This is a genomic window from Nocardiopsis sp. NPDC006139 (assembly GCF_040614155.1).
GTDB classification, from domain to species: domain Bacteria; phylum Actinomycetota; class Actinomycetes; order Streptosporangiales; family Streptosporangiaceae; genus Nocardiopsis; species Nocardiopsis changdeensis.
The window spans coordinates 339,148-390,709 of sequence record NZ_JBEXTT010000003.1; the positions used below are offsets into that span (position 1 = coordinate 339,148).

Sequence of the window (51,562 nt, forward strand, 5' to 3'; positions counted from 1 at the left end):
CTCGGGGACGACGCGCTCGGGGAGGAACCCCGTGCCGTCGGGTGCGCCGAGGGTACGGGGAAGACGCCCCGCGGCACGCGTGCCGACGGCGGTACGGCCGTCGATGTCGGTGTCCCCTGCCGGGGACGGGCGGTCAACGGCCCTGACCGACCCGGCCGGGGTGGACAGGCCATCGATGGCGATGGCCCCCGCCCGAAGCATGCGGGCATCATCCCCGGCCGCCTCCGCCGAAGCGGTACGGCCGTCGGTCCCGGTGTCCCCTGCCGGGGAAGGGCGGCCGGGAGAAGTCATCAGCGGCACCGGCTCCGTCGCAGGCGCCCATATCGCTTGCGCCTCCGCCACGGTCGCCTCCGCCGTGGGCGGGGTCGGCGCGGGGACCGGTGTGGGCACGGGGCGCTGCTTCGGCGTCCCAGCCGGCGGCGGAAGCGGTGCGGTCGAAGGGCGGCGGTGCGCGCCGGCGGTTCGGGCCCCGGGGGCCCGCGAGCCGTCCCCGTCACGCCGGGGAGCCGGCGCCCACGCCCTCCCCGTGTCCGAGCCGAGAAGCCGTTCGGCTTCACGCAGCCGTTCCACCAGTCCCTCCGCCGTGGGCGCGCTCTGCCAGCGGACCACGGCCGCCCCCTGGTAGAACGCCACGTACGCGCGCAGGGCCGGGGCCCACATCACCGTCCACATCCGGCCCGCCTCGGCGTTGAGCCGCCGGGCCGCCTCGTACTGTTCACCGTCGTCGGCGCGGTTCCAGGACATGGCCGGGCTCACCCGCGATCCAGCTCGAACCAGACCGTGGTCCGCCCGCCCTCGGACAGGGTCCCCCACCTGTCCGCCTGCATGGCGACGAGCCTCAGCCCGAACCCGCCCTCCCGGTCCAGGTCCTGTTCGCGCACGTGCGGGGTCCCGACACCGCCGCCGCGCGGCCCCTGGTCGGTCACCCTGACCTGCACCCGCCCCCGGAGCCGGTGCAGGGTCACGACGACCCGGCCCCCGGGGAGCCCGCTGCGCGTGTGCCGGACGGCGTTGGTGAACAGCTCGCTGACCAGGCCCTGAAGGACGTCGGTCTGCGCCTCGGGCAGCAGCGCGAGCGCGGAGAGCTGCCGCCGCAGCACCCCCGTCTGCTCGGCGACGCCCGGGACCGTGATGGAGTGCCCCAGCTCCCCGCTCTCGACGTCCACGAGGATCGCGACCCGGTCGCGCGGGTCGGCGGTCCGGCGCTGGAGCGGAATCCTGCCCGGCGGCGCGGTACAGGGCGGTCGCGGCACCACCTCTTCGATGTCGTCGCTGGAGGCCGTGTTCCGCTCTCGACGGGGTTCCATGCGGGTCACCGATCCCATTCTGCGCTCATCCGCCTTCCGCACCGTTGTCCGACGACGCCGAGAACCACCCAGAAGAACCGAGAAGGGTACAAAGACCCTTTCGGTCACCGTGCGCCTTCGTGACAACACCTTGGGCCAGCGGTTCGGGGAAAGGCCAGCGAATCAACCACAGGGACAACATTTCGGTGAATCGGTTGCGGGCGGTTGAGAGGGCGTTGCATCGTGGTTATCCCCGGTTTCCCCCTCCTTTGAGCAGGTGACGAATGTCGGATCGCCGCAAGCCCGAATGGGCCAGGGTGGGCAAGGAACTCAAGGCCCTCCGCCGCAAGGCCAAGCTGACCCAGGCGGAGCTGGCGCCCTACGCCAGCGTGGTCGCCGCTCACGTATCCGCCTGGGAGAACGGCAAGCGGGGCATGAGCGAGGACCAGGTGACCCTCCTCGACCAGGCCCTCCAGGCCAACGGCCAACTGGTCCGCGCGTGGGAGAGGAGCCAGGAGACCGAAACCATCCCACCCTGGTACAAAAAGGTCCCGAAGCTGGAGCAGAAATCAACCGAGCTCCGCGAGTACCAGTCTCAGATCTTTCCCGGACTGATCCAGACGCCCGAGTACGCCCGCACCACGATTCGTGACTCCCTGCCGTGGGCCAGCACCTCAGTGGTGGAAGAGATGGTGCTGGCGAGGAAAAAGAGGCAAGAGATACTTATGAGGGACCACCCTCCGCTAGTGTCTATCGTGGTAGAGGCGTTCGTCCTAGACCTCATCATGGGGGACGAACGTACTCAAATCGCCCAATTGGACTGGGTCCTCCAGCTTGCCGAGGAAGGCAGGATCCGCTTCCAGGTCACACCCCCGCGGTCCCACTATCACCCCGGGACCGCAGGCCCGTTCCGGATCTACACCTTTCCCGACAATCCGCCGCTGGCCTCCGCCGAGTACGCGAGCGGTGAGGTGCTCATCGACGATCAAGAGACCGTGCAGAAGTGCATGACCATCTTTGGGCTCCTGCAAGCCGAGGCACTGTCCATGGGCGCCAGCGTCGAATTCGTCAGGAAGGTCAGGGAAAGCATTGAAGAGCAGGCACGAGTCCGGTCGGCCGCTGTGGCACAAGAGCAGCTACAGCTCGGGGCAGGGCAGCTGCGTTGAGGTGGCGGAGGGGCAGAGCGTCCTCGTCCGGGACACCCAGAACCGTCCTCTCGGACACCTCGACTACTCCGCCGAAGCGTGGGCATCCTTCCTCCAGGGCGTGAAGCTCCACGCCTGAGCCCGAGCGAGAGGATCGCCGTGGAGAAGTGGCACAAGAGCAGCCACAGCAGTGGAGAAGGCAGTTGCGTCGAGGTCGCCGAGGGGCCTCTCGTCCTTGTCCGTGACACCCAGAACCGCCCCCTGGGCCACCTCGACTACAACCCCGATGCCTGGACCGCGTTCCTCCACGGCGTGAAGAATCGGGCCTCCTAGGTTTCGACCGCGCTCAACGGCCGACCGGTACCCACCGGTCGGCCGATTTCTCTTGCCCGTCCCCCGAAAATCGCATCCCGGGCACGAGCCGACCGATACCCACTGACTTCGGGCACTTCGCGCCGCGCCGGCGCCCCGGCCACGTGTTCCGCCCCCGTCGCGGACCGGCGCCGGAAAGTCGTCCACAGCCTGTGGATATCTTCCGGCTCACCCGTCGGGAGATCCCCCACAGCCCGCCACCGCCAACCGAAGCCGGTCGCCACGGGGATAGGCGGCTTCCCCATGCCCGCCCCGCGCCCGACCCCGCCCAACGCGAAGCCCTCGTGCTCCGGTCGAAGCACGAGGGCTTTTCCGCGGTCGGCATCATCCCGGGACGGGATCCACCGACCTCATGGGGTCCGGGCCGCTACGCCCTCCACTGCTCCGCCGGGGACACCCCGGGCAGCGGCTTGCCGATGAGGGCCAGCGGCAGGAAGAAGCAGACCTGGCCGATCGCCATGATCAGCGTGGCGAGCGCCTTGTCGTCGTAGTGCTGCGAAGCCCTGGCGTACAGCTCGTCGGGGACCCGCTCGCCCGACGCGTTCGGGGTCAGGACGGATTCGACCAGCTCCAGCGCGACCCGTTCGGCGTCGGAGAAGTAGGGCGCGTCCCGCCAGGAGGCCACGGCGGTGATCTGCTCCTCGGTCGCCTCCGCCCGGCGGAGGTTGCCGGTGTGCAGGCTCGTCAGGTACGTGCTGCCGGCGATCTGTCCGGCGCGCAGCTGGACCAGGCCGATGGTGGTCCGCGGAACCGTGCCGTTCCCGGTCGCCTTGAACAGGGCGCCGGCGATGTCCTTGAGCTCGGGGACGAGCGCGACGGGGTCGGGGAGGCGGGACTGGCGGTTCTGCTGCTCGGTGGCGGTCATGGTGGTGTTTCCTTCCGTTCGGTGTTCTGCCTCTATGACGGATCGCTCGGGCCGAAGGTGACCGGTGGACGCGACCTCATCCGGCGGTTTTTTCGAGGAGTTCGGTGTCCCGCTCCGCGGAGCGTGGTCGCAGCAGCAGGACGGCGGTGAGGAGGGCGACCACGTAGAAGGCGCCCGCACCGAGCATGCCGACGGTGTATCCGCTGGTGAGCGCCTCGTTCAGGCCCGTCCCCGGCGGCTGGGCCGCAGTGGTGGCGACGGCGACGCCGGCCAGCACGGCCAAACCCAGGGCACCGCCGATCTGCTGGCTGGTGTTGACGAGGCCGGAGGCGATGCCCGAGTCCTGCGATGCGACGCCCCTGACGCCGCCGATGGTGGCGGCGACGAATCCGGTTCCCAGGCCGATTCCCCCCACCAGCTGCGCGGGCAGCAGCACCAGCAGCGGGTTCTGGTCCGGTGCCAGGAGGCCGAACCACGCCATCGCCGTGGCGGCCGTCGCCGTGCCGACCACCAGAACGGTCCGGGTGGAGGCGCGGGCCTGCAATGCAGGCCCGACGACACCGGAGCCGATACCGACGCCGATGGCGAACGGCAGGTAGGCCAGGCCGGTGGTCATGGGCGAGTACTGCTGGACCGTCTGCATGTACAGGGTGAGGAAGTAGAAGGTGGCCAGCTGTCCCGCGCCCATGAGCAGCATGACCAGGTTGGCGCCGAGCCTGCCGCGGTCGGCCGGCACACCCGGCGGCAGGATCGGGTTGCGCGCGCCGCGCTGGATGAACGGGAACACCGTGAACAGCGCGACGGCGCACGCGCCGAAGACCAGGGCGGTCCCGTCGCCCACCCCATGGGATCCGGCGCGGTTGATCGCGTAGACCAGCGAGCCGAGGGCCAGGGTCGCGGTGACGGCGCCGGGCAGGTCCAGGCCGCCGGGGCGGCGGGTTCCGGGCACCAGGACGACGGTGCCGACCAGGACCAGCAGGGCTATGGGGATGTTGACGAACATGATCCACCGCCACCCCAGGTACTCGGTGAGCGCGCCTCCCAGGAGCAGGCCGACCACGGAGCCGAGACCGCCCATGGCTCCGTACACGCCGAGTGCCCTGTTGCGCCGGGGCCCGGCGGGGAAGGTCTCGGCGAGCAGGGACAGCGCCGCCGGGGCGACGATGGCCGCGCCTACGCCCTGGAGCACGCGTGCGGTGATCAGCACGGCGCCGCTACCGGCCGCACCGCCCAGCAGGGAGGCGAGCAGGAAGACGACCAGCCCGACACGGAACAGCCTGCGTCGACCCCACAGGTCGCCGGCGCGGCCCCCGACCAGCAGCAGGCCGCCGAAGGCCAGGGCATAGGAGGTGAGGACCCGGTCCAGCTCGCCCTCGGGGATCCGGAGATCGGCTCCGATGACGGGCAGGCCGACGGTCACGATGGTGCCGTCCATCACCATCAGCAGCTGCGCGGCCGCCATCACCAGCAGTGCGAGTCCGCTTCTGTCCGAACGGGCGGGGGTGTGGTCGCTCATGCGCGTTCTCCTCGGGAGGCGACGGCGGCGTGCACCGCGGCGGCGAGTCGGTCGTGTTCGGGATAGGACCAGCCGAAGCCGAAACGGCGCCGGGTATAGCCGAAGGCGATGCCGCCGACCGGATCGGCGAAGGCCTCCGAACCGGCCGAGCCGTCATGGCCGAAGGCGTTCGCGCTCAGGAACGGGTACCGCAGCCCCTTGGCCTGGAAGCCGAGCGCATAGTTCCCCTGATCGCCGCGGACCAGGTCCGCGCCGACGGAGTGCAGCTGGGCGAACTCGCCGACGGTGTCCGGCTCCAGCAGCGGGGGCCGCCCGTCGACGCCCCAGACGGCCGCCGCGTACAGGCCGGCCAGGCCGCGAGCGCTGCCCACTCCCCCGGCCGAGGCCGGGCCGTTCGCGCGGACGCCGCGCGTGTTGGCGAAGCCCACCTGGTCCAGCGGGGGCGTGCCGTCGAGCCCGTAGCCGATGCCGACGAGGCTCCGGGGGCCCGGGACGTTCGCCCAGAACGCGGCCTCCCGCTCCGGGTCCGCCTCCCACCACAGGATCGGCCGGAACCGCTCCTCCTCGGACTCGGGCAGCCCCAGGTAGAGGTCCAGTCCGTACGGTTCCCGGATGCGCTCCTCGTAGATCCGTTGCAGCGACCGGCCGGTCACCCGCCGGATCACCTCGCCCACCATGGCGAACGAGACGAAGCCCCCGTAGCCGTAGGCCGCCCCGGGACGCCAGTAGGGCCGCTGTCCGGCCAGGCGGCGCGCGATCACCGCGTCGTCGGCCAGCTCGGCCGCCGACAGGCCGCCGTCGACGCCGATGACGCCGGAGCGGTGGGTCAGGACGTCCCGCAGCGTGATCGTGTCCTTGCCGGCGGCGGCGAACTCCGGCCAGTGCCGGGCCACCGGCTCGTCCAGGCCGAGGACCCCCTCCTGCACCAACAGTGCCACCACCAGCGTCGCGGCACCCTTGGTCGAGGAGTAGACCCCGGTCACCGTGTCGCCGTCCACCCCGTCCCCGGCCCACAGGTCCACCACCCGCCGGCCGTGCGCGTAGGCGGTGAGCTGCGAGCCCGCCAGGCCGTCCTGCTCGGCCACGACCTCGGCGAACACCTCCTCCACCGGTTCGAAGCCGTCCTCCACCGTTCCGTGGACCCGGATCCTGTTCATCCTCGGCAACCCTTCCCTCGTGTCGGTCGCCGCATTGACGGGCCGAACGGGGCGAAGGTGACGCCCGTTCGCGGTCACCTTTCCGGGGTCCCGCGCGTCATCAGTACTGAAACCGCTGAAGAAGAGAGGCCCCCCGGCATGACATCCCATGACTTCCTGGCCGAACGGTTCGAGGGCCACCGCCCCCACCTGCGGGCGGTCGCCTACCGCATGCTCGGCTCACTCACCGAGGCCGAGGACGCGGTCCAGGAGGCATGGCTGCGCCTGGCGCGCTCGGACTCCGACGACATCGACAACCTCGGCGGCTGGCTGACCACCGTGGTCGGCCGGGTCTGCCTGGACGTACTGCGCGCCCGCAAGGTGCGGCGCGAGGAGTCACTGGAGGAGCGCCTGCCGGATCCGGTGGTCGGCAGGGAGGAGCACACCGATCCGGAGCAGCAGGTGCTGCTGGCCGACTCGGTGGGACTGGCGCTGCTGGTGGTGCTGGAGTCGCTCTCCCCGGCCGAACGCCTGGCCTTCGTGCTGCACGACATGTTCGGCCTGCCGTTCGAGCAGATCGCGCCCATCGTCGACCGCACCCCCGCCACGGCCAAGAAGCTCGCCAGCCGGGCCCGTCAGCGGGTCCGCGGCGCGGCCCCGAGCCCGGACCCGGACCCGGCCGAGCAACGAAAGGTGGTGGACGCCTTCCTGGCCGCCGCGCGCGGCGGCGACTTCGAGGCGCTGGTGTCCGTCCTGGACCCCGACGTGGTGCTGCGCGCCGACGGCGGCGCGCTCACGAACGGCCTGAAGGTCGTCCGCGGCGTCGAGGCCGTGGCCGGGCGGCTCTCCACCTTCCAGCGCATGGCCACCGGCACCGACACCCGCCCGGCGCTCGTCAACGGCCTGGCCGGACTGGTCAACACCGTTGACGGCCGACCGTTCTCCGTCATGAGCTTCACCGTCTCCGGGGGCAGGATCGCCGCGATCGACATCCTGTCCGACCCCGACCGGCTGGCCCGGCTCGACCTGGCCGACCACTGAGGCGCCCCGGGGGCGCCGTACCCGTGCCGCGGCGCCCCCGGCCCCCTTCTCCGCCCTCTCGCCCCGTCCGCGGGTCCCGCACGGCTAGGGTCGGGGGCATGAGCGGCATCCGGGTGATCCTCATCGGCGGCACGTCCCACACCGGCAAGTCCACCGCCGCGCGGGCGCTCGCGGAGCGGCTCGGCTTCTCCCACGCCACCACCGACCACCTGGCCCGGCACCCGGGCCGCCCCTGGCGGACGCCCGGCCGGGAGGTGCCGCCGCACGTCGCCGAGCACTACGGCACCCTGCCCCTGGACGAGCTGATCGACTCCGTCCTCGCCCACTACGAGCGCCAGTGGCCGCGCGTCGAGGAGATCGTCGCCGAGCACGCCGTCGGCGGGGGCCCCGGCCTGGTGCTGGAGGGGTCGGCGCTGTGGCCGGCCCGCGTCGCGGACCTGACCGCCCCGCGCACGGGCGCCGTGTGGCTCACCGCCCCGGACGCCCTCCTGCGCGAGCGCATGTACAGGGACTCCGGCCACGCCGCCGCCTCCGCACCGGAGCGGCGCCTCATCGACGTGTTCCTGGCCCGCACCCTGCGCTTCCAGGAGCTCGTGCGCGCCGAGGTCGAGCGGCTCCACCTCGCCGAACTGCCCGTCGACGGCTCCCGCACCGCCGGGGAGACCGCCGACGCCGTGCTCGCCGCCGTCTCCGCCCAGGAGTCCGTGGGCCGCCCCCGCACACCGCGCCCCTGATCCGGTCGCACGCCCCCTTCTTTAGAGTTGAGTTAGAGAAGCTCAACTTAGGGAACACCCACCGACGCAAGGCCGTTGTTCACAAGTACAGGACCTCGCAGGCCGCCGCGCACGCAGGGAGGAGGCACAGGCCATGGCACCGCCCGCCGCCCGTTCTTCCCCGGTCCCGGACCAACGCGCCGCCACCCGGCGCTGATCGCCCCGGGTGTCCCGCTGCACCGGGACCCCCGGCCCCCCGACCCGGGGTCCGCCCGTCCTGCGGGCCCCGGGCCACCCGACCGCCGGACCCCTGCGGGGGCGGTCCGGCGACCAAGGAACCCGCACCCGGAGGTGCACATGTTCTCCCCTGACCCTCGGACCCTGCCCACCCCGCCCACGGGATGGTCGATCGGGTCCTACACCGCCTACGCCGAGGCGCAGCGCGCCGTCGACCACCTGGCCGCCAACGGCTTCCCGGTCGAGGACCTCACCATCGTCGGCACCGGGCCCCGCGTGGTGGAGCGGGTCACCGGTCGGCTGACCTGGGGCCGGGTGCTGGGTTCGGCGGCCCTGTCGGGCGTGTGGTTCGGTCTGCTCATCGGTGTCGTGCTGGGGATGTTCACCCCGGGCGGCCTCCTCGGGTCGATCCTCGCGGGGCTGCTCGCGGGCGTGGGCGCCGGCATCGCGTTCGCGGCGATGGGCTACGCCTCCCTGGGCGGGAAGCGGACGTTCGCGTCGCGGACGGAGATCGTCGCCGAGCGGTACGAGGTGCTGTCCGAGCCCCGCAGCGCCGAACGGGGCCGCGACCTGCTCGCCCGCCTCGCCCTCACCTCGCCCGCCCACTGACCGGCGGGGCGGCCCCGGCGGCCCACGGCGCCGGGGCCGCCCCGTTCACGGGCGCCCGTCCCCGCAGTCGACGTAGTCGGCGACACTCGCCTCGTACTCCCCGGTCGTGTCGAAGGCGCCCTCGAACTCCTCCGTGTAGGCGTCCACGAACGCCTCGCCGTCCACCGGATCCCCGCACCAGGTCACCTCGTTCGGCCACATCGCCGCGCCGAGGGCCCCGTCCAGACGGCGCAGGCCGCCGGCGGCGTCATCGGTGTTCCACTGTTCCTTGTCCAGGACGACCTCGTACCCCCCGCCGTCCTCCGCCGGCCGGACCACCCCCGACTCCAGCAGGACGTCCAGCGACCGTTCGTCGGTGTTGCCCAGCACCTCCTCCGAGCCGTGCTCGGCGAACATCCGGTCCAGTGTCCGGACGCTCACCTCACGCTCCATCCACGAGAAGGAGACACCGGCCCGCTCGACCGGCTCCGACGGCTGATCCTCTGGAGCTGCGCCGGATGCGCACCCCGCCAGCAGCGGCAGTGCCAGGAGGGCGGATACGCCCTGCACGAGTCCGCGCGCGCCGCCTCCGCCCCGCCGGTCCTCACTCTCCATCGCCGCCACTCCCCTCAGCAGGCTTGAAGTACTCCCGCACGTCGCCGTATCCGATACCGAACTCTCCCGTGAACTGGTCGACCCGCGAGTCGCCCGGGTAGGTTCGCCCGTCACTGGTCGTGAAGGGCATATCCCCGATGACGTTGCCCATGGAGGCGTCCATGGACCACCTGCCACCGTCCTGCCGGAAGTCCTCGTTCCAGTTGTTCGAGTCCTTCTCCACGGTGACCGTGACATCGGCGCCGAACACGAAGTCCTCCCCGATGTCTTCGGCGTCGAGCACCGCCCCGTTCTGGCGGACAGTGATCACCCCGCCCTCGACCAGGTCCTGGAGATCCCCGTTGTACTGGACTTCGTTGAACTTCGAGGGGTCGTGGTGCGCCACGTACTCCAGGGCCTCCACCTCGAAGTTGCGTATCCGGTTGATCTCGCTGCTGTAGGTGGAGCCCCGGGGGACCACCTCGTAATCGCCATCGATGATCGCGTTGACGATGCTGTCCTGGCCCAACTCCATGCCCTTGGACACCGCCGTGCCGATGAGCGGGATCTTCTCCGACAGCGAGGCCGCCTCACCGACGAAGAACTCGGCGATCGCCGTGTTCCGTTCGACCTGGTGGCCCAGATCGTCCTCCCGGTCCCGGGCGTCGCGCTCGGTGGCCTCCTCCAGGAGTGCCTGCAGCGTTCCCAGCCCTCGGGCGTTCTCCTCGGGGCGCCCGTTCTCCAAGAACGCCGCCGTCTCGACCTGCTGGTAGACGTCGACCGACTGGATCAGCCGCGCCGCGGACTCGTCGCCACCCATCAGATAGTGCATGAACCGGGCACGTTCCTCAGCCCCCAAGCGCACGGTCCCGCTGTCCGGGTCGAACTCGCCGACGCCTGCGACGGGAACGTCCTCCGACTCCCACACATCGCTCGTGGAGAAGCTGTAGATGTTCGCGTCGAACACGTCCACGAGCCCGAGCCCGAGTTCCGTGTTGAACTGGGTGAACACCGCGTCCTCGTACTTGTTGTCCCCCTCGGTGATATGCACGCCCGTGTTGACGAGCTGCTCGTACATCGCCTCGTCGGTGAGGGTCTCCATGAGCCCCTCGAACGCCGTCCCCGCGCGGTCGCGGACCTCGTCGTCCTCGCTCAGCGCGTCCTCGGCGATCCAGTCGATGAGCCCGCGCGCGGTCGCGCCGTCGTCGTGCCAGTCGTAGGTGAGCAGGCCCTCGACCGCGTTGGTCCGCTCGTGCGGGGCGAAGTCCGGCAGGCCCGGGACGGTCTCCCGGCCGTCCGGGTACTCGCCGGTGAGCACGTAGTGGTTGGCGTCCTCGTTGCGGGTGCCGACCTCCACCAGCGGGGCCAGGTCCTCCGACACCACCCAGCCGTTCTCGCCCTCCACGCCCCAGTAGTGCATGTACGCGCCCGCGCCCAGGGTGAGGTTGGTGGAGAACGCGTCGCCGCCCTGGAGCTCGTCGTCGGTGTACCGGAGCAGCTGCGACAGGGCCCGCGCGTCGTCCTGGTAGGTGGCCAGAAGGTACGGCGGCTCGTCGGCGCCCGTCTCGTAGAGGAAGGGCCCCTCGGTCGCCCGGCGCACGCTCTCCGGCAGCAGGTCGTACCCGCCGCCCAGGTCCTCGTCGGAGAGCGTGAGCAGCCCGTCGCCGAGCACCCCCAGGGCGTGCTCGCGCTCCTCCCCGCTCATGTGGTCGCCGTCCATCAGCGCCGGGACGGCCAGGACGCCCGTGTAGGGCCCGCCGCCCTCCAGCTCCAGGTTGGTGTAGAAGGCCTCCAGGAAGTCGATCTCCTCGGAGCGGAACCCGCTTCCCGTGTTCTGCGCCTGTTTGGCGTTGGTGCCGATCATCGCCATCATGAGCATCAGCTCGTGGTAGCGGTCGTCCAGCGGCCTGTCCCCGGACCAGTAGGCGGCCAGCTCGGTGGACCACTCCCGGGCGTTCTCCTCGGTCAGCTCCCGGCCGTCCACCAGCATCGTGTACCGGTTCGGGTCCAGGTTGTAGAACGCCCAGTTCGCGTACCCGCCGTCGATGAGCTTCTGCACGTTGACCTTGGTGGCGCCCTCCTCCAGCATGTCGCCGATCTCCTCGGCGTGCTCCTGGTAGGCGGTCCACAGGGTGTCGAACCGGCCGCTGACGCTCGTGCGCTTCTCGACCAGCTCCTCGTACAGGTCCCGGCAGGTGTTCTCCGCGCTCCAGAACCCCCTGCGCTCGGGGAACGTCGAGGTGATGCGGCTGGCGGAGTACTCGCCCGGCACCCGCCCCTCGCAGTCGGCGACGGCGGTGTTCCACTCCTCCAGCAGCTCCTCGCGGCCCTCGCGGAACTCCTCCACGTGGTCGGCCCACATGTCGCTGACCATCGCCGCGTAGGTCAGCGCCACCGCGGCGTCCGTCCACAGCTGCCGGTCCTCGGCCGACAGGGTGCTGATATCCCAGGCCAGGATGCTCGTGAACTGCCCGGCCGCGCCGTCCAGGGCGGCCTGGAGGTCCCCCGCGTCGCCCAGGACGCGCCCGTTGAGGTCCTCGAAGTCGGCGGTCCGGGCGCGGATCAGGGCGGGTATCGCGTCGGTGGTGCGCAGGGTGAGGGAGAGGTCGAAAGAAGCCACGGGGGTTCCTCAAAGGGGGTTCGGGGGAGACGGGGGAAGGGGGTGTCAGTAGAAGTTGACGTTGCCCAGGCCGGGCGGCACGTGGTGGGCGGCGCCGGACAGCTCCTGGGAGCTCTCCAGGTCGTTGAGGGCGATCTCGCTCGCCCCGGCCTGGATGTTGTCGGCCAGCTGGAGCCCGTGGCCCTGTACGTCCACGAACCCCTGGAGGTGGCGCTCGCGGAAGGACCTCCACCCGGCCTCGACGTCCTCCTCGCCCGCCACCCGGATCGCGTCGTCGACCGTCAGGTCGAACGCGTCGGCCAGGCCGGCCATCGCCGTGGCCAGCGCCTCGGCGTCCTCACCGCCCTGCCGCGCCTCGTTCGGATTCGCACCCGTTCCACCGCTCATCGCGGGACACCACCTTCGTCACACGGAGACCACCATTACCTGTAGATCGCGAGGAAAAAGTAACAGTTGAGGTTTTCACGCATGGTTACGGCTTCGTGATCACCGGGCGTCCCGTGCCCCCCGTGCCCCGGGCGGCGGGCCCGGACACGGGAACGGGGGCCGCCGGCGCGACGCCGACGACCCCCGTGGTGCCGCCTAGAGCCCGTTCTTCGAACGCCCTCCTGTACCGCCTGGGGTTCGTGAGGCGCCCGGCGGGGTTCCGGAGGTCCCGGAGGAGCGGCCCTCGAGGAAAGCCTGTGGCCGTAGGCCGTCCGTTGAGGACCTTCCGCCGCTCGACGGGCGGGCGAGGACCGCGACGCAGGGCCGGAGGTTCCCGCCCTCGGGGGGCGCCGAGCAAGGTGGCCGAGCTGCGGCCATAGGCCGTCCGTTGAGGGCGGTGGCGGGCGACGGGCGGGCCGCAGCGCAGCGGAGGTTCAGAAGAACACCCCCTAGTACTCGACCGGGACCTCCTCGAACTCGCCGAACGGCCCGGCGCGCAGGGTCAGCTCCTCCACGCTCGTGGCCGGGGCCGGGAACACCGCCACCAGGTTGTAGGTGTTGCCCGGCTGGAGGACGTGCACCTCCTCCGCGAAGCTGCTGTAGCGGCCCTCGCCGAAGTCCATCTGCGCCACGTACCGCACCAGGCCGCTCTCCGGCTCGAACAGCTGGAAGCCGCCCAGGGTGCCCTTGCTGAACTGCTCCGGGCCGCCGGCCACCACGTCGGAGCCGCCCATCTCCGGTATCAGCGGCGCGTCGGTGGTGTTGGTGAGGGCGACCGTGCCGATCACGTAGGCGCCGTCGCGCCGCAGCGGGTAGACCTCCAGGCGGATGCCGTCCTGCTCCCTCTCGGCCACCACCGAACCCGGGTCGTCGTCGTAGGGGGCGGGCCAGGTGACGTTGCGCTGGGCGGTGTTCAGGCCGTCGTCGTCGTACTCCTCTTCCTCCGTCGCCTCGGTGGTGTCGTTGAAGATGTACGAGAACTCCACCCGCCGGTTGCGGGCGCGGGCCTGCTCGTCGTCCGGGCCGCCCTCGCGGGCGATGGGCTCCTTCTTGCCGCGGCCCTCCACCTCCAGGGTGAAGCCCGGGCCGATCTCCTCCGCGAGCAGGTCGCGGACGCTCTCGGCGCGCTGCACCGACAGGCGGTCGTTGTAGGCGTCGTCGCCGATGCCGTCGGTGTGGCCGATGATCGTGATGGTGGGCTCGTCGGGGTCGACGTTGGCCGCCAGGGAGGTGGCCGCCCGGCGGACGACCTCCTCCGCCTCCTCGGTCAGGTCGGAGCGGTCGAACTCGAACATGACGTCGGAGTGCAGCGAGATGATCTCGCGGTCGCCGTCGCGGGTGGTGGAGGCGATCTCGGAGTCGACGAAGCTCTGCACCCAGCCCTCGTCGGCGACGGCGTCCCCGTCGGGGCGCCGGTTGGCGAAGGTGAGGTTCTCGCCGCTCGGCGGCGGGTCGTCGAGGGAGAGGTGGTCGGGGCCGTTGGGGCTCTCCGGGTCGGGGCGCTCCTCCTCGACGTCCTGGATGGGGATGCCGGTCATGGCGCCCAGGCCGCTGCCGACGAAGGTGACCTGCCGCACCTCGTCGGGGATGCGCGGGAAGTAGCGGACGTACTCGTTGGTGACCCCGTCGTGGACGGGGTAGAGGCCGTCCTGGTTGGGGCTCTCGGAGCCGTACTTGAGGCCGTTCTCGTCGAGGAACTGCCGGTAGACGCGCCCGGTGAGGGGGTCGACGAGGGTGTGGGCCATGCTGAGGTTCCGGTTGGGGCCGGAGAAGTCGTCGAGATAGGTGATCTCGTAGTACATGACGGTGTACTCGTCGGTGCGCTCCAGCCCCGTGACGGAGAAGCGCATCTCGGTGTCCTGCCCGGTGTCCTGGAAGATGCGTCCCTCCCGGACGTAGGGGAACTCCTCCCGGACCTCGGGCGGCCCGGACGCGTCCCCGAACGTCTCGGACCACCAGTCCGATATGTCCGCGGTGACCGTGCAGCCGCTGAGCAGAAGGCTGCCCGAGACCATGAGCGCGGCCGCGGCGAGGGGCGTCTTCCGCACCATGTGGGGGAACTCCGATCGTTGGGGAGACGACGTACGGGAAACATCCTCCAGCACTCCGGGAGTCGAACCGACCGTGGTGCCCCACAACGGGCGGAAAGTCCGCCGGGCCTGGCGCCGGGGCGGGGGATGGGCGATTCTTGCTGGTATGTCAGCACCTGCCCCGCCCCGTTTCGCGGGGCCGCTCATCGGCCTGGCGACGGCGGCCGCCGCACTGGGAGCCGCACAGCCCGCCGCCGCACTGCTGCGGGTTTCGCCGCCGGTGACGGTGGTGGCCGACGCGGTGGTGGACCACAGCCCCTTCGGGCTGGTGGCGTGGGCGATCTCGGTGTTCGGCGCGGCCGACAAGGCGGTGCTGGTCGCGGGGGTCCTGCTGGTGCTGGTCGCGGTGGCCTGCGCCGCGGGCGGACCCGCCCTGCGCCGACCGGCCGCGGGGTACGCGGTCCTGGGCGCGGTCGCACTGGCGGGTCTGGCCGCCGCCTGGCTGCGCCGCACCGACGACCCGTGGGCCGCGGTCCCCGTCCTGGTGGCCGCGCTGGCCGGCGCCCTGGCCCTGGCCCTCCTGCGCCGCACCCTGCCCGCCGCGTCCCCGGCCGCCCCTGCGCCCGCCGACGCCGCGCCCGTGGACGCGGAGCCCGGGAACGCCGAGCCCGGCACCGGTGCGGACACCGCGCCGGGCGGCCCGGGGAGGCGCACGGTGGTGGCGTCCGCGGGGGTGATCGCCGCGGGAGCGGTGGCGGGCGGGGCCGGACTGTGGCTGCCGTCCCTGTCGGGCCGGACCGGCGGACCCGGGGCGCTGCGGCTGCCGGCGGCCGCCGAACCGCTCCCGGCGCTCGCGCCCGGCACGGACCTCGGGATCCCCGGGCTGTCCCCCTTCTTCACTCCCAACGACGACTTCTACCGGATCGACACCGCCCTGACCGTCCCCCGCCCGGACGCCTCCCGGTGGCGGCTGCGGGTGCACGGCATGGTCGACCGCCCCTTCGAGATCACCATGGCCGAACTCCTCGACCTGCCCCTGGTCGAGGCCGACATCACCCTGACCTGCGTCTCCAACCGGGTCGGCGGCGACCTCGTCGGCAACGCCCGCTGGCTCGGACACCCCCTGGCCGACCTGCTGCGCCGCGCCGGCGTCCACGCCGACGCCGACCAGATCCTGGCCACCTCCCACGACGGCTGGACCTGCGGCACCCCCACCGAGGTCGTCATGGACGGCCGCGACGCCCTCCTCGCCGTGGGCATGAACGGCGCTCCCCTCCCCCACGAACACGGCTTCCCCGCCCGCACCGTCGTCCCCGGCCTGTACGGCTACGTCAGCGCCACCAAGTGGGTCACCGACCTGAAGCTCACCCGCTTCTCCGACGAACAGGCCTACTGGGCCGACCGCGGCTGGGCGGAGCGCGGGCCGGTCAAGACCATGTCGCGGATCGACGTCCCCGGCGACTTCACCCGGGTCCCCGCCGGGGACGTGGCCGTCGCCGGGGTGGCCTGGGCCCAGCACACCGGCATCGACGCGGTGGAGGTCCGGCTGGACCGGGGCGAGTGGTCCACCGCCGAACTCGCGCGGGTCCCCGGCATCGACACCTGGGTCCAGTGGGTCACCGAGGTCTCCGTCGAGCCCGGCATGCACGCGCTGGAGGTCCGCGCCACCGACGCCACCGGGTTCACCCAGTCCCACGTCGAGGTGGAGACCATCCCCGACGGCGCCGAGGGCCACCACTACCTGAGGTTCACCGCCGAGTAGCCCCCGGAAAAAAATCCGGTCCGGGACCCATCCGCCCCCCGTCCGGCTCCGAATACCCCATGTGACCACGAGAACGCAGGACACCGGGGACCGGATCCGCAGGAGAGGGCGGCTCCTCCCCGGCGCGTGCGTGGGCGCGGTGACCGTGGCGGCCTGCGCGGCCGCCGGAGAACTGGCCGCCGCGCTCCTGGGAACACCTTCCCCCGTGGTCGCCGTCGGTGACGCCGTCGTCGACAACACCCCCCAGGCCCTGACCGAGTGGGCGATCGCGCTGTTCGGGACCGCCGACAAGGTCGTGCTGCTCTCGGGCATCGTCGTCACCCTCCTGGGAGCGGGAGTCGTGCTCGGGGTGGTCGCGCTGCGGCGGCCGTCCCTGGGCTACGCGGGCCTGGCGGTGTTCGGCGCGGCGGGCGTCACGGCGGTGTTCGTCGGCCGCGGCGGCGATGTGAGGACCGTGATCCCCGTCCTCGCCGCCGTGGCCGTCGGCGCCCTGTGCCTGGCGGTACTGCTGCGCGCCGCCCGGCGCGCGCGACCGGCCGGACAGGACCCCGGCGACGGGGCCGCGCCCGCCGGCCCGGTCGAGCACCGGCCGGGACGCCGCGCGTTCGTGCTGACCTCCCTGGGGATCGCCGCCGGGGCGGGGGCCGCCGGAGCCCTGTCCCGCCTGGTACCGGGGTGGATCGGCGGCTCCGGAGGGCCGGAGTCCGTGGTCCTGCCCGCCGCGGCGCGACCGCTCCCGCCCCTGCCCGCGGCGACCGAACTGGGCGTTCCGGGACTGACCCCGTTCGTCACCCCCGACCGCGTCTTCTACCGCATCGACACGGCGCTGACCGTTCCCCGCCCGGACGCCTCCCGGTGGCGGCTGCGGGTGCACGGCATGGTCGACCGCCCCTTCGAGATCGCCATGGACGAGCTCCTGGACCTGCCCCTGGTCGAGGCGGACATCACCCTGACCTGTGTCTCCAACCAGGTGGGCGGCGACCTGGCCGGCAACGCCCGCTGGCTGGGGTACCCCCTGGCCGACCTGCTGCGCCGCGCGGGGGTGCACGCCGGCGCCGACCAGATCCTGGCCACCTCCCACGACGGCTGGACGTGTGGAACCCCCACCGAGGTCGTCATGGACGGCCGCGACGCGCTGCTCGCGGTGGGCATGAACGGCACCCCGCTCCCCCACGAACACGGCTTCCCCGTCCGCACCGTCGTTCCGGGCCTGTACGGGTTCGTGAGCGCCACCAAGTGGGTCACCGACCTGAAGCTCACCCGCTTCTCCGACGAACAGGCCTACTGGGCGCAGCGCGGCTGGGCCGTCAGGGCCCCGATCCGCACCATGTCGCGGATCGACGTGCCCGCGCCGCTGGCCCGGGTCCCGTCCGGGGAGGTCGTCCTGGCCGGGGTGGCCTGGGCCCAGCACCGGGGTGTGGACGCCGTCGAGGTGCGCGTCGACGGCGGGCCCTGGGCCGACGCCGAACTCGCCAAGGTCCCCGGCATCGACACCTGGGTCCAGTGGGTCGCCGAGGTCTCCGTCGGACCCGGCCGCCACGACGTCGAGGTCCGCGCCACCGACGCCACCGGCGCCGTGCAGACCTCCGAACGCGCCGAACCCATACCGAGCGGGGCCACCGGATGGCACCGGATCGCGTTCACCGCGACCTGAGGCCCGGCGCACCGCACGATTTCCCACCGATCCCACGGTTCTCGAGAAAAGAAGAGTCAAAGGAGATAGAGATGATCCGCAAGAGCATGCTCGCCGGTGCCGCCGCCGTTCTGGCCCTGGGTCTGACCGCGTGCAGCGGTATGGGCGAGGAGGAGGCCCCCGCCGAGGGCGCCGCCACCGAGGAGAGCACCGACCAGGGCACGGACAACGGCGGCGGGGAGATGACCGAGACCGCGGGCGAGAACTTCGGACCCGGCTGCGAGGCCGTCCCGGCCGACGGCGCGGGCAGCTTCGAGGGCATGGCCCAGGACCCGGTGGCCACCGCGGCCTCCAACAACCCGGTGCTGTCCACACTGGTCACGGCGGTCACCGAGGCCGACCTGGTGGACACGCTGAACTCGGCGGAGGACATCACCGTGTTCGCGCCCACCAACGACGCCTTCGAGAAGATCCCGCAGGAGGACCTGGACGCGCTGCTCGCCGACCAGGAGCAGCTCACCGAGGTGCTCACCTACCACGTGGTCGAGGGCCGCCACGCGCCCGCCGACCTGGAGGACGGGACGTTCACCTCGCTCCAGGGCGGGGACGTCACCACCGAGGGCGCCGGCGAGGACTTCACCGTCAACGGGGACTCCAAGGTGGTCTGCGGCAACGTCCAGACCGCCAACGCCACCGTGTACATCGTCGACACCGTGCTGATGCCGGAGTAGTTGGCACGACTCCCGGACGGCCCGCGAGCGTAGGCCGGGTCGTCCGGGCTCTTCAGGGCCGCGCCGGACGGCGCGGCCCGCCATCGCGGCAGGGAGGACCGGATGGATCACGACGCGGCGCACCCGCACGGCCCCCGGGCCGTGGAACCGGAAGCGGTGCCCGGGCCCGAACACACCCTCGCCGACCTCCTGGGGCGGGTGGCGCGCGGCGACGAGGCCGCGTTCGGGGAGGTGTACGACCGGGTCGCCCCGTCGGTGTACGGACTGGTGCGGCGGGTGCTGCGCGACCCGGCCCAGTCCGAGGAGGTGGCCCAGGAGGTCATGGTGGAGGTGTGGCGCACCGCCTGCCGCTACGATCCCCGGCGCGGAACCCCGCGGGCGTGGCTGATGACCCTCGCCCACCGGCGCGCGGTGGACCGGGTGCGCTCGGAGGAGGTCGGCGCGGCCCGGGAGGCGCGGGCGGCCGCCGCCGAGGCGGACCGCCCCTACGACGAGGTCGCCGAGGAGGTCACCGACCGCCTGGAGCGCGAACGCGTGCGGCGCTGCCTGGACACGCTCACCGAACTCCAGAGGCAGTCGGTACGGCTGGCCTACTACGGCGGCTACACCTACCGTGAAGTGGCGAGGCTTCTGTCCACTCCGCTGGGCACGATCAAGACGCGGATGCGCGACGGCCTGATCCGGTTGCGCGACTGCCTGGGGGTGGAGTGGTGAACCGGAGACTGCGGCAGGACCCGCACACCCTGTCGGGGGCCTACGCCCTGAACGCCCTGCCCCCGGAGGAGACGGTCCGGTTCGAGGACCACCTGGCCCGGTGCGACTCGTGTGTGCAGGAGGTGCGCGGGTTCACCGAGACGGCCGCACTGCTGGGCGAGGCGGCGCGGACCCGGCCCCCGGAGGGGCTGCGCGCCCGGGTGATGGCGGAAGTGGCCCGCACCCGCCAGCTGGCCCCGCCGCCCGACCGGCTGGCCGAGCCCGTCCGCCGGTGGTGGACACGCGGGTCGACATGGGTGGTGGCCGCCTGCCTGGCCGTGGCGGTCGCGCTGGGCGCGGTGGCCTGGGAGCAGGCGCAGCGCATCCGGGACCTCCAGGAGAACGAGCGGCTGGTGGCCGCGGTGCTGTCGGACCCGGGCGCGGAGTACACCACCGCCGAGCCCATGGAGGGCGTCTTCGTCGCGGCGGTGTACTCCGAGGCGCACGGCAGCCTGGTGTTCAGCGGCCACGGCCTGGAGCCGCTGGAGGACGAGGACTACCAGCTGTGGTTCACGCGGGCCGACGGCTCCGTGTACTCGGCCGGGGTGCTGCCGGTGGACGACCAGGGCGTGGTCGCCCCGGTCCCGGCCGCCCCCCGGGGCGCCGACACCGAGGGGGTCGCGGTGACCGTCGAACCGCTCGGCGGTTCCGAGCAGCCCACCTCCGAGCCCATCATGGCGATGCCCATCCGGGGCTGAGGGGCCCGGCGGCCCGGGGACGGTTCACTCGACGGTGACGTCCTCGGGCCGGGGCAGGTCCCGCATGACCGGGGAGAGGCTGAACAGCGCGGCCAGCCCCGACACCACGGCCATGGACAGGAACACCCAGTTCGGCCCCGCGGCGTCGAACACCAGGCCCACGCCGAGGATCCCCACCGGCTGGGACACCAGGCACATGAACGTGACCGCGCCCAGCACCCGGCCCTGGTACTCGTCGGTGACCGACGCCGCGATGTAGCCGTAGAACACGGCGTTCACGCACGGGACGATCGCGAACACGCAGCCGACCAGCAGGCCCAGGGACAGCACGTTGGGCGCGACCACCAGCGCGAGCGCGCACACCGGGGCCGACCAGGCGGCGGCCAGGAACGTCGCCGAGGGCCGCACCAGCTTGATGACCGGCCCGGCCGCCAGTGCTCCGACCAGGCCGCCGGCGCCGGCCAGGGACACGGTGAGGCCGATCTGGAAGTGCCCCGCCCCCTGGCTCTCGGCGGTGGCGATGAGCGCCAGGAAGGCGCCGGTCTGGGTGAAGGCGACGTTGAAGCCGACGATCCACATCAGCATCGGCCGCAGGATGGGGTGCCGGGCCAGGAACACGAAACCGCCCACCATCCCGCGCAGCGTCCACGGTTCACGGGCGCGGTACCCGGACGCCTGCATGGGGCGCCGGATGAACAGCACCAGCGCCGCCGACACCAGGTAGGCCAGCGCCTCGGCCAGGAACGGGAAGGCCCGGCCCAGGTTGAACAGGAACCCGGCGGCGGGCGCGCCCAGCGCGCTGGTGCTGAAGAAGCGGATCTGGTTCTGGGCGGAGGCGTCCGCCACCTGCGGCGGAGGCACCAACTGCTTGATGGCGGCCATGGCCACCGGGTTGGAGACGCCCATGAGCGCGGAGGAGCACACGGCGACGGTGATGATGACCGGGAAGGTGGTGTTCCCGCCGAGCAGCACGATCCCGAACACCCCGAGCAGGACGAGCCGCCCCAGGTCGCAGCAGAGCAGGACGGCGCGCCGGTTGGAGCGGTCGGCGAGCGAGCCTCCGACGACGGCGGCGACCATGGTCGTGACCACCTGGGCGGCACCGATGATCCCGGCCTGGGACGCGGACCCGGCGAGCATGAGGCACAGCAGCGGGTAGGCGACCTCTCCGCTCTCCTTGCCCAGCCCGGCGAAGAACCGGCTGGTCCACAGGGCCTGGAAGTCCCGGTTGCGGATGAGCGGGGGCGGGTCGGCCGCGATCGGGGGCGGGGCCTCCGCGGCGGCCGGGCGGGGTCCGCGCACCGCGGGGGCCGGGAGCGCGGGGACCGGCCCGGCGGGCGGCGGTGCGTCCGCGCCGGGGAGCGGAGGGCGGTCGGCCGTGCCGGGCACGGGGGAACGCCGGACGGTGAGAGCGGGGTGAAAACGGAGTTGGTCCGCCGCCATGGTGATCGACTCCCCTGAGGGTCCCTCCGGTACCGGGGATGACGCGATGCCGGCCTGTTCTGCTCGATGGGCGCGTGCGGGGCCGCCTACGGGGCGGCCGGCACACACCGTCTCCGGGGTCAGGGAAGCCTCCCCGGGGGCTGCCCGGGGGGTGAGGTCGTCATACCGCCATTATGCTTGCGTTCCCAACATTAAACGTCTTTCCGGTGTCGGTTCGCGCACATCGGTGATTCCCGCCGGAAACCTTCTCTCCGCAGGTCGGAAAAGGTCTTCCCGGCGGCGGACGCGCCTCCTGGAGCCCCCATAACACAGGGCTTCCCGACGTGGCCACGTCCGGCCACGGACCTCCGGGAAATCGGCCCGGAATCCTCTTGACCGGAGAGTGGGAACTCCGTTCATGTGTGCCGCGAAGAAACCCGTGAGAATGCAGGTGCACGTGAAATACGTGCTCTACATGGGAAAAAAGAGAAAAGAGAACCGCGTGGGGCTCCTGGGTGAGAACCCCACGCGGTGGCCGTGCCGGGGCGGTAGCCCCGGGTGCGGTCAGTCCCGCCGCTCCCCGGAGCGGCGTCCGCCGGCGGAGCGCCGCCCGCGGCGCGCGGGCCGCTGCCCGGCCGCGGCCGCCTCGACCGTCCACGGGGTGCGTTCGAGGTAGGCCACCACGGCCGCCCCGGCCAGCGATCCGCCCGCGACGAGCAGGTACGACAGGGTCCACCCGCCGGTCAGCTCCGAGAGCAGGCCGAACAGCAGCGGGCCGCCCAGGGCGACGCCGCTGCCCACCCCCTGGACGAACCCGGACAGCGAGGCCGAGCCCCGGGCCGTGGTGGCGCGGGTGTTGACCATGGTCATGACGACCACGAACAGGCTCGTGCCCAGGCCCAGGAAGCACGTCCACAGCGGGGCCAGCCAGGCCGGGCCCGCGGCCAGGCCCAGGTATCCGACGGCGTACCCGGCCACGCCCAGCGCGACGATCGGGAACGTGTCGGCGGCCCGGGCGGTGGCCGTCGGTGCGACCAGTCCGAACAGCAGGCTCACCCCGACCATGAGGGACACCATCGTCCCGGCGTAGGCGGAGGTGTGCCCGGCGTCGGTGAGCAGCGTCGGCAGCCAGGTGAACAGGGTGAAGACGTTCCAGGTGACCAGGCCGAACAGCAGTGCCATCCGCCATGCCATGCCCACCCGGTACAGCGGGCGGGCCAACTCGGGCCCCTGATCGGCGCGGGCGGTACGGCCGGTGCCGCGCCCGTCCGGGAAGGCCCACCGGGCGATCCAGAGAAGGCCCGCGACCAGGGCGATGACGGCCCAGGAGCCCAGCGCGACCCGCCAGCCGAAGGCCTCGGCCAGGGGCACCGCCACCAGCGGCGGGAACAGGGCGCCGAGGTGGATGGCGACCATCTGGACCGTGCTCAGCGCGGCCAGCCGGTCGGGGAAGTACTGCTTGATCAGCGGGGGCAGCACGACGTTGCCCAGGGCGGCACCGGTGAGCGCCACTGCGGTGAGCAGCAGCAGGGTGCCGGTGCCGGGGGCGAAGGCGCGCAGCGCCTGCCCGGCGGCGGTGAGGAGCATGCTGAGCACGACCGTGGCCTCGGAGCCGATCCGCCGCATGATCAGCGGCGTGACCAGTCCGAACACGGCGAAGGCGATCAGCGGCAGTGTTCCGAAGACACCGACGACCGTGGCGGTGAACCCGAACTCCGCGGAGATCGTGGTCAGGAGGGGTGACAGAGAGGTGACCACCAGGCGCAGGTTGAGCGCCGCGCAGGCGATGGCCACGAGGGCGAGGATGCGGCCCCGGCGGGCTGTGGTGGGCGCCGGGGCGGGCCGTACCGACGGTCGGTCGGCGACGGCCGTCATCGACGAGGGTGACATAACGGCGACGGACGTCCCTTTGTTCAGCGGTGGTGCGGCGTTGCACCAGAGCCAGGCCGACCGGCGAGCGTCATCGCCTGCCTCCGAAGGGTCTCTTCTCGGGCGAGCCAAATACGACCTTGTCGCCTAAATGTTAGGCATAGCTCGGCTGTATACACAACTTTCCGTACTTAATACGGGTAAGATGCACATATGGCTGATCTCGACGAACTTGATACGGCGATCCTGGCCGAACTCCAGGCGGACGCACGGAAGACCAACCGCGATGTGGCCGCCGCGGTGGGCGCCTCGCCCACGACGACCCTGGACCGGACCCGCGCGCTGCGGGAGAGGGGTGTGATCCGCGGCTCACTGCTGGACGTGGACCTGGAGCTCATCGGCCGCCCGGTGCAGGCGCTCATCACCGTGAGCGTGGACAAGCCCTCGCGGCACAACATCGAGGCGTTCCGCGACTGGGTGCGCTCGCTGCCGGACACGCTGTCGGTGTTCGTGACCTCCGGCAGCGAGGACTTCCTCATCCATGTGGCGCTGCCGGACAACAACAGCCTCTACGCGTTCGTCATCGACAAGCTCACCGAACGCCCCGAGGTGGCCGACGTGCGCGCGTCGATCGTGTTCGAGCACCTGCGCAACGACCGCATCGCCCCCACCAACGCCCGCGCCCGCCGCCGGGCCTGAGCCCGGCCCCGCACGGCCGCGCCACCGGCGGGCGGCGGGCGGAAGGGGCCGGCGGGCGGGCGCGAGCCCGGGAGGGGCCGGGAGTAGGGTGGGCGGCCTTGCCCGCCACCGAGACGAAACCTCCATGACTCCTGTGATCGTGGCCGCGGTGCTCCTCGCCGCGCTGCTGCACGCCGCCTGGAACGCCATCGCCCACGGCATCACCGACCGGCTCCTGGGCTTCGCGCTCATCGGCCTGGGCGGCATGGTCCCCACCCTGCCGCTGCTGTTCGTGGTCGGCCCGCCGCCCCGGGAGGCCTGGCCGTTCCTGGCCGCCTCCGTGCTCACCCACCTGGTCTACTTCGGCCTGCTGATGGTCTCCTACCGGAGCGGCGAGTTCGGGCAGGTGTACCCGCTGGCCCGCGGCACCGCCCCGTGGGTGGTGGCGCTGGTCGGGGTGACCCTGCTGGGGGAGGCCGTGTCCGCGCCCCACCTGCTGGGGGTGCTGGCCGTCTCCGCCGGGCTGATGACCCTCGTGTTCGCCGGCGGGCGCCCCTCCCGAGCGCAGCTGACGGCCCTGCCCGCCGCGTTCGCCACCGGCCTGGCCATCGCCGCGTACACCGTGGTGGACGCCTACGGGGTGCGCTTCACCCAGGACCCGCTGGGCTACATCACGTGGATCATGGTCCTCCAGGGACCGGTGTTCTTCCTGGTGGCGGCGGCCACCCGGCGGGGCAGGCTGCTCCGGCAGCTCCGGCCGGTGTGGAAGGTCGGGCTGGCGGGCGGCGCCATCAGCGCGGCCGCCTACGGGATCGTGCTGTGGGCGCAGCTGAGCGGCGCCCTCGCGGGGATCGCCGCGCTGCGCGAGACCAGCATCGTGTTCGCGGCGCTGCTGGGCAGCCTGCTGTTCAAGGAGCGCTTCGGGGCGGTGCGCGTCGCCGCCTCCGCGATCGTCGTCTGCGGGGTCCTGCTCCTGGCGTCCTGAACGGGATTCGGCCGTCCGCCTCCCCGGGCTGGTCCGCGGCCGGTCGCCCTCGTATCGTGTCCGTGTGACCGACGTCTCAACGGAGTCAGACGCCGTCCGCCACCACTGGCAGGGCCTGGGCCTGCCCGGGCTCGTGGACGTGCACACCCATTTCATGCCCGACAACGTCCTGCGCAAGGTGTGGTCCTACTTCGACGCCCTGGGCGGGTACTGGCCCATCACCTACCGGGACGACGAGGAGGCCAGGGTCGCCCGGCTGCGGGGGTTCGGCGTGCGGCGGTACACCTCGCTGTTCTACGCCCACCGCCCCGGCATGGCCGCCTGGCTCAACGACTGGGCCGCCGGGTTCGCCGCCGGCCACCCCGACTGCCTGCACAGCGCCACCTTCTACCCCGAGCCCGAAGCGCGCGACTACGTCCCCGCCGCCATCGCCGCGGGCGCCCGCGTGTTCAAGGCCCACGTGCAGGTCGGCGGCTACGACCCGCGCGACCCCCTGCTCGACGGCGCCTGGGGCGCGCTCGCCGACGCCGGGGTCCCCGTCGTGGTGCACTGCGGGTCCGGACCGCAGCCCGGCGAGCACACCGGGCCGGGCCCGTTCGGGGAGGTGCTGCGCCGCCATCCCGGGCTGACCGCGATCATCGCCCACGCCGGCTCCCCCGAGTACACGGCCTTCCTCGACCTGGCCGAGCGGTACCCCGGCGTGCACCTGGACACCACCATGGTGTTCACCCGCTTCACCGAGCGGAAGGCCCCCTTCCCCGCGGACGGGTACCCCCGGCTCAAGGACCTGGCCGACCGCGTCCTGCTCGGCACGGACTACCCGAACATCCCCTACCCCTACGTGGAGCAGCTCGACGCCCTGGCCGGCCTCGGCCTGGGCGACGACTGGATGCGCGGCGTCCTGCACGACAACGCCGCCCGACTGTTCGACCTCTGACGCGCCCGCACGGCGCGGAGCCCGCACGACGCAGAGAAAGGCCGCCATGGAACTCGCGCTCACGCCTTTGGAGTTCGCCCGCCGGACCCGCAGGCTGCACCCCGACCGGCTCGCGGTGGTCGACCGCGGCCTGCGGCTGACCTACGAGGAGTTCTTCGACCGCTGCGACCGGTGGTCGTCGGCCCTCCAGGGGATGGGGGTGTCCCCGGGCGACCGGGTCGCCTACATCGCGCCCAACACGCACGCCCAGCTGGAGTCGTTCTACGCGGTGCCGCAGCTGGGGGCGGTGCTGGTGCCGGTGAACTTCCGGCTGACCGCCGAGGACTTCGTCTACATCGTGAACCACTCCGGCGCGAAGGTGCTGTGCGCGCACGCCGACCAGCTGGACGCGGTCGACGGCGTGCGCGACCGGATGCCGGGGGTGGAGCGGTTCGTCGCGCTGGAGGGCGCCCGGGAGGGGTGGGAGGACTACGAGGCGCTGGTCGCGGGGGCGGACCCGGCGTTCGACCGGCCCGGGATCGACGAGCACCGGCTGCTGACCATCAACTACACCTCGGGGACCACGGCCCGGCCCAAGGGCGTGATGATCACCCACCGCAACGCGTACATGAACTCGGTGGGCACCCTGCTGTACGGACGGATCGGCATCGGCGAGTCCTACCTGTGGACGCTGCCGATGTTCCACGCCAACGGGTGGACGTTCACGTGGACGGTGACGGCGGCGGCCGGGGTGCACGTGTGCCTGCCGGCGATGGACCCGGCGACGGTGTTCGAGCTCATCCGCACCGAGGACGTCCGGTGGCTGTGCGCCGCCCCGACCGTGCTCATCATGCTCGCCAACACCCCCGACGGCGTGCGCGGCGAGGTGCCGGCCGGGGTCCACGTGTTCACGGCGGGGGCCTCCCCGGCGGCGGCCACCATCGAGCGCCTGGAGGACGGGTTCGGCTGGACCGTCACCCACGTGTACGGCCTGACCGAGACGGCGCCGTTCATCACCGTCTGCGAGCCCCGCGCCGAGCACGCGGGGCTGCCGCCGCGGGAGCGGGCCGCGGTCAAGGCCCGGCAGGGCGTCGAACTGATCACCTCCGGCGAACTGCGGGTGGTCGGCGAGGACGGGAACGAGGTGCCCTGGGACGGCAGGACGGTCGGCGAGATCACCGTGCGCGGCAACGTGGTGATGAAGGGGTACTACAACGACCCCGAGGCCACCGAACGCGCCATGGGCGACGGGTGGTTCCACAGCGGCGACGCCGCCCTGGTGCACCCGGACGGGTACGTGGAGATCCAGGACCGGCTCAAGGACGTCATCATCTCCGGCGGGGAGAACATCTCCTCCGTCGAGGTCGAGGGCGTGCTGCTGCGCCACCCGGCCGTCCTGGAGGTGGCGGTGTTCGGCGTCGCGCACGAGAAGTGGGGGGAGTCGCCGCGCGCCGCGGTGGTGCTGCGCGAGGGAGCGCGGGCGACCGAACAGGAGATCATCGACTTCGCCCGGGACAACCTGGCGCACTTCAAGGCGCCGACCAGCGTGGAGTTCGTGGAGGCGCTGCCCAAGACGGCCACCGGCAAGATCCAGAAGTTCGTCCTGCGCGGCGGGGCCTCGGCGGTCTCGCGCCAGTGAGGCGGCCCGGTGTCCCCCGCCCCCGCTCTTCGGAGGCGGAGGACACCCCGGGGATTCAGCCCTGCGGAGGCTCCGACAGGACGAACCCGGCACCGAAGGGGTCCGCGCAGACCGCGATGCGGCCCGCGCCGAGAGTGTCCTCGGGGCCCGTGTAGACCTGTCCGCCTCCGGCGCGGACGGCCTCCAGGGCCCTGTCGGCGTCGGCCACCCGGAAGACCGGGTTCCATTCGGCCGAGCCCTCGGTGTCGTCCACCCGCTCGGGGGGCAGGGCCACGATGCCGCCCTGGTCGCGGTCGCGACCGGCCCCGGCGGGTGTGATGGCGCGGTAGCGGCCGTTCCAGGCCGACCGGGGCGAGTCGGCGTAGCTCCAGCGGAACAGCTCCCGGTAGAAGTCCTCCGAGCCGTTCCCGTCGGGGGTCCACAGCTCCACCCGGCAGAGGGACCCGTGGGTGTCGGCGCGCTGCACGCCGGGGAACCCGATGGGGTTCCAGACCGCGAACCGGCCGCCCTGCGGGTCGAAGAACTGGGCGGTGCGGCCCAGCCGCAGCACGTCGAACGGCTCGAACAGGACGGTGCCGCCCAGGCGTTCGACGGCGGGGACCGTGGAGTCCACGTCGGGGTCGTGGAAGAAGACCGTCCACGCGGGGTGCTCGCCCTCGCCGAGGAGGGGGCTGAGCCCGGCGACCTTGTCCTCGTCGAGCTGGAAGCACAGGTAGCCGGCGGCCTCGGGGCTGTCCTCGATCGCCTTCCAGCCGAAGACCCGCCGGTAGAAGGCGGCCGAGGCGTCGGTGTCGGGCGAGGACACCTCGACCCAGCAGGGCGACCCGGGCAGGAAGTCGGTCGTGATCATCTGGTCCCCCCTCGTGGACACGTCATTCCCGAGTGTGGACCGTCCTCCCGGCGCCCCGGGGATGGCGGCGGCAAAGTCTCGCACAACTCACCGCAATCACCCGAACACGGTTTCGATCCCCGGGGCGGTGGTCCCGGGCGGCGTCAGTGCTTGAAGTGGACGAACAGGCGGCCGAAGTTCTTGGAGTCCTTCTCGACGCGGTGGTAGCGGGCCTTGACGTCCTTGCGGTCGAGGAAGCGCAGCACCCGCTTCTTGAGCTGGCCCGACCCCTTGCCCGGGATGATCTCCACGGTCTTGGCGCCCGTGCGCTCGGCCTCGTCCATGATGTCCGCGAGGGCGCGGTCGATGTCGCGCCCGCGGTTGAAGATGTCGTGCAGGTCGAGCTTGAGCCGCATGGCCGCCTCCGTCCGGTCACCCGGGATCATACGTGTTCGCGCTCGCGCCGGCCCAGGGCCCACCAGGCGCCCGCGGCGGTGGCGGCGGCCAGCGCGGCGGCGGCGCCCAGGGTGAGGGCGTCCGGGGCGACCACCGACTGCCCGCGCAGGGCCTGCCAGGTGAGCAGGGCGAGCAGGCCCGTGTAGGCGCCGGAGGCGACAAGGACCAGCCGGGTGCGCAGGGCGTCGTCGGCCAGGCGGGGGTAGCGGTCGGCGAGGGCGATCAGCCCGAACGCGAACAGGACGATCACCTGGAGGCCGTGCAGGCCCACGAAGTGGGCGACGCGCAGGTCGCCGGCCACCGTGCTCCAGCCGACGAGCGGCAGGCCGGGCCCGCCGTCGGGCATCCCGACGGTGTGCGCGCCGATCACGTCCGCCGACCCGCCCTGCTGGAGGGTGACCATCTGTTCGGCGGTCGGCGAGGTCATGAAGAAGGCGACGGCCATCCCCGCGAGGGCGATCGCGAGGGAGGCGCGGACGGCGGCGGTGACGGAGCGCTCGCCCAGGCGCTGGACCAGCAGGATGGCCCCGATGGCGAAGGTGGCGACCCAGACCGTGACGATCATGGACGCCATCAGCGAGTAGACGGCGCTGTCGAACTCCGTGGCGTTGTTGAAGTGGCTGGTCCGGCCGCGCACCGCCTGGAGGGTGATGGCGACGAGCTCGCCGGTGACCATCACGGCGACGACCGTCCCCAGCCACCAGCCGGTGCGGCGCCACACGGTGAGCAGGGACAGCAGCCAGGCGAGGGTCACGTTGTAGACCGCGATGGAGACCGCGAACTTGGCGGGCTTGAGCCAGACGGGGTCGCCCGTGACGGTCCTCCCGTCGAGGAGGAGGCCGGGGACGGCCACCAGCAGTACGGCCGCGCACAGGAGCGCGGTCAGGGTGAGCGGTCGGTGCAGGTCGATGACGGTGCGGAGGGTGGTCTTCGGGGGGTTCATGGGATACTCCTCATGGATACCAGTGCTATCCAGTGCAGATACCAACACTATCCACTATCCATATGGATCGCACAAGAGCCCCCGGGAGACGGGAGACAGGAGAAGATGGCCGCATGCGCATCGCCGAACTCAGTGAACGGTCCGGAGTCCCCATCCCGACCATCAAGTACTACCTGCGGGAGGGCCTGCTCCCCCGCGGTGAGGCCACCGGCCGCAACCAGGCCCGCTACGGCGACGAGCACCTGAGCAGGCTGCGCCTGGTGCGGGCGCTCACCACCGTCGGCGGCCTGTCCGTCGCCACCGTCCGGGAGGTCCTCGCCGAGGTCGGCGAGCCCGACGTCGGACTGCACTCCAAGCTCGGCCTCGTGATGCGCCGGCTGCCCCTGGTCGGCGACGACATCGAACCGCGGGAGGAGGACCGCGAACGCGCCCTGGCCCTCGTCACCCGGCGCGGCTGGCACTTCTACCCGGACCACCCCGCGCTGCACGCGCTGGCCGTGGTCCTGGCCGGGCACCGCGAGGTCGGCCACTCCGTCGGCGACGCCGACCTGGACCGTTACGCCGAGGCGGCGGAGGGCATCGCCGCCGTCGACCTGGACCGCATCAGCGGACTGCCCGCGACGGAGGAGGTACTGGAGGGCGCCGTCGTCAAGACGGTGCTCGGCGACACCCTGCTGACGGTCCTGCGGCGCCTGGCCCAGGTGGACGAGTCCGCCGCGCGCAACCTCGACGGCGCCGGGCGCCGGGCCGCGCGGGGGGGCTGAGGGCGCCCGTCACACGCCGACCGACTCCGGGAAGCGGTCGCCGAACGCCCGGTGCACCGCGCCGTCGCGGTCCAGGATCGCGAACACCACCCGCGCGAACACCCCGGCGTAGTCCCCGTGCAGGTGCTCGGCGAAGGCCGCCGCGACCTCCTCCGGGCGGTTGCCGAACACACCGCACCCCCAGGCGCCGAGCACGAGCACGTCCACCCCGTGGTGGGCGGCCACGGCCAGCACGCCCCCGGCCCGGCGTGCGAGCACCCGGGGGATCGGCCCGGCGCTCTCGACCCCGTTGCGCTCGACCATCCGCCGGTTGGGCGCGGCGCAGGTGAGGAACCCGACCGCCGGCGGCTCCGCCAGCCGGTCGCCCCGGTCGTCGCACAGCACCGGCACCCGCGGCGACCAGATCACCCTGTCGCTGTACAGCAGCGACCGCTCCGCCCTGTGGTGCTCGTAGAACTCCGGGCACCGGATCAGCGAGGCGTACAGCGCCGTGGACCTGGCCAGGCTCTCCTCCTGGGCCCGTGCGCCGTTGGCCACGCCTCCGCCCGGGTTGCGCGCCGAGGCGAAGTTGAGCGCCGCCACCCCGCCCTCCCCCGCCAGGCGCAGCAGCGCGGCCAGCGTGCTCTCCCCGGTCACCTCGAACCGGGTGTCGTGGCGCGCGGCGGGCACGGGCAGCGCCGCGATGTCCTCGGGCAGGTGGTGGCGGGTGCCCTCCCGCATCGCCGCCAGGTCGGCCGACAGGTCGACCTCCCGGTCGCCGACGCGGTACCGCTCCGCCTCGAACGCCCGCTTCGTCTCCGCCCAGATCCCCCGCAACCGCTGTGACACGGGCCCTTCCCTCCTCGTCGATGGACAGGGACGTTAGTGCGCGGCGGCCCGGCGGGTCCACCGGATAAACGGCCGGTCCGTAAACCCCTGGACCGGCGCACCCAGCCCGGCCAGGATGCGGTCATGAGCACGGAACAACAGAGGGGGATGGACCCCCGGAGGCTGGTACGGGCCTCCAAGTACATCGCGCGCGTGCTGCGCCACGACCCCGGCCGGGCCGGGGTACGGCTGGACCCCCAGGGGTGGACCTCCGTGGACGCCCTGCTCGCGGGGCTGGGCCGGGCGAACGTCCGGCTCTCCCGGGCGGAGCTGGACGAGGTGGTGGCCGGCAACGACAAGAAGCGGTTCGAGTTCAGCGCCGACCGCACCCGGATCCGCGCCCGCCAGGGCCACTCGGTACCCGTGGACCTGGGGCTGGCGCCGGCCGTGCCGCCGGAGGTCCTCTACCACGGGACGGTCGGCCGCTTCCTGCCCGCGATCACCGCCGAGGGCCTGCGCCCGATGAACCGGCACGACGTGCACCTGTCCCCGGACCAGGAGACCGCGGCCAGGGTGGGCGCGCGGCGGGGCAGGCCGGTGGTGCTCTCCGTCGCCGCCGGGCGCATGCACCGGGACGGCCACGGGTTCCGGGTGACGGGCAACGGGGTGTGGCTGGTCCCGGCGGTGCCGCCCGAGTACCTGTCCGCACCGCCGGCGGCGGCCCCCCGCTAGGGCTTGTCGGCGCTGAAGATCGCCGTCCCCGGGATCATGCGTCCGCGCACCGGGCCCCAGCCGCCCCACACCCGGTCGTTGCCCGGGGGCCATTCGGGCTCCACCAGGTCGCCCAGCACCAGGCCGGCCCCGGCGATCCCGCGCACCCAGTCGCCCACCGTGTGGTGGTGCTCCACGTAGACCGCGTTGCCGTGGTCGTCCTCCTCCACGTACGCGCGGCGGTCGAAGTACGACTGCCGGACCGTGAACCCGTGCTCGGTGGGGTCGTCCGGGAAGCTCCACCGGACCGGGTGCGTCACCGAGAACACCAGCCGCCCGCCGGGGCGCAGTACCCGGGCCGCCTCCGCCAGGGCGTCGTCGGCAGAGGGGACGAAGGGGAACGCCCCGAACGAGGAGAACACGGTGTCGAAGGCGGCGTCGGCGAACGGCAGCCGCTGGGCGTCGGCCTGCACCACGGGCAGGCGCAGCCCCAGCTGCTCGTCGATGCGCCGGGAGTGCTGGAGCTGGCGGAACGACAGGTCGAAGGAGACGACCTCGCCGACCCCCTGGGCCCGCAGCCACCGGCCGCACTGGCCGGCTCCCCCGCCGATCTCCAGGACACGGCGCCCGCGCAGGCCGTCCAGGCCGCCCAGGAGTCCGGCCTCGGCCTCGGTCAGGCCCTCCGGGCACCAGACGAAGTCGGCGTCGCCGAGGAACCCGCCGTGGTCGGCCTGGTAGGCGTCGGCGGCCCCGTCCCACCACGAGCGCCCGGCGCGGGCGCTCTCGTCGGCGTCGACGGGGCGGCGCTCCACGCGTCCGGGCGCCGGGTAGTCGTCGTGTTCCTGCACGTGTCCCCCTGTGGTCGGCGGCCGTCGGCCGGCGTCAGCCCACATCCTCTCGCGGGCGGTCCCCGGAGGCCGCCGCCGCGGAGGCCGAGGCCGGGCCTTCGGGGCCGTCCGAAGCGTCCGGGTCCCCCGCCGCCCCGGCCTCGCGGGCCTCGCTCAGCTCGCGGCGCATCAGGAAGACCCACCCGCCGATGGCGACGAGCGTGAACACCCACCACTGGACGGCGTAGGACAGGCTCATCCCGGAGTCCAGTTCGCGCACCTCGACGCGTTCGGGGGCGGGGTCGGGCACCGGGTCCTGCGCGGTCAGGTCGGCGTACCCGCCGTAGACCGGGTAGGGCAGCCCCTCGGCGATCGCCGGGACGTCCGCCACGAGCAGCTGCCCCTCGGGCAGGTCGTCGCGGTTGCGCAGCCCCGTGTTCTCCTCGGTCTCGGAGAAGTGCAGGCGCCCGGTCACCTCGACGGTGCCGGAGGGGGCGGGCGGGATCTCCGGGGTGTCCAGGGCGGTCTCGCCGCGCGGGATCCAGCCCCGGTTGACCAGCAGCGCCGGGCCCTCCTCGGTGACCAGCGGGGTCAGCACGTGGAAGCCGACACCGCCGGAGCCGTCGCGGTTGCGCAGGAGGATCTCGTGCTCGGTGTCCCAGGTGCCGGAGGCCTCGACGGCACGCCACCGGTCGGCGGGGTCCACGTCGCCGCCGACCTCGGTGAGCTCGGCGACCGGGACGGGGTCGGCGGCCAGGTTGCCCTGCTGGAGCTCGACGGACGCGCTGCGCTGTTCCCAGCGGTCCAGCTGCCAGAAGCCCAGCCAGATGAAGGAGGGCACGATGACGAGGACCAGCGCGTGGAACGCCAGCATGCGTTGGGAGAACAGGACTCTGCGCACGTCTTCGAGGGTATGAGACGGTTCCGGGCGCCCCGCACCGCCCCGCCCGCACCGGGCCCGGCCGGACCTTGGCGTCCGGCCGGGCCCGTGTCCCGCCGTTCTCGTCCCCCGTTCGCGCTACTCCGTGTCGGTGGTGGCGGCGGCCTTGCGCTTGCGGGCGAAGTACAGGCCCGCACCGCCGGCGCCGACGGCGGCGATGCCCGCCGCGACCAGGCCGGTCAGGGCGCCACCGGTGAGGGGAAGCTCACCGCCCGCCTGCTGGACGGGGGCGGGCCGGTCGTCGGAGGAGGGCTCCTCCTCGTTCTTGTCCTCCTCGCGGGGCTTCTCGGGCTTGGGCTCCTGCGGGGTCTCCTCGCCCGGCTCCTCCGGCTCGGCGGGCTCCTCGGGGGTCTCCTCGCCCGGCTCCTCGGGCTGCTCGGGCGCGGGCTCCTCGGAGATGATCTCCATGCAGGAGGCCTCGGCCAGGCCCAGCACGCCGATGGCGTTGCCGCAGATGTCGACGGCGGCGTCGACCGGGACGACGACCTGGTTGCCGGAGGCCACGCCCCCGGAGCCGTCGGTGGTCGCCTCGGGGGCGCCCTCGTTCTCGGGGGCGGCCTGGATGATGTTGATGATGGTGGTGCACTTGGAGCTGGCGCCGCCCAGGATCGCCACCGAGTTGCCGCAGATGTTGATGGCGGCGTCGACGGGGACCACGATCTGGTTGCCGGAGGCCACGCCCCCGGAGCCGTCCGTGGAGTAGGTGCCGTTGCCGGACTCCTCCTCCAGGACCTCGACGACCTCGACGCACTCCGCCTTGGAGATCCCGCCGACGGCGACGGCGTTGCCGCAGGCGTCCACGGCCGCCTCGACCGGGATGACGATCTGGTTGCCGGAGGCCACGCCCCCGGAGCCGTCGGTGGAGGCGCCGCCGCCCTGGCCGCTGGCCTCGTAGAGGACCTCGGAGACCTGGGTGCACTTGGCCGCGGAGATGCCCAGGACGGCGAGCGAGTTGCCGCACAGCCCCGCCTCGATGTCGACGGGCACGACGACCTGGTTGCCGGAGGCGATGCCCCCGGAGCCGTCGGTGGTGGTGTCCGCGAAGGCCGCGGCGGCCGGGACGAAGGCGAGGCCGGCGGCGACGGCGGTGGCGAAGGAGTAACGGAGTGTGTTGCGCATCTGGTGCGGCCTTTCGACGCAGGAAACCTGGGGATGCACGCCGTCGTGGCGTTGGGCCGTGGGGGCGGGTCCGGTCCGCGGTGTGCGCGGGGCGCCCGGGTGGCGCACGGTCCCGCCGGTCGGCGGCGCGGGCCCGTCACCGGCACTGGGGCGGTGGAACGGCGGGGTGGCCCGCGTGGCGTCGCGGTTGCGTTCTTCGCGAACCGGCAACGGACCGAAACGTTAGCAAGCCCGGGAAGGAACACAAGCACTTTCCGGAAATGTTTATCCACACCCCCGGCACCCTGAGTGATCACGATAACACTATATGAAATCAGTGCAGATCAGAGGCTCTTGAGTGCACACACAGAGAGAAAGAACGGACACGTTGGGTGATTCTCCAGGCGAAAAAAGTTCTCCGTGAACCCGCTCAACCAAACCACTAAGCAACTTAGTCGATTGGCCTCAGAGGCGCCTCAACCCGTGCGCGGTGAATTCAGAAGAATGGGATTGATATCCCTTTTGAGAGAAAAGACGGGGAACGGCGCCGAAGACCGACCCCGCCACCCCCTCCGCCCGTTCACACCCCCACGAAAACCCCTTGAGCCCCATCGGGCAACCCTCGCCACAGAAGCCGCAGAACATGACAAAACTCCTGGTCACGGGCGCGTACCCTGAACCCGGAGGGCCGCCCCCGAGCGCGGGCCCGACATGTCGAACCCGGCACGCGAACACGCTTGGCAATAATCTGAACACGAACAGTATTCGCCGGTGACGGGCGGCATGGGGTCTCCGATTCGCGCGCACCGGCCAACCGGAGACGCATGACGCGCGTCCTGACCCTCAGGACACGCCCCCCGTTTCCCCCGCCCCTTCTGGAGCACGCATGCAACCCGCACACATCCGCCCCCGCGCGCGCACGACCCTGCCGCTCGGGGCCGCAACGCTCGTCCTCCTGCTCGTCGCCGCCTGTTCCTCCGCCGACGAAGAACCGGAACAGCTCCAAGGGGCGGCCGGCGGCGAGCCCTCGTCCTCGCCCAGCGCCAGCCCCGAGCCGCAGGCCGCCGCCGAACCGTTCACCATCGCCTTCGGCGGCGACGTGATGTTCGAGGGCATGCTCCGCCCCCGCCTGGACGACCCGGCGACCGCGCTCGACCCCATCTCCGAGCACCTGTCCGCGGCCGACCTGACCATGGTCAACCTGGAGACCGCCATCACCGAGGGCGGCACCCCGGCCCCCGGCAAGGAGTTCCTCTTCCGGGCGCCCGCGTCCGCCCTGGACGCCCTGTCCGAGGCGGGCGTGGACGTGGCCACCGTCGCCAACAACCACGGCATGGACTACGGCCTCGACGGCCTGGCCGACACCCTCTCCAACGGCGAGGCCTCCGACGTCGCCCTGGTCGGCGCCGGCAACGACATCGAGGAGGCGTACGCCCCGCACGTCGCCGAGGTCAACGGGCAGACCGTCGCCATGTTCGGCGCCACCGACGTGCTCGACGACCACCTCATGGCCGAGTGGACCGCGGGCGAGGGCAAGCCCGGCATGGCCTCCACCAAGGGCGAGATGAAGCAGCACATGCTCGACGCCGTCGCCGAGGCCGCCGGGCAGTACGACAACGTCGTGGTGTTCCTGCACTGGGGCCTGGAGGGGTCGCACTGCCCGCTGCCGCACGCGCCCACCCTCGCCCAGGAGCTGGTGGACGCCGGCGCGACCGCGGTCGTCGGCGGACACGCGCACGTGCTGTCCCCGGGCGGGTTCCTCGGTGACTCCTACGTCCACTACGGGCTGAGCAACTTCGTGTTCTACAACTTCAGCGGCCCGACCGCGGAGACCGGGGTGCTCACCCTCACCTTCGACCAGGGTTCGGTCACCGGGGCCGACTGGCTGCCCGCGCAGATCCAGGGCGGCGTGCCCGTCCCCTACGAGGGCGCCGCGGCCGACACCGCCGCGCAGACCTGGATTGACATGCGCAACGAGTGCGGCCTGCCGCTGACCGACTCCCCCGCCTGATCCGCGGCCCCCGGGCGTCCGCGCCGACCGGCGCGGACGCCCGGCCCGTGCCCGGGGTCAGACCACGGCGGAGGCCGGCACCCCGTGCCGGGCGGCGACCTCGGCGATCTCCGCCAGCAGCGCGTGCCGGTGGGCCGTGCCCAGGTAGGAGGCCCGGACTCCGTTGGCGGCCAGCCTCACCAGGTCGGCCGGCGCCAGGCCCATCCGGTGGACGGTGCGGTACTCCTCGGTGAGGTCGGTGCCGAACATGGTGGGGTCGTCGGTGTTGAGCGTGACCAGCAGCCCGGCGTCGAGCATGGCGGGCAGCGGGTGGTCGGCGATCCGCTCCACCGCCCGCGTGCACACGTTGGACGTGGGGCTGACGTCGACCGGGACCTGCTCGTCGACCAGGCGCGCCACCAGGTCGCCGTCGAGCATGGAGTCGATGCCGTGCCCGATGCGTTCGGCCCCGAGCAGGTCCAGGGCCTCGACCACCCGCTCCGGACCGCCGTGCTCCCCGGCGTGCGGCAGGCTGGCCAGCCCCGCCGCCCGGGCCCGGCCGAACACGTCGGCGTAGGGGACCAGGGTGCTGCCCGTACCGCCCACCCCGAACCCGACCGTGCTGGGCGGCGCGTCGGCCAGCACCGCTTCGAGGGTCCGCTCGGCGCTCTGCGGCCCGAAGTCGGTGGGGAAGTCGGGGATCCAGCGCAGCCGGATGCCGTGGTCGAGCTCGGCCTGCCGGCGGGCGGACTCCACGCCGTCGAACACCACCCGGGCCGGCACCCCGCGCATGAGGTGGGTGTACAGGCTGATGTGGAGTTCGGCGTAGCGGACGTTCTGCGCGGCCAGGCGCCCGGCGACCGCCGCGGTGAGCCGGGCGAAGTCCTCCTCCTCGCGCAGGGCCTCGACGGAGGCCAGGTACACGTCGAGGAAGTGCGGGAAGTCGGTGAACTCGTACCACGCCTCCAACGCGTCGAACGTGTCGGGGACGGACTCCAGCCCGTGGCGGCGGGCCAGGTCGAAGAGGGTCTCGGCGGGCATGGACCCCTCCAGGTGGACGTGGAGTTCCACCTTGGGCAGGTCGCGGATCAGCGCCTCGACGGCGTCGGGGACGGGGTTCGGGTGGCTGCTCATGGCGGGAGACTACGGCCGACCGACTCCGGCCACCAAGGTCTTCGGGCGAACCTCACACCTACCCGTCAGGAGGGTGTCCGGATACGGTCGGGGGTATGGCTCCCCCCACCATCCCCCATGCTCCCGCCACGGCCCCCGGCACTCCCGCCCGCACCGCGCTCGTGGGTGGTGCGAGCCGCCGCGGCGAAGATCCGCCATCAGAACGACCCGCGCGCAAACGCCCTCGTGGCCGCACTGGCGATCGGTGTCATCTTCGCGTTGCTCCTGGCCGCCGGAGGCTTCTATCTCGGTGTCGGCGACGCGGTGACCGCTCTCCTGCCGTACGCGGCCCTCTCCCTGGCGGGGTGCGCGCTGCTCTGCACGGCCGTGTACCGGCTCACCCTGCGGTACGACATGGAGCTGACCGCCGAGGGCGCGCTGCCGCCCTTGGCGGACCCGTACCACGTGGCCATGGCCGAGGGCCTGGTGGACCGGGGCTCCCTTGGATGGCACCCGTGGGTGAACCGGCACGGGTACGTCCTCGCCGGACAGCGCCTGCGGGAGTTCGGGGTCCGGCGCCCGGGCGGAACGATCTTCCTGCAATGGACCTGTGCCCTGTCCTGCGCGGCGCTCATCATCATCTCCCAGGTCTGGGATGAGGCCGCGCTGCACCCGGTGAACCTCATCCTGCCCGTCCTCGGCTGCGCCGGGTACGTCGTGGGAGCGCTCACCCACCGATCGGCATCACAGAGTCGGCGGGAGCACGCCGAGGCCTTCCGGGAGAAGTACGAGGCGTGGGGCGCCACCGGGGACCCGTACTTCCCCGGATTCCCCGAGCGGGGACCGGGGCGGGCGGGGCCCGCCCCGGCCCGGCGGGTCACACCGCCGGGGGCGCGCCGTTGAGGCGGCGCGGGACGCCCAACGGGTTGGCGTCGCGCAGAGCTTCCGGAAGAAGGCCGTCCGGCACCGACTGGTAGGTGACCGGGCGCAGGAAGCGGCGGATCGCGGTGCCGCCCACCGAGGTGTGCAGCGGCGCGGTCGTCGCCGGGTACGGCCCGCCGTGGGTCATGGCGTGGGTGACCGCCACCCCCGTGGGCCAGCCGTTCCAGACGACCCGGCCCGCCACGGACGCGCCCAGCGCCAGCAGCGCGGGCGCGATCGCGTCGTCCTCCTCGCCGTGCACGGTGACGGTGAGCTGGCCCTGGAGGACGCCCGCGGCCTCCAGCAGCCTCCGCTCGTCGGCGTAGGTCACCACCAGCGTCGCCGGGCCGAAGCACTCCTCCAGCAGGGCCTCGGAGTGCTCCAGCAGCGCGTCCAGGTCGGTGCGCAGCAGCGACGGCGACCAGCCGCCGTCCCCGTCCGCCGCCCCCTGGACCAGGACCTCGGTGGCCGGGTGCCCGGCCAGGGTGTCCAGCCCGCGGGCGAACCCGTCGGCGACCCGGTCGTTGAGCAGCGGTGCCGCGGCCCGCCCCGCGAAGTCGGCGACGAGCGCGTCGAGCTTGGTGTCCTCCGGCACGAACACCACGCCCGGCTTGGTGCAGAACTGGCCCGAGCCCAGGTTCGCCGACTCGGCGTACCCGGCGAGGATCTCCTCGCCGCGGGCGGAGGCGGCGGCCCGGGTGACGAACACCGGGTTCACGCTGCCCAGCTCCCCGTAGAACGGGATCGGGTCCGGGCGCGACACCGCCAGGTCGAACAGCGCCCGCCCGCCCGGGATGGAGCCGGTGAACCCGACGGCCCGGGTCAGCGGGTGCAGGACCGCCTGCCGCCCGGCCTCGACCCCCTCCACGAGGGCGAACGCCCCCTCCGGGGCGCCCGCGGCGGCCAGCGCCGCCACGACGACCTCGGTGGTGCGCCGGGCCAGGCGCGGGTGGCCGGGGTGGGCCTTGACGACCACCGGGCAGCCGGCGGCCAGCGCCGAGGCGCTGTCCCCGCCCGCGGTGGAGAACGCGAACGGGAAGTTGCTGGCCCCGAAGACCACGACCGGCCCCAGCGGCACCAGGATCCGCCGCACGTCCGGGCGCGGGGTGCCCCAGTCGGGGTCGGCGGGGTCGACCATGGCCTCCAGGTAGGTGCCGTCCTCCAGCACGTCGGCGAACAGCCTCAGCTGGAAGGTGGTGCGGCCCAGCTCGCCGCGGCAGCGGGCCTCGGGGTAGTGCGCCTCGGCCTGCGCCAGGGGGACCAGGTCGTCGGCGGCGGCGTCCAGGGCGTCGGCGACGGCCCGCAGCAGCCGGGCCCGCTCGGCCGGGGTGAGCGAGGCCAGCAGCGGGGCGGCGGCCGCGGCGCGCTCCATGACGGCGTCGAGTTGCTCGGGTGTGGTGTCCCGCGAGTCCTCGGTCGTCGGCGGGGTGTTCATGACTCAACCTCCAAAAGCGATGGCTGTGAGGCCTCGGGCACGCCACTACCCTGCCCTGACGGTGGCGCGGAAGGAAGAGTCCGCAGAACGAAACTGGAATTTCCCCGGAACCAGGTGATTCCGGAACGGCATCATAGGTGCTGTGACGACTAATTCCCGAAGCTCAACGCCCCCGCGGTCGCGGAGGACCCCCGCAGGCAAGAACGGGTCGGGTCACGCACGTGTCTCCACTGACGAGCTCGCCTTCGCGCAGGCCCCCCTCCGGAGGCTGCCGGCCCAGCAGCGCAGCATGCTCCGCGTCCAGCGGATGCTCGACTGCTGCGCCGAGATCCTGGACGAGGTCGGCTACGACAACCTGTCCACCACCCGGATCGCGGAGCGCGCCGGGGTCGCGATCGGTTCGGTCTACCAGTTCTTCCCCGACAAGAAGGCGATCACCCAGGCCCTGGGGCTGCGCTTCCTCGACCAGTTCGGCGCCCGGATCACCGAACGCCTCGCCGGGACGTCGTTCTCCCACTGGACCACCGCCGTCGACGCCATCGTCGACGAGTACATCGACATGCACCGCAACGTGCCGGGCTTCCGCAGCCTGCACTTCGGCGACATCGTCGACACCCGGCTGCTCAACGGCGGCACCGACAACAACCGGGTCATCTCGATCCGGCTGCGCAAGATCGTGGTGTCCGCCTCCGGCATCCCCGACAGCGACGAGCTCGACCGGGCCGTCAACGTGGCCGTCGAGGCGGCCGACGCCGTGCTCAAGCTGGCGTTCCGGAACGACCCCGAGGGCGACCCCGACCTCATCAACGAGGCGAAGAGGCTGGTGAGCAGCTACCTCACCGACTTCTCCCGGCGCAACGAAGGCGAGGCGCGGTGGTAGACGGCACCATGTTGGACGGCAGGTCCGCCCCGGTCGCCGGGACCGCCGCGGGCATCCCCTTCCTGGCCCTGCCCCCGGCGACGGGGGCGCACCCGGCACCGCTCGTCCTGGGCCTGCACGCGTTCGAGCCGCCGCGCAGCGAGGCCGCCCTGGCGGGGACCGCGCCCCTGGCCTCCCTGCCCGCCTGGCGCGTCTACCCGGGGCTGCCGCTGTTCGGCGCCCGGCTGCCCGAGGGCGGGGTGCCCGAGATCGGCCGCCGCGGGGAGAGCGACTACCTGATGGAGCTGTTCGGCCCCGTGGTCGAGGGGGCCGCGGCCGAGCTGCCGCGGCTGGTCGCCGAGCTGCGCTCCCTGTTCCCGATCACCGACGACCCGGTCGGCCTGCTCGGGGTGGGCGCGGGCGCCTCCGCGGTCCTGCTGTCCCTGGCCGAGGGCGACCTGCCGGTCGGCGCTGCGGCCCTGGTCAACCCGGTCACCGACCCGGCGCCCGTCCTGGCCGCCCGGGAGCGCAACCGCGGCGCCCCCTACGGCTGGACCGAGGACGCGCTGGCGGTCCGCGAGCGGTTCGACTTCACCTCCCGGGCCCCCGAGGTCGCCAGGCGCCGCGTCCCGGTACTGGTCGTCAGCGGCGGCCGGGACGACGTGCTGCCCCCCGAGCACGGCCTGGGCCTGCACGAGGCGCTGCGCGCCGAGTTCTCGGGCACCGCGGAGCCCGAGGAGCGCGGTTCGGGCTGGCTCCGGCGGCGCGGCCGCCGCCTGAAACAGGAGGCCGCCGCACCCGTGTCGCCCGAGGGCACCGACCATGTGCTCCGTCACATCGTGATCCCCGACCTGGCGCACGCCATCGGCCCCGAACCCGGGCTGGAACCGGGCCCGCTCACCCCCGGCGGCGTGCTCGCCGACCGCGCCCTGACAGAGTGGTTCCACCGGCACGTCACGGCTTCCGCGCAGGTCCGGGGCGGTGCGTGAGGGGTCCGGTACCCCGGTGGCGGTCCGCGCGCGACCGCAACCTCCCCGTGAGACCGCGTTCACCGTGTGCACTCCGCCGCATCTCCGGCCGTCCCCTTAACGGACGCCGCCGCGACAGTCGGTCCGCGTTCCATGGGATCATCCAGGGGCGACCGCTCGAGGGCGGTCCACCTGACCGTTTCGACTCATCCTTCAGGAGGGCGAACCACGTGACGGAACCGGCACCGGTCTTTGCCAGCGGGGTCGACAACGAGCGGTTGAACGCGCAGCTCCGCTTCCTTCTGGAGGTGGACAAACTCAAGCGCATCCTGCGGCAGAACCTGCTGGTGGACGGGTCCCGCAGGGAGAACTCGGCCGAGCACTCCTGGCATCTGGCGCTGACCGCGCGCACCTTCGCCGAGTACGCCCCCGAGGGCACCGACATCGACAGGGTCGTCGAGATGCTGGTGCTGCACGACATCGTGGAGATCGACGCGGGCGACACCTTCCTGTTCGACCAGGTCAACTCGCAGACCCAGGCCGAGCGCGAGCGCGCCGCCGCCGACCGCATCTTCCCGCTGCTCCCCGAGGACCAGGCCGAGGCCGCCCGCGCCCTCTGGGAGGAGTTCGAGGCCAGGGTCACCCCCGAGGCGCGGTTCGCACGGGCCGTGGACCGGCTGTCGCCGATGCTCGCGAACTGGCACAACGAGGGCGGCACCTGGGTGCGGTTCGGGATCACCCGGGCCCAGGTCATGGAGAAGGTCAAGCTGATCGCCGAGGGGTCCGAGGCGCTGGGGGCGTACGCGACGGCGCTCATCGACGACGCCGACCGGCGCGGGTACTTCCGCACCTGACCCCCCGCCCGGGCGCGAGCGCCGGGCGCGCCCCGGAGCCGGAGGCGGGCACCTGCGCGGTGGGACGGGTCAGACCCGGCCCATGAGCAGCTGGATCGCCGCGGACAGGCCCACGACCACCAGGACGACGCGCAGGGCCGCGGCGCTCAGCCGGCGGCCGAACCGGCCGCCCAGGTAGCCGCCGAGGATCGAGCCCACCGCGATGAGGCCGACCACCGGCCACGACGGCGAGGCCAGCACGATGTAGAACACGGCGGCGACGCCGTTGACGATCCCCGCGAGCAGGTTCTTCAGGCCGTTGAGCCGCTGGAGGTCGTCGTCCAGGGCGGCACCCAGGATGCTCATGAGGATGATGCCCTGGGCCGCGGCGAAGTAGCCGCCGTAGCTGCCTGTCAGGTAGGCGCCCAGCGGGAGCAGCGGACCGCCGTCCCTGCGCGCGGGCTTGCGGGCCCGGGCCCAGCGGGTGATGCGCGGCTGGAGGATGATCAGCACACAGGCCGCGCCGATCATGAACGGGACGACCTTCTCGAAGACCCCGGCGGGCAGGTAGATGAGCAGCAGCGCGCCGGTGATCGCCCCCATCAGGGACATGCCGCCCAGCCGGATGACCCGGGAGCGCTGCCCGGCCAGCTCCCTGCGGTAGGCGATGGCGCTGCTGATGCTGCCGGGCGCCAGGCCGATGCTGTTGGAGATGGTGGCGGTGATCGGCGGGTACCCCAGGGCCAGGAGCACGGGGAAGGTGAACAGGGTCCCCGACCCCGCGATGGAGTTGATCCCCCCGGCGGCGATCCCCGCCAGGAGGACGGCCGCAGCCTCCCAGAGTTCCATAGTCCGGCTTTCGTGGCTTCTCCGCTCCCCGACCGTCGAGGGCTCCCACAGCCTACGAGAGCGGCCCCGGTGAGCCGGTCATCGGGTCATCCACTGGCCGCCGTAACGGGCCCTGCGGCCCGTGGGGCAGGTCTTCCGTGAAGCCGTGCGGCCCCGGGGCGCTCGGGCGCACCGGGGCCGCACGGCGGGTCGCGGCGGGGGCGTCAGGGCACCCGCACGACCTCGTCGCGCAGGCGCTGGAACGCGGCGCCCACCCCCTGGATGGCCTGGCCCATCTCGGACGGCACGATCCACACCTTGTTGGCGTCGCCCTTGGCGATCTCCGGGAGCTTCTGGAGGTACTGGTAGGCCAGCACGTCGGGGTCGACCTTGCTGGTGTGCAGGGCCTTGAACACCATGTGGATGGCGTCGGCCTCACCGCGCGCCCGCAGGGTCTGGGCCTCGGCGTCGGCCTTGGCGGTGAGCATCTGCGCCTCCGCCTGCCCCTTGGCCCGCAGCACCGCCGCCGACCGCTCACCCTCGGCCCGCAGCACCGCGGACTGCTTCTCGCCCTCCGCGCTGAGCAGCTGCGCGCGCTTCTCGCGGTCGGCGCGCATCTGCATCTCCATGGCCTCCTGCACCGAGCCCGGGGGCTCGATGCCCTTCAGCTCGATGCGGCTGATCTCGATGCCCCAGTCGCTGGTGGCCTCGTCCAGCACCGCCTTCAGTTCGCGGTTGATCTGGTCGCGGGAGGTGAGGGTCCCCTCCAGGTTCATGCCGCCGATGACGTTGCGCAGCGTGGCGAGGGTGAGCTGCTCGACCGCCTGGATGAAGTTGGCGACCTCGTAGGTGGCGCGGTAGGCGTCCACGACCCGGATGTAGACCGCGGAGTCGACCTCCACGGCCAGGTTGTCCTCGGTGATGGCGGACTGCGGCGGGAAGCTCACCACCTGGACGCGGCGGTCGATGCGCTCGCGGACCTGGTCGACGCCCGGAATGACGACGTTGAACCCCGAGTCCAGGGTGCGGTGGTACTTGCCGAAGCGCTCCACCACGTCCTGCATGGAGTGGGGGATGATGCGCACGCTCCGCCAGAAGATGAGAAGGAGAACGGCGACGAAAAGGGCGACGATGATGACCATGGTCATGCGATCACCCCTTTGTCGCGCTCCGGGGCGGTATGCGCCGCGGCGGTATTCGACATCGACATCTGGGCAGCTCCGGTTCTCCTGACGGGGGTGCAGGCAACGCGGGCACGGACCGCGCATCGCCCGGCCCCGCCCACCCGATGATCATAAAGCGCGCCGAATTGGAGCGTTCCGCTCACCGCCGAAGACGGTACCCGAAGTCACATCAAGGAGCTATATCCGGACAGGAACAGTATTTAAGGTCAATATGATGGCGCTGTTTCCGTACCCCTTATCCGTGTTTTGGGACAGCGTCCACTCTGGGCCCCGGTATCGGCAACGGCCCGCCGTCGGTCCCGGACCCTGTCCTCGGCCCCGGTCCCGGCGCCGAGGACAGGGAGGTCACCGGGGATCCGGGAAAAGGGGACGGCCGGCGGAGGACCGCCGGCCGTGCACGGGAGGAGAGCGGGGAAGGGTTCTCGGGGGTCGGGAGCGGGTCCGGGGTCAGACCGCCCGGGCGTTCCAGCGGTCGCCGTCGCGCTCCACCTTCAGGGGCAGGCCGAACGTCTCCGACAGGTTGTCGGCCGTCATCACCTCGTCCAGCGGACCCGCCGCGACCACACCGCCCCCGCGCAGCAGCAGCCCGTGCGTGAACCCGGCCGGGATCTCCTCGACGTGGTGCGACACCACCACCAGCGCCGGGGCCGCCTCGTTGCGGGCCAGCGCGCCCAGGCGGCGCAGCAGGTCCTCGCGGCCGCCCAGGTCCAGGCCCGCCGCGGGCTCGTCCAGCAGCAGCAGCTCGGGGTCCGACATCAGCGCCCGGGCGATCAGCACGCGTTTGCGCTCGCCCTCCGACAGCGTGTGGAACTCCCGGTCGGCCAGGTCGCCGACGCCCCAGTGGCCCAGCAGCGCCCGCGCCCGGCCCAGGTCCGGGACGCCGTACTCCTCCCGGAACCGGCCCAGGTACCCGTAGGCCGCGCTCAGCACCAGGTCGAGGACCGGCGTGCCCTGCTCGATGCGGTTGGCGATCGCCGCCCCCGCGTACCCGATGAGCGGCCGCAGCTCGAACACGTCCACCCGCCCCAGGTGCTCGCCCAGGATCTCCACCTCGCCCGAAGTGGGGTACAGCTGGCTGAAGGCCACGCTCAACAGGGTGGTCTTGCCCGCGCCGTTGGGGCCCAGGACCACCCAGCGCTCACCCTCCAGCACCGACCAGTCCACGCCGTCCAGCAGGAGCGCGTCACCCCGCCGCACGGTGACACCGCTCAGCCCCAGAACCCGACCGTCCATCGTTCTCCCTCACGTCACTCGCGTCCCGCGCCGGTGCAGTGCCGACCCGGCCGGCGCAGCACCGACCTACCCTGGAGCCATGAACTCCACGTCCGCAACACTCGTCGCCTGGGGCAACGCCTGGCTGTCCGGGCACGTCGGCCTGGACGAGGCCGTGGACGCCGTCGAACGCCACAGCGGGCCCCAGCTCATCGGGACCGTACCGCCGGGGGACCTGCCCTTCGAGGAGGGCGTACCGCTGCGGGCCGCACTGGTACGACTTCGTGGCCTGCCGGGTACGAGACCCTCGGCGTTCCGGCTGGCACTGCCCGTACAAGGGGACCCGCTCGGTCTGGTCGGCCCCGGGGAGTTCAACCAGGCCGCGCTGGAGGCGCGGGAGGGGGTACTGCTCCGACTCGCCGACCGCCAGGTGGGGCTGGTCCCCACGACCGACCGGCGGGGTTCATCCTACGTGGGGGTCTCCTGGGCCCCGTATCGGGCCAACGACACGATCCCCCAGGTACCCGGCCTGGCCGAGGCCGAGCAGGCGCTCAAGCTCACCCTCATCGAGGTCGCCCGCGACCTGGAGGGCGTCGACGACCTCACCGGCTTCTCCCCCGATGTCCGCCGGCGGGTGAACGCGCTGGGCTCCGCCGACGGGGGCGGCGGAGGGCTCCCGCCCGCCTACCCGCAGCGCGCCCGCGGTGTCGCCGAGCAGGCGGCGCGCCTGGCGGCGGTCGTGGAGCTGGCCGACGCCCGCTCCGGCCGCGGCATGAGCGCCCACCAGGCGGAGCTGAGGGCGCGGTCCCTGCGCCGGCTGGACTCGGCCGTGCGCCGGGCCCTGGTGGCCGCGCACTCCTCGATCCCCCTCTGAGCCCGCGTCCCGGGGCACGTGCCGTGCCGTGACCGGCGGGCCCTCCCCGTACGGCGCCCGGCCCCCGCGGCATGCGCCGGGCGCGCGGCCGAGGAGAGGCGGAGGGGAGAGCCGCGGCGCCGCGTCCGCCGGCCGGCGAACGCGGCCCGCCCCGGCCGGCCTCGCCGGCCGTCCGTCCGGGGCCGCGGGCTCAGGCGAGGGCGGTGACCAGCAGGGCGAAGGCCGCGGTGATGACGGCCACCCGGACGTAGTGGTAGCGGTCCCAGCGCTTCATCTGCCGCTTCCAGTCGGCGGGCCGGTTCTCGGGGGTCCACGTCTTGCCCCTGTTGTTGATCGGGACGAGCAGCAGGACCGACATGAGCACGCTGACGACCAGCAGCGCGGCGGCGGTGACGACGAGGCCGACACCCTCCTGGTGCCACCCGGCGACGGCCCAGATCCCGACGAGCACGAGCGAGCCGATGTACCAGACCGGCATCGCGGCCCCGAGCATCCGGCCCCCGTGGCTCCGGCCGAGCTGGCCGCTGTCCTCGGGGAGGGCGTCGAGGATCCGGTTGAAGACGAGGGCGACGGCGAGCTCCACCCCCACCATCAGGCCCACGATCACGGTGGTGACGATCTCCAGTGCGACGAGCACGGCTGTGCCTCCAAGTTTCTAGCGCCGCTAGATTTTGATGCGATGCTAATACTGCCGCCGCTCGATTGTCTAGCAGTGCTAGAATCAAGCCATGTCGGTACAGGAACGCAAGCAGCGCGAACGGGCCGAGCGCGAACGCCTCATCGTGGCCACGGCCCGCGAACTCGCCGAGCGGCAGGGCTGGGACGCCGTCACCACCCGCCGGCTCGCCGAGCGCATCGAGTACAGCCAGCCCGTCCTCTACAGCCACTTCCGCGGCAAACGCGAGATCATCGGCGCCGTCGCCCTCCAGGGCGCCGCCGAGATGGCCGTGGCGCTGCGGGCCGCGACCGCCGCCGCGGACGGCCCCCGGTCGCGGGTCGCCGCCCTCGCCCGCGCCTACCTCGACTTCGCCGTGCGCAACCCGGCGGTCTACGACGCCATGTTCCGGCTCGACGGCGGCCTGGCCTTCGCGCACGAGGACACCCCCGAGCCCCTGAAGGACGCCTTCGCCGCCCTGCTGGAGACACTCGGCGAGGTCTCCGGGGACGGCGTCCACCCGGGGCTGTTCACCGAGGTGTTCTGGGCCGCCCTGCACGGGCTGGCCACCCTGACCCGGGAGGAGCGGCTGCCGCCGCAGTACGCCGAACAGAGGCTGGAGCTGCTGGTGGACCGGTTCATCGCGGCCTGACACGCCGTCCGGGCGGGGCACCCGCACCGCGAACCGCCCCGCCCGACGGTCACGACCCGGTACCGGCCCTGGCCGGTACGGCCCGGAAGGGGCATCCTTGGTCCTGGGGGCCTGAGGGGGAGTCTCAGGGTAGGGCCAGGGAAGATACCTGATCCGCCCGCGACGGGCCCGAACCCATACTTGGAGTGCGGCCGACACCCGGCCCACGATCGAGGAGGAGACCCGACACCATGCAGCCCGAGCACATCCGAGCTTCCGACGCGGACCGTGACAAGGTTGCCGAACGCCTGCGCGAAGCGCTGGCGGAGGGTCGCCTCACCCCCGTGGAGCACGAGGAACGACTCGACACCCTCTACAAGGCCAAGACCATGGGCGAGCTCGCGCCCATCGTCTCCGACCTGCCCGCCGCCGGGCACAGCCCGTTCCCCACCGCCGTCGACGGCGCGCACGCGGCCGACGGCATGGAGATCCTGGGCCAGGAGGCCCGCGACCTGGCCGGGCAGAGCAAGGGCTCGGAGAACATGGTCGCCGTGTTCGGCGGCTGCGAGCGCAAGGGCCGCTGGCTGGTCGAGCCCCGCACCAACGTGTCCGTCCTGTGCGGCGGCGTCGACCTGGACCTGCGCGAGGCCGTCCTGAGCCGCCGCGAGGTCACCATCCAGGTCGCCGTCATCCTCGGCGGGGTCGACATCACCGTCCCCCACGGGGTCAGGGTGATCAACAACACGTCCGGGATCCTCGGCGGCACCGAGCTGCACGGAACGGACCAGGTGACCGACCCGAACGCCCCCGTCATCCGGCTCACCGGCACCTGCATGCTGGGCGGAGTCTCCGTGAAGGCGAAGAAACCGCGCAAGTCGAAGAAGCAGAAGTGACACCAGGGCCCGGGAAGACCCCGGCCCGGGTGTCCACATAGTGAACTAGCTGGGAAAAGAAGCGACCTGCGCGACGGCGCCGGCGAGCGGCCGAGTACCGTGGACAGCGCCATGAATGATGAAACCACGTTGTCGGTGACGGTGACCGGTCGCGACCGTCCGGGGATCAGCGCGCGCCTGCTGAGCACCCTTTCCGTCTTCCCCGTGACCATCGTCGACCTCGAGCAGGTCGTCCTGGCCGGACGCCTCGTCCTGGGCGCCGTCCTGGAGGTGGACGAGCGCGTCGCCCCCGGGGTGAGCCGCCACCGCGTCTTCGAAGAGGTCCGCAACGCGCTCGACAAGACCGCGATCGACCTCGACATGGAGGCCGACTACGCCTCCGGGGACGCGCACAACCGGGTCAACGAGTCCTCCTCCGCCGCACGGCTGCACGTCACCGTGCTCGCCGACCCGCTGCGCCCCGGCGCGCTGGGCGCCATCACCTCCTGTGTGGCCCGGGCCGGCGCCAACATCGACCGGATCGAGCGGCTGTCCAGCTACCCGGTCACCTCCGTGGAGATGGAGATCTCCGGCGCCGCGGGCGACCCCGCCCGCCTGGCGCAGCTGCGCGCCGAGCTCGCCATGGAGGCCTCCACCCAGGGCGTGGACGTCGCCGTCCAGCCCAGCGGCCTGCACCGCCGCGCCAAGCACCTCATCGTCATGGACGTCGACTCCACCCTGATCCAGGGCGAGGTCATCGAACTGCTGGCGGCCCACGCTGGCTGCGAAGAGGAGGTCGCCCGCGTCACCGAGCAGGCGATGCGCGGCGAACTGGACTTCGAGGAGTCCCTGCGCCGCCGGGTCGCCCTGCTGAAGGGCCTGGACGCCGACGCCATCGCGGAGGTCTGCGAGGAGATCCAGCTGACCCCCGGCGCCCGCACCCTCATCCGCACGCTCAAGCGGCTGGGGTACGAGTGCGGCATCGTCAGCGGCGGCTTCACGCAGATCACGGACGTGCTCGTGGAGCGGCTCGGCCTGGACTACTCCGCCGCCAACACGCTGGAGATCGTCGACGGCAAACTGACCGGGGGCCTGGTGGGCCCGGTCGTGGACCGCAAGGGCAAGGCCGTCACGCTGGAGCGGTTCGCCCGCGAGGCCGGGGTGCCGCTGGAGCAGACCGTCGCCGTGGGCGACGGGGCCAACGACCTGGACATGCTCCAGACGGCCGGGCTGGGCGTGGCGTTCAACGCCAAGCCGGTGGTCCGCCAGCAGGCGGACACGTCGGTGAACGTGCCCTACCTGGACACGATCGCGTTCATCCTGGGGATCACCCGGGAGGAGATCGAGGCGGCCGACCTGCACGCACACGCGGAACCGGCGTCCATCGGGCATACGTCCCTGGGGTGACGGGGAGCGGGGGTGGGCTTGATCCGCTCAGGCGTTCCCTTGGGCTCTTTCAACGCTGTGGTGGGTGACGGGTAGGGCGGTCGGGGGTAGGCCTGTCGGGGGTCGAGCCACGGTCGGAGGGCGGATCTCGTCTCCTTCGGCTCCGGGGGCGGGTGTCCGGCTTCCTGATGTCCTCGGCCACCGCCGGTGGGCGTCGGGGGCCTTCGCCCCGGGGGCGAAGGCCGTAAGGGGTTCCCGCCCCGCCTCGGCCCCAGGGGGTTCCCGCCCGACTGGAAACCTCAGCCCCAGGCCGGACACAGAACCTCGGCCTTGGTCCCACCAGGTGCACGCCGCAAACGCCGTAGAGGCGTTCCCGTGTCGTGGGTCGGGGCCGGCGGCAGGGTGCGGGTCTCACCCCCATGGCGAAGGTGGCCGGCCCCTCCTCCCCACACCCTCCGGAGCGGAGGTCGCGGTCCTGTGCCCGAGCTGGGGTCGAGGTCGCGGGTATGTGCGGCAACATCCCCTGGGGCGAGGGTCGCGGTTCTTCCTTCCCACACCCCCTGGGGCCGGGGTCGCAGGAGCGCGCGGCTCTCACCCCCTACGGCCAGGGTCGCGGTCCTGTGCCCGGTCTGGGGCCGGGGCCCGTGGGTACGTGCGGCTTTCACCCCCGCTCCCGTCCGTACCGCGGTCACGTGCGGGAGTAGGCGACAGCGTGGAGCCCCTTCACCGCCGCCGGCGCCCCCAACCTTTCCAAGCGGTGCGGGTGCGCGC

The 51,562-nt window shown here is 72.6% G+C and carries 50 protein-coding genes (1 of these 50 cut by a window edge); 26 read left to right on the top strand and 24 right to left on the bottom strand.

Annotation, left to right across the window (positions count from 1 at the left end):
- Both ABZ249_RS05910 and ABZ249_RS05915 read right to left on the bottom strand, forming a co-directional pair.
- A protein-coding gene (locus ABZ249_RS05910) for a hypothetical protein (protein ID WP_355257819.1) crosses the window boundary here: on the bottom strand, window positions 1–201 show its 5' portion. 252 nt of this gene lie to the left of the window's left edge; 201 of the gene's 453 nt are visible here — the first part of the coding sequence; its start codon is at window positions 199–201; the stop codon falls past the left edge of the window.
- A gap of 551 nt (window positions 202–752) precedes the next feature.
- A complete protein-coding gene (locus ABZ249_RS05915; RefSeq protein ID WP_220564253.1) occupies window positions 753–1,307 on the bottom strand; it encodes an ATP-binding protein in 555 nt (184 codons plus the stop codon).
- A 296-nt stretch (window positions 1,308–1,603) separates the two neighbouring features.
- On the opposite strand from ABZ249_RS05915, the gene ABZ249_RS05920 reads away from it, so the two are divergent.
- The 3 genes from ABZ249_RS05920 to ABZ249_RS05930 are packed head-to-tail and all read left to right on the top strand — an operon-like array spanning window position 1,604 to window position 2,764.
- A complete protein-coding gene (locus ABZ249_RS05920; RefSeq protein ID WP_355257823.1) occupies window positions 1,604–2,452 on the top strand; it encodes a helix-turn-helix transcriptional regulator in 849 nt (282 codons plus the stop codon).
- Window position 2,453: 1 nt separating this feature from the next.
- On the top strand, window positions 2,454–2,570 hold the full coding sequence (locus ABZ249_RS05925; protein ID WP_255646951.1) for a DUF397 domain-containing protein: 117 nt from the start codon (window positions 2,454–2,456) through the stop codon (window positions 2,568–2,570).
- Window positions 2,571–2,590: 20 nt separating this feature from the next.
- On the top strand, window positions 2,591–2,764 hold the full coding sequence (locus ABZ249_RS05930) for a DUF397 domain-containing protein (RefSeq protein WP_220564247.1): 174 nt from the start codon (window positions 2,591–2,593) through the stop codon (window positions 2,762–2,764).
- A 406-nt stretch (window positions 2,765–3,170) separates the two neighbouring features.
- Here the strand turns inward: ABZ249_RS05930 and ABZ249_RS05935 are convergent, their stop codons facing one another.
- The 3 genes from ABZ249_RS05935 to ABZ249_RS05945 all read right to left on the bottom strand — a co-directional run bounded on the left by ABZ249_RS05935 (window position 3,171) and on the right by ABZ249_RS05945 (window position 6,341).
- Window positions 3,171–3,668, bottom strand: coding sequence for a carboxymuconolactone decarboxylase family protein (locus ABZ249_RS05935; RefSeq protein WP_220564246.1), 498 nt, complete (start codon window positions 3,666–3,668; stop codon window positions 3,171–3,173).
- Between the two features lie 76 nt (window positions 3,669–3,744).
- Complete coding sequence (locus tag ABZ249_RS05940) at window positions 3,745–5,184, bottom strand: MFS transporter (RefSeq protein ID WP_355257828.1); 1,440 nt, start codon at window positions 5,182–5,184, stop codon at window positions 3,745–3,747.
- On the bottom strand, window positions 5,181–6,341 hold the full coding sequence (locus tag ABZ249_RS05945) for a serine hydrolase domain-containing protein (protein WP_355257831.1): 1,161 nt from the start codon (window positions 6,339–6,341) through the stop codon (window positions 5,181–5,183). The genes ABZ249_RS05940 and ABZ249_RS05945 overlap by 4 nt, the downstream gene beginning before the upstream one ends.
- A 138-nt stretch (window positions 6,342–6,479) precedes the next feature.
- On the opposite strand from ABZ249_RS05945, the gene sigJ reads away from it, so the two are divergent.
- The 3 genes from sigJ to ABZ249_RS05960 all read left to right on the top strand — a co-directional run bounded on the left by sigJ (window position 6,480) and on the right by ABZ249_RS05960 (window position 8,920).
- The gene (gene sigJ, locus ABZ249_RS05950; protein WP_355257833.1) at window positions 6,480–7,361 is read left to right on the top strand and encodes an RNA polymerase sigma factor SigJ; all 882 of its coding nucleotides are present in this window, start codon (window positions 6,480–6,482) and stop codon (window positions 7,359–7,361) included.
- Window positions 7,362–7,459: 98 nt separating this feature from the next.
- Window positions 7,460–8,095 (top strand): AAA family ATPase, encoded by a 636-nt coding sequence (locus tag ABZ249_RS05955; protein ID WP_355257836.1) that lies wholly within the window; start codon window positions 7,460–7,462, stop codon window positions 8,093–8,095.
- 336 nt (window positions 8,096–8,431) lie between these two features.
- On the top strand, window positions 8,432–8,920 hold the full coding sequence (locus tag ABZ249_RS05960; RefSeq protein WP_355257839.1) for a general stress protein: 489 nt from the start codon (window positions 8,432–8,434) through the stop codon (window positions 8,918–8,920).
- 45 nt (window positions 8,921–8,965) lie between these two features.
- Here the strand turns inward: ABZ249_RS05960 and ABZ249_RS05965 are convergent, their stop codons facing one another.
- The 4 genes from ABZ249_RS05965 to ABZ249_RS05980 all read right to left on the bottom strand — a co-directional run bounded on the left by ABZ249_RS05965 (window position 8,966) and on the right by ABZ249_RS05980 (window position 14,590).
- Window positions 8,966–9,340, bottom strand: a complete 375-nt coding sequence (locus tag ABZ249_RS05965) for a hypothetical protein (RefSeq protein ID WP_355257842.1) — start codon at window positions 9,338–9,340, stop codon at window positions 8,966–8,968.
- A 163-nt stretch (window positions 9,341–9,503) separates the two neighbouring features.
- Window positions 9,504–12,113 (bottom strand): hypothetical protein, encoded by a 2,610-nt coding sequence (locus ABZ249_RS05970; protein WP_355257844.1) that lies wholly within the window; start codon window positions 12,111–12,113, stop codon window positions 9,504–9,506.
- A 45-nt stretch (window positions 12,114–12,158) separates the two neighbouring features.
- Window positions 12,159–12,500 carry a hypothetical protein gene (locus ABZ249_RS05975; protein WP_220564238.1) on the bottom strand — a complete coding sequence of 114 codons (342 nt, stop codon included), beginning with the start codon at window positions 12,498–12,500 and terminating at the stop codon, window positions 12,159–12,161.
- Window positions 12,501–12,988: 488 nt separating this feature from the next.
- Window positions 12,989–14,590 carry an OmpA family protein gene (locus tag ABZ249_RS05980; RefSeq protein ID WP_220564237.1) on the bottom strand — a complete coding sequence of 534 codons (1,602 nt, stop codon included), beginning with the start codon at window positions 14,588–14,590 and terminating at the stop codon, window positions 12,989–12,991.
- 145 nt (window positions 14,591–14,735) lie between these two features.
- On the opposite strand from ABZ249_RS05980, the gene ABZ249_RS05985 reads away from it, so the two are divergent.
- The 5 genes from ABZ249_RS05985 (at window position 14,736) to ABZ249_RS06005 (ending at window position 20,146) form a co-directional block, all read left to right on the top strand.
- Window positions 14,736–16,331: a molybdopterin-dependent oxidoreductase gene (locus ABZ249_RS05985; RefSeq protein ID WP_355257848.1), complete on the top strand. Its 1,596-nt coding sequence runs from the start codon at window positions 14,736–14,738 to the stop codon at window positions 16,329–16,331.
- A gap of 61 nt (window positions 16,332–16,392) precedes the next feature.
- Window positions 16,393–17,985 (top strand): molybdopterin-dependent oxidoreductase, encoded by a 1,593-nt coding sequence (locus tag ABZ249_RS05990; RefSeq protein ID WP_355257851.1) that lies wholly within the window; start codon window positions 16,393–16,395, stop codon window positions 17,983–17,985.
- Between the two features lie 71 nt (window positions 17,986–18,056).
- On the top strand, window positions 18,057–18,695 hold the full coding sequence (locus tag ABZ249_RS05995; protein ID WP_355257854.1) for a fasciclin domain-containing protein: 639 nt from the start codon (window positions 18,057–18,059) through the stop codon (window positions 18,693–18,695).
- Between the two features lie 102 nt (window positions 18,696–18,797).
- The gene (locus ABZ249_RS06000; RefSeq protein WP_355257857.1) at window positions 18,798–19,409 is read left to right on the top strand and encodes a sigma-70 family RNA polymerase sigma factor; all 612 of its coding nucleotides are present in this window, start codon (window positions 18,798–18,800) and stop codon (window positions 19,407–19,409) included.
- A complete protein-coding gene (locus ABZ249_RS06005) occupies window positions 19,406–20,146 on the top strand; it encodes an anti-sigma factor (protein WP_355257860.1) in 741 nt (246 codons plus the stop codon). The genes ABZ249_RS06000 and ABZ249_RS06005 overlap by 4 nt, the downstream gene beginning before the upstream one ends.
- Window positions 20,147–20,170: 24 nt before the next feature.
- Here the strand turns inward: ABZ249_RS06005 and ABZ249_RS06010 are convergent, their stop codons facing one another.
- Both ABZ249_RS06010 and ABZ249_RS06015 read right to left on the bottom strand, forming a co-directional pair.
- On the bottom strand, window positions 20,171–21,448 hold the full coding sequence (locus ABZ249_RS06010) for an MFS transporter (protein WP_355257956.1): 1,278 nt from the start codon (window positions 21,446–21,448) through the stop codon (window positions 20,171–20,173).
- A 684-nt stretch (window positions 21,449–22,132) separates the two neighbouring features.
- Window positions 22,133–23,458 (bottom strand): MFS transporter, encoded by a 1,326-nt coding sequence (locus tag ABZ249_RS06015; RefSeq protein ID WP_355257863.1) that lies wholly within the window; start codon window positions 23,456–23,458, stop codon window positions 22,133–22,135.
- A 192-nt stretch (window positions 23,459–23,650) separates the two neighbouring features.
- Here ABZ249_RS06015 and ABZ249_RS06020 point away from each other — a divergent pair, with 192 nt between their 5' ends.
- The 4 genes from ABZ249_RS06020 to ABZ249_RS06035 all read left to right on the top strand — a co-directional run bounded on the left by ABZ249_RS06020 (window position 23,651) and on the right by ABZ249_RS06035 (window position 27,655).
- Entirely contained in the window at window positions 23,651–24,136 is a 486-nt protein-coding gene (locus tag ABZ249_RS06020) for an Lrp/AsnC family transcriptional regulator (protein WP_220564230.1), read from the top strand.
- Between the two features lie 124 nt (window positions 24,137–24,260).
- On the top strand, window positions 24,261–25,100 hold the full coding sequence (locus ABZ249_RS06025; protein ID WP_355257866.1) for an EamA family transporter: 840 nt from the start codon (window positions 24,261–24,263) through the stop codon (window positions 25,098–25,100).
- Between the two features lie 64 nt (window positions 25,101–25,164).
- A complete protein-coding gene (locus ABZ249_RS06030) occupies window positions 25,165–26,037 on the top strand; it encodes an amidohydrolase family protein (RefSeq protein WP_355257869.1) in 873 nt (290 codons plus the stop codon).
- A 46-nt stretch (window positions 26,038–26,083) separates the two neighbouring features.
- Window positions 26,084–27,655 carry a long-chain-fatty-acid--CoA ligase gene (locus ABZ249_RS06035; protein ID WP_355257872.1) on the top strand — a complete coding sequence of 524 codons (1,572 nt, stop codon included), beginning with the start codon at window positions 26,084–26,086 and terminating at the stop codon, window positions 27,653–27,655.
- 55 nt (window positions 27,656–27,710) lie between these two features.
- Here the strand turns inward: ABZ249_RS06035 and ABZ249_RS06040 are convergent, their stop codons facing one another.
- From ABZ249_RS06040 to ABZ249_RS06050, 3 genes are all read right to left on the bottom strand, one after another.
- Window positions 27,711–28,505 (bottom strand): VOC family protein, encoded by a 795-nt coding sequence (locus ABZ249_RS06040; protein ID WP_355257875.1) that lies wholly within the window; start codon window positions 28,503–28,505, stop codon window positions 27,711–27,713.
- Window positions 28,506–28,648: 143 nt separating this feature from the next.
- Entirely contained in the window at window positions 28,649–28,900 is a 252-nt protein-coding gene (locus tag ABZ249_RS06045) for a Smr/MutS family protein (protein ID WP_220564166.1), read from the bottom strand.
- Window positions 28,901–28,926: 26 nt separating this feature from the next.
- Window positions 28,927–29,883 carry a hypothetical protein gene (locus tag ABZ249_RS06050; RefSeq protein WP_355257878.1) on the bottom strand — a complete coding sequence of 319 codons (957 nt, stop codon included), beginning with the start codon at window positions 29,881–29,883 and terminating at the stop codon, window positions 28,927–28,929.
- 113 nt (window positions 29,884–29,996) lie between these two features.
- Between ABZ249_RS06050 and ABZ249_RS06055 the strand changes: the two genes are divergently transcribed.
- Window positions 29,997–30,647: a MerR family transcriptional regulator gene (locus ABZ249_RS06055; protein ID WP_355257881.1), complete on the top strand. Its 651-nt coding sequence runs from the start codon at window positions 29,997–29,999 to the stop codon at window positions 30,645–30,647.
- Between the two features lie 9 nt (window positions 30,648–30,656).
- Here ABZ249_RS06055 and ABZ249_RS06060 read toward each other — a convergent pair whose 3' ends face one another.
- Window positions 30,657–31,475: a TIGR02452 family protein gene (locus ABZ249_RS06060; protein ID WP_355257884.1), complete on the bottom strand. Its 819-nt coding sequence runs from the start codon at window positions 31,473–31,475 to the stop codon at window positions 30,657–30,659.
- Between the two features lie 147 nt (window positions 31,476–31,622).
- Here ABZ249_RS06060 and ABZ249_RS06065 point away from each other — a divergent pair, with 147 nt between their 5' ends.
- Complete coding sequence (locus ABZ249_RS06065; protein ID WP_355257959.1) at window positions 31,623–32,186, top strand: RNA 2'-phosphotransferase; 564 nt, start codon at window positions 31,623–31,625, stop codon at window positions 32,184–32,186.
- Here ABZ249_RS06065 and ABZ249_RS06070 read toward each other — a convergent pair.
- The 3 genes from ABZ249_RS06070 to ABZ249_RS06080 form a co-directional block, all read right to left on the bottom strand.
- Complete coding sequence (locus tag ABZ249_RS06070) at window positions 32,183–33,013, bottom strand: class I SAM-dependent methyltransferase (protein WP_355257887.1); 831 nt, start codon at window positions 33,011–33,013, stop codon at window positions 32,183–32,185. The genes ABZ249_RS06065 and ABZ249_RS06070 overlap by 4 nt on opposite strands.
- 34 nt (window positions 33,014–33,047) lie before the next feature.
- Window positions 33,048–33,893 carry an SURF1 family protein gene (locus tag ABZ249_RS06075; RefSeq protein WP_355257890.1) on the bottom strand — a complete coding sequence of 282 codons (846 nt, stop codon included), beginning with the start codon at window positions 33,891–33,893 and terminating at the stop codon, window positions 33,048–33,050.
- A gap of 117 nt (window positions 33,894–34,010) precedes the next feature.
- Window positions 34,011–35,051 (bottom strand): chaplin family protein, encoded by a 1,041-nt coding sequence (locus ABZ249_RS06080; protein ID WP_355257893.1) that lies wholly within the window; start codon window positions 35,049–35,051, stop codon window positions 34,011–34,013.
- Between the two features lie 865 nt (window positions 35,052–35,916).
- Between ABZ249_RS06080 and ABZ249_RS06085 the strand changes: the two genes are divergently transcribed.
- Window positions 35,917–37,041, top strand: coding sequence for a CapA family protein (locus ABZ249_RS06085; RefSeq protein WP_355257896.1), 1,125 nt, complete (start codon window positions 35,917–35,919; stop codon window positions 37,039–37,041).
- Window positions 37,042–37,098: 57 nt separating this feature from the next.
- On the opposite strand, the gene add is transcribed toward ABZ249_RS06085, so the two are convergent.
- On the bottom strand, window positions 37,099–38,154 hold the full coding sequence (add, locus tag ABZ249_RS06090) for an adenosine deaminase (protein WP_355257899.1): 1,056 nt from the start codon (window positions 38,152–38,154) through the stop codon (window positions 37,099–37,101).
- 225 nt (window positions 38,155–38,379) lie between these two features.
- Between add and ABZ249_RS06095 the strand changes: the two genes are divergently transcribed.
- The gene (locus ABZ249_RS06095; protein WP_355257902.1) at window positions 38,380–39,036 is read left to right on the top strand and encodes a hypothetical protein; all 657 of its coding nucleotides are present in this window, start codon (window positions 38,380–38,382) and stop codon (window positions 39,034–39,036) included.
- On the opposite strand, the gene ABZ249_RS06100 is transcribed toward ABZ249_RS06095, so the two are convergent.
- A complete protein-coding gene (locus ABZ249_RS06100) occupies window positions 39,011–40,489 on the bottom strand; it encodes an aldehyde dehydrogenase (NADP(+)) (RefSeq protein ID WP_355257905.1) in 1,479 nt (492 codons plus the stop codon). The genes ABZ249_RS06095 and ABZ249_RS06100 overlap by 26 nt on opposite strands.
- Window positions 40,490–40,778: 289 nt before the next feature.
- On the opposite strand from ABZ249_RS06100, the gene ABZ249_RS06105 reads away from it, so the two are divergent.
- The 3 genes from ABZ249_RS06105 to ABZ249_RS06115 all read left to right on the top strand — a co-directional run bounded on the left by ABZ249_RS06105 (window position 40,779) and on the right by ABZ249_RS06115 (window position 43,170).
- Window positions 40,779–41,369: a TetR family transcriptional regulator gene (locus tag ABZ249_RS06105; protein WP_220564156.1), complete on the top strand. Its 591-nt coding sequence runs from the start codon at window positions 40,779–40,781 to the stop codon at window positions 41,367–41,369.
- Between the two features lie 8 nt (window positions 41,370–41,377).
- Window positions 41,378–42,337 (top strand): alpha/beta hydrolase, encoded by a 960-nt coding sequence (locus ABZ249_RS06110; RefSeq protein WP_220565442.1) that lies wholly within the window; start codon window positions 41,378–41,380, stop codon window positions 42,335–42,337.
- A 209-nt stretch (window positions 42,338–42,546) separates the two neighbouring features.
- Window positions 42,547–43,170 (top strand): HD domain-containing protein, encoded by a 624-nt coding sequence (locus ABZ249_RS06115; protein ID WP_220564155.1) that lies wholly within the window; start codon window positions 42,547–42,549, stop codon window positions 43,168–43,170.
- A 69-nt stretch (window positions 43,171–43,239) separates the two neighbouring features.
- On the opposite strand, the gene ABZ249_RS06120 is transcribed toward ABZ249_RS06115, so the two are convergent.
- The 3 genes from ABZ249_RS06120 to ABZ249_RS06130 all read right to left on the bottom strand — a co-directional run bounded on the left by ABZ249_RS06120 (window position 43,240) and on the right by ABZ249_RS06130 (window position 46,394).
- The gene (locus tag ABZ249_RS06120) at window positions 43,240–43,998 is read right to left on the bottom strand and encodes a sulfite exporter TauE/SafE family protein (RefSeq protein ID WP_355257910.1); all 759 of its coding nucleotides are present in this window, start codon (window positions 43,996–43,998) and stop codon (window positions 43,240–43,242) included.
- 203 nt (window positions 43,999–44,201) lie between these two features.
- Window positions 44,202–45,125, bottom strand: coding sequence for an SPFH domain-containing protein (locus tag ABZ249_RS06125; RefSeq protein ID WP_220564153.1), 924 nt, complete (start codon window positions 45,123–45,125; stop codon window positions 44,202–44,204).
- A gap of 483 nt (window positions 45,126–45,608) precedes the next feature.
- On the bottom strand, window positions 45,609–46,394 hold the full coding sequence (locus tag ABZ249_RS06130) for an ABC transporter ATP-binding protein (protein ID WP_355257914.1): 786 nt from the start codon (window positions 46,392–46,394) through the stop codon (window positions 45,609–45,611).
- A 79-nt stretch (window positions 46,395–46,473) separates the two neighbouring features.
- On the opposite strand from ABZ249_RS06130, the gene ABZ249_RS06135 reads away from it, so the two are divergent.
- Window positions 46,474–47,247: a hypothetical protein gene (locus ABZ249_RS06135; protein WP_220564151.1), complete on the top strand. Its 774-nt coding sequence runs from the start codon at window positions 46,474–46,476 to the stop codon at window positions 47,245–47,247.
- A 190-nt stretch (window positions 47,248–47,437) separates the two neighbouring features.
- Here ABZ249_RS06135 and ABZ249_RS06140 read toward each other — a convergent pair whose 3' ends face one another.
- On the bottom strand, window positions 47,438–47,884 hold the full coding sequence (locus ABZ249_RS06140) for a DUF1772 domain-containing protein (protein ID WP_355257917.1): 447 nt from the start codon (window positions 47,882–47,884) through the stop codon (window positions 47,438–47,440).
- Between the two features lie 91 nt (window positions 47,885–47,975).
- Between ABZ249_RS06140 and ABZ249_RS06145 the strand changes: the two genes are divergently transcribed.
- The 3 genes from ABZ249_RS06145 (at window position 47,976) to serB (ending at window position 50,812) form a co-directional block, all read left to right on the top strand.
- Window positions 47,976–48,554: a TetR/AcrR family transcriptional regulator gene (locus ABZ249_RS06145; protein WP_355257920.1), complete on the top strand. Its 579-nt coding sequence runs from the start codon at window positions 47,976–47,978 to the stop codon at window positions 48,552–48,554.
- A gap of 230 nt (window positions 48,555–48,784) precedes the next feature.
- On the top strand, window positions 48,785–49,426 hold the full coding sequence (locus tag ABZ249_RS06150) for a DUF1707 domain-containing protein (protein ID WP_220564148.1): 642 nt from the start codon (window positions 48,785–48,787) through the stop codon (window positions 49,424–49,426).
- Window positions 49,427–49,537: 111 nt separating this feature from the next.
- On the top strand, window positions 49,538–50,812 hold the full coding sequence (gene serB, locus ABZ249_RS06155; RefSeq protein WP_355257924.1) for a phosphoserine phosphatase SerB: 1,275 nt from the start codon (window positions 49,538–49,540) through the stop codon (window positions 50,810–50,812).
- The last annotated feature ends 750 nt before the right edge of the window (window positions 50,813–51,562 follow it).

Bases quoted from the DNA above. Each gene is read 5' to 3' on its own strand.
- ABZ249_RS05915 (WP_220564253.1), bottom strand. From the start codon at position 1,307: ATGGAACCCCGTCGAGAGCGGAACACGGCCTCCAGCGACGACATCGAA.
- ABZ249_RS05935 (WP_220564246.1), bottom strand. From the start codon at position 3,668: ATGACCGCCACCGAGCAGCAGAACCGCCAGTCCCGCCTCCCCGACCCC.
- ABZ249_RS05940 (WP_355257828.1), bottom strand. From the start codon at position 5,184: ATGAGCGACCACACCCCCGCCCGTTCGGACAGAAGCGGACTCGCACTG.
- ABZ249_RS05945 (WP_355257831.1), bottom strand. From the start codon at position 6,341: ATGAACAGGATCCGGGTCCACGGAACGGTGGAGGACGGCTTCGAACCG.
- sigJ (WP_355257833.1), top strand. From the start codon at position 6,480: ATGACATCCCATGACTTCCTGGCCGAACGGTTCGAGGGCCACCGCCCC.
- ABZ249_RS05955 (WP_355257836.1), top strand. From the start codon at position 7,460: ATGAGCGGCATCCGGGTGATCCTCATCGGCGGCACGTCCCACACCGGC.
- ABZ249_RS05960 (WP_355257839.1), top strand. From the start codon at position 8,432: ATGTTCTCCCCTGACCCTCGGACCCTGCCCACCCCGCCCACGGGATGG.
- ABZ249_RS05975 (WP_220564238.1), bottom strand. From the start codon at position 12,500: ATGAGCGGTGGAACGGGTGCGAATCCGAACGAGGCGCGGCAGGGCGGT.
- ABZ249_RS05980 (WP_220564237.1), bottom strand. From the start codon at position 14,590: ATGGTGCGGAAGACGCCCCTCGCCGCGGCCGCGCTCATGGTCTCGGGC.
- ABZ249_RS05985 (WP_355257848.1), top strand. From the start codon at position 14,736: ATGTCAGCACCTGCCCCGCCCCGTTTCGCGGGGCCGCTCATCGGCCTG.
- ABZ249_RS05995 (WP_355257854.1), top strand. From the start codon at position 18,057: ATGATCCGCAAGAGCATGCTCGCCGGTGCCGCCGCCGTTCTGGCCCTG.
- ABZ249_RS06000 (WP_355257857.1), top strand. From the start codon at position 18,798: ATGGATCACGACGCGGCGCACCCGCACGGCCCCCGGGCCGTGGAACCG.
- ABZ249_RS06015 (WP_355257863.1), bottom strand. From the start codon at position 23,458: ATGTCACCCTCGTCGATGACGGCCGTCGCCGACCGACCGTCGGTACGG.
- ABZ249_RS06020 (WP_220564230.1), top strand. From the start codon at position 23,651: ATGGCTGATCTCGACGAACTTGATACGGCGATCCTGGCCGAACTCCAG.
- ABZ249_RS06025 (WP_355257866.1), top strand. From the start codon at position 24,261: ATGACTCCTGTGATCGTGGCCGCGGTGCTCCTCGCCGCGCTGCTGCAC.
- ABZ249_RS06035 (WP_355257872.1), top strand. From the start codon at position 26,084: ATGGAACTCGCGCTCACGCCTTTGGAGTTCGCCCGCCGGACCCGCAGG.
- ABZ249_RS06040 (WP_355257875.1), bottom strand. From the start codon at position 28,505: ATGATCACGACCGACTTCCTGCCCGGGTCGCCCTGCTGGGTCGAGGTG.
- ABZ249_RS06045 (WP_220564166.1), bottom strand. From the start codon at position 28,900: ATGCGGCTCAAGCTCGACCTGCACGACATCTTCAACCGCGGGCGCGAC.
- ABZ249_RS06050 (WP_355257878.1), bottom strand. From the start codon at position 29,883: ATGAACCCCCCGAAGACCACCCTCCGCACCGTCATCGACCTGCACCGA.
- ABZ249_RS06055 (WP_355257881.1), top strand. From the start codon at position 29,997: ATGCGCATCGCCGAACTCAGTGAACGGTCCGGAGTCCCCATCCCGACC.
- ABZ249_RS06065 (WP_355257959.1), top strand. From the start codon at position 31,623: ATGGACCCCCGGAGGCTGGTACGGGCCTCCAAGTACATCGCGCGCGTG.
- ABZ249_RS06080 (WP_355257893.1), bottom strand. From the start codon at position 35,051: ATGCGCAACACACTCCGTTACTCCTTCGCCACCGCCGTCGCCGCCGGC.
- ABZ249_RS06085 (WP_355257896.1), top strand. From the start codon at position 35,917: ATGCAACCCGCACACATCCGCCCCCGCGCGCGCACGACCCTGCCGCTC.
- add (WP_355257899.1), bottom strand. From the start codon at position 38,154: ATGAGCAGCCACCCGAACCCCGTCCCCGACGCCGTCGAGGCGCTGATC.
- ABZ249_RS06100 (WP_355257905.1), bottom strand. From the start codon at position 40,489: ATGAACACCCCGCCGACGACCGAGGACTCGCGGGACACCACACCCGAG.
- ABZ249_RS06105 (WP_220564156.1), top strand. From the start codon at position 40,779: ATGCTCCGCGTCCAGCGGATGCTCGACTGCTGCGCCGAGATCCTGGAC.
- ABZ249_RS06110 (WP_220565442.1), top strand. From the start codon at position 41,378: ATGTTGGACGGCAGGTCCGCCCCGGTCGCCGGGACCGCCGCGGGCATC.
- ABZ249_RS06120 (WP_355257910.1), bottom strand. From the start codon at position 43,998: ATGGAACTCTGGGAGGCTGCGGCCGTCCTCCTGGCGGGGATCGCCGCC.
- ABZ249_RS06125 (WP_220564153.1), bottom strand. From the start codon at position 45,125: ATGACCATGGTCATCATCGTCGCCCTTTTCGTCGCCGTTCTCCTTCTC.
- ABZ249_RS06130 (WP_355257914.1), bottom strand. From the start codon at position 46,394: ATGGACGGTCGGGTTCTGGGGCTGAGCGGTGTCACCGTGCGGCGGGGT.
- ABZ249_RS06135 (WP_220564151.1), top strand. From the start codon at position 46,474: ATGAACTCCACGTCCGCAACACTCGTCGCCTGGGGCAACGCCTGGCTG.
- ABZ249_RS06145 (WP_355257920.1), top strand. From the start codon at position 47,976: ATGTCGGTACAGGAACGCAAGCAGCGCGAACGGGCCGAGCGCGAACGC.
- ABZ249_RS06150 (WP_220564148.1), top strand. From the start codon at position 48,785: ATGCAGCCCGAGCACATCCGAGCTTCCGACGCGGACCGTGACAAGGTT.
- serB (WP_355257924.1), top strand. From the start codon at position 49,538: ATGAATGATGAAACCACGTTGTCGGTGACGGTGACCGGTCGCGACCGT.